Genomic DNA, 48800 nt, shown 5'->3' on the forward strand with positions numbered 1-48800 from the left:
CAGACGTTTCTCGTCCCTGCTGGCCGCTGTGGTGGAGCGCCTTCCCGCTCTCCCTAAGCCCCAGCCTCTGGATGCTCAGGCTCTGGCCGAGCTGGAGCCATCGGTAGCCGGGCGATTTGCGCAGGGCCTGTATCTTCCCCAAGAGGGCCAACTGGACAACCGCCAACTGTTGTCGGCTCTGCTGGCCAAGCTGCGGCAGCACGAGGTGGAGGTGGAGTGGGGTTGCCCCTGGGATCTGAAGCAGGCCCAAGCCTGGCAGCAACAAACCGGAGGCTGGGTTTTGGATTGCCGCGGCCTGGGGGCCCAAAAAGAATGGGGCGGGCCAAGACTGCTGCGCGGAGTTCGGGGTGAGGTGGTGCGCCTGTATGCCCCGGAAGTCTCTTTGCGGCGTCCAACCCGGCTGTTGCATCCTCGCTATCCGATCTACATCGCTCCCAAGCCGGGACACCTGTTCGTAGTGGGAGCCACCGAGATCGAATCTGAGGATCGCTCGCCGGTGAGCGTTCGCTCGGCTTTGGAGTTGCTCAGCGCCGCCTACGCCGTACATCCTGCCTTTGCAGAAGCGCGTATCCTGGAATTGGGCAGCCAATGTCGTCCCACCTTGGCGGATAACCTGCCAGCCGTGGTGGAGCGCTCACCTCGCCTGTTGCAGATCAACGGCCTCTATCGCCATGGCTTTCTGATCTCCCCGGCCATCCACGATGCTGTCTTGGAGTATCTTCACCAGGGTAGTTGTCGCTTGGCCCAGCAGCTTGGGATCCCCTTTCAGGTGCAGGCTGCCCCTCTTTCCGGTGAGTCCCTGTCGCCATGCGTGTCTTGATCAACCAAAAGCCTTACGATTTGCCGGAAGGCACCACTTTGTCCGAAGCAGTGGCTCAGGTGGGGGCCAGCGGCCCTTTTGCGGTAGCGGTTAATCTGAAGTTTGTGCCGCGTGCCCAGTACGAGCAAACTCGTCTGCAAGAAGGCGACCAGGTGGAGATCGTCGCTCCGGTTGCTGGCGGCTAGTGCCCCCCTTGCTTCCTGCTCTGTCCTGACTTTGCCCCGACAATGTCCACCCTTCTCCAGCTTTCCCCCTCCACTTGGGCCAATGAGGATCCCTTGGTGCTCTACGGCCAACCGTTGCCCAGCCGTCTGATGTTGGGTACGGCTCGCTACCCTTCGCCGGCCATCTTGGAGCAGGCGGTGGCGCGCGCGCAGCCCTGTTTGTTGACGGTTTCTCTGCGGCGGCAAGGGGCACTGGGGCCAGAAACTTCCCAGAGGTTCTGGGCTCTGTTGCAGAAGATGGGGATCCCAGTTCTGCCCAACACCGCCGGCTGCCACAGCGTGCAGGAGGTGATCACAACGGCGGAGATGGCGCGGGAGGTGTTCGGCACCGACTGGATCAAGCTGGAGTTGATCGGGGATGACTACACGCTGCAGCCGGATCCCGTGCAACTGCCCACTGCTGCTGCTGAGCTGGTCCGGCGCGGCTTTAAGGTGCTGCCCTATAGCACCGACGACCTGGTGCTCTGCCAGCGGCTTTTGGATGCTGGCTGTGAGGTGGTGATGCCCTGGGCGGCCCCCATCGGCACCGGCAAAGGCCCTCTCAACCCCTACAACTTGCGCCTGCTGCGGGAGCGGATCGAGGCGCCGCTGATCGTGGATGCCGGCTTGGGCCTGCCCTCCCATGCCTGCCAGGTGATGGAGTGGGGCTTCGACGGGGTGCTGCTAAACACGGCAGTGGCCTTGGCCCGGGATCCGGTGGCCATGGCCGAGGCCTTTGCAGAAGCAGTGCGCTCAGGCCGCCGAGCCTACCTGGCCGGGGCCATGATCCCTCAGGAAACAGCTCAGCCCAGTACGCCTGTCCTCGGCACTCCCTTTTGGCACCAGGGCTGACTGCCGCTCTCAGGGGTGCAGCTCAGGCGGCAGGCTTTCGCGCCTGGATAACCTGCAGAGCTCCCCCAGCGTGGAGGGTCTGCCGGATGGATTGCCAACCCTGCTGCTGCAAATGCTCGGGCAAATCCAGCTTGAGCAGCTCCCAAGCGGTCTCGGTTTCAAAAAGGGCCAGAAAGAGGGCCAGACCAGGCCAGATCAGGGGTTGCCGAGGCGCATGCAGATCCAGGATCAAGAGTCCTCCCCCCGGCTTGAGCACCCGCCACACTTCCCGCAGCACCTGCTCCAAGTCGGCGAAGGACAATTCGTGCAGAGCCAAGCTGGTATGCACCCAATCAAAGCTGGCATTGGGAAAGGGCATATCTTGGGCAAAGGCCTCCACAAACTCCACCTGGGGAAGGCGTTTGCGGGCTGCCGCTAGAGCTTTGGGGGAAGCATCCAGGCCCACCACCTGCTGGCTCAGCTCCGCCAACAGTGGGGTTACTTCAGCTGGGCCACAGCAGAGATCCAACACCCGCTCCTGGGGATGAATCTGGATCCCTTGTAGGGGCAATTTCCGCAGCCGCTCGTATCCCCCCACCGCCAGAGCAGCCCCGCGGCTGATGCTGCGGTAAAGCCAGGGAAAGCGGTAGCTCCAGTCGCGCAGGAAGGTGGCCACAGACAGGGATCCCTCAGGGGCTCTTTCAGCCTACCTGACCTACATCCATTGCAAACTGGTTTGAGACATATGTTTTTCTGGATTTTCTCGGGGTTGGCTTGGAACTCTCCTCTGCCGGCAGTCGTCTAAGAAGACGAGGCGTTTTAGGCTTTTTTCTGTCTACCCACTGCTGCTCTATGACTCAGTTTGAGCTGCCTCCCTCCCCTTCCGAGAAACCTGGCCGGCACAGCTTGGTTTGGTTGGTGGCTGCTGCAGGTCTGACGGTCTTGCTCTGGCAGCTCCCCTGGGGCAACTATATCCTCTACCCCTTTACGATTCTGGCCACCTGGTTTCATGAGATGGGCCACGGCTTGACGGCAGTGCTGTTGGGTGGGGAGTTTCATCGTCTGGAGATCTATCCCGACGGGTCGGGGTTGGCCTTTCACAGTGGGCACTTGTTTTTGGGGCCGGTGGGTCGAGCTTTGGTGGCCGCCGGCGGGCCAATGGGGCCCCCAATGGCCGGGGCGGTTTTTATCCTGGCTTCTCGTCGTCAAGGTACGGCCCAGTTGGGGTTGTTGGCTTTGGGATCCCTGCTGTTGCTATCGACGCTGCTCTGGGTTCGCTCTCCCTTTGGCCTCCTGTTCCTCTTGGGTATGGGTTTGGGGATCCTGGCGGTAGCTCGCTGGGCCTCCCCCTGGCTGCGGGGCTTCGCTGCACAATTTTTGGGGGTGCAGGCCTGTGTGAGCACCTACCACCAGCTCGACTACTTGTTTACGGCCTCTGCCGTGATCAATGGGCAGGTGATCCACTCCGATTCCAGCCAAATTGCCCAAAACTTGTTCTTGCCCTACTGGTTTTGGGGAGGGGTGATGGCGGTATCTTCTTTGGTGCTGCTGATAACCAGCTTGCAGCTGACGTTCCGGGACTAGCCGGCAGGGGGCAAAGCCGCAATTTTGGCAGTGATTTGTGTCACGCAAAAATCCGTCCTCCATCACTGCCCAGTTGAGAAAACCGCCGCTACAGTAATGGGCAAGAGGAGTGAGGAGTTGAGGAGTGGAGCATGTGGCGGGATGTTATTGGGCTGGCCCTGGCGGCGACCTTACTGTTGATCAGCAAAACCGCCGCAGATACGCTTGGCCAAGGCCAGGTGCAGACTTTCACCGAACCTGAGCCAACGCCCCATTCTTTTCCGGTGGAGTGAGGTACTCAAGTCTGCTGACGGAAGTCGTAGCGGCGTTGTCGTTTTGTGCAACACTCATTCTAGAGTCTTTGAGGACTCCGTCCGAGTGGCGCGGTCGCAGCAGCGTTGCGGAGCAATAACAGTAGGCTTGGGATCCCTGATGCGCATAGCCCTGTTTACGGAGACGTTTCTGCCCAAGGTGGATGGCATCGTTACCCGCCTCTGCCACACGGTGCGTCACCTAACCGCTCGAGGCAACTCGGTGCTCATCGTCGCGCCCCGGGGAGCCCCCCGGCGGTTTGCACGGGCACGGGTCTACGGGATCCCGGGGATGCCGCTGCCTCTGTATCCAGAGTTGAAGCTGGCTGCCCCCGGCCCGGCCATCGGCAAGTTGCTCAGCCGTTTCCGACCGGATGTGATCCACGTGGTGAACCCGGCAGTTTTGGGATTGGGGGGCCTCTACTACAGCCAGACGATGGGGATCCCGCTGGTGGCCTCCTACCATACCCATCTGCCGAAGTATCTGCAGCATTATGGGCTGGGCTTTCTGGAAGGGGTTTTGTGGAATCTCCTGAAGCTGGGGCACAATTTGGCGCGGGTCAATCTTTGCACCTCGACGGCCATGATGCAGGAGCTGAGCGCCCACGGCATTGAGCGGGTGCAGCTGTGGCAGCGAGGAGTGGACACGGAGTTGTTTCATCCCCAGGCTGCCAGTCCAGAGATGCGGGCTCGGCTCACCGCAGGGCAACCGGAACGGCCTCTTTTGCTCTATGTGGGGCGGCTTTCGGCTGAGAAGGAAGTGGGGCGGATCCGGGTCTTGTTGGAGCAGATCCCCCAAGCCCGCTTGGCTATTGTGGGAGATGGGCCAGAGCGGGGATCCCTGGAGCAACATTTTGCCGGCCACGACGTGGTGTTTACGGGCTACCTACAGGGAGAGTCTCTGGCAGCGGCCTTTGCTTCGGCGGATTTGTTCGTGTTCCCCTCCCGCACCGAGACCTTGGGGCTGGTTCTGTTGGAAGCCATGGCTGCCGGTTGTCCGGTGATCGCCCCCCGCTGCGGTGGCATTACCGATGTGGTGGACAGTGGGCGCAATGGCTTTCTGTTCGATCCCAATTCGGATAGCGACTTTGTCCAGGTTACCCAGCAACTGCTCAGCAGTGCCGGGCAGCGGCAGCTCTTCCGACAGCAAGCCCGCCAAGAGGCAGAACGTTGGAGCTGGTCGGCAGCCACCCAACAGTTGGAAGGCTACTACCGGGCTGTTATTGCCGCCGATTAGCGGTGCGGAGCACAGAGTCCCCTACTGGGAAATACTCAGGGCAGAACTCCGTCCTGCTCTCGGGGTTCTCCATAGCACCAGTGCGAACGGCCAGCCTAGGCAGAGACCGGATGATCCCCTTCAATGGCCCGCACTTGCTCCACAAAGAATTCTTCTAGGGATTGCCGTTGCCAATGCAAGTCGGTGACCAGTGCCCCCGCTTGGTTCAAAAGGCTCAGCAACTCCGGTAGGGATCCACTCCATTCCCCCGACCAATGGGATCCCTGAATCGAGAAGTGCTCTAGGCGGTCGCGGAACTGTTCGACGGCGCCACCGTGCCCCTGTACCCGATAGCTTTTGCTCTCTCCCAGCAAGTCATCCAAAGTTCCCTGATGCACCAATTTGCCGCCGATGATCAGGCCGACTCGGTTGCAGATAACTTCCACATCCGCCAGGATATGGCTGTTGAAAAACACCGTTTTGCCCTGCTGCTTGAGGGACAGAATGATCTCGCGCATTTGATAGCGGCCCATGGGATCCAGTCCCGACATCGGCTCATCCAGAAACACCAGCTCTGGGTCGTTGATCAGCGCTTGGGCCATGCCAGTGCGCTGCAGCATGCCCTTGGAGTAGGTGCGCAGTTGTTTTTTGCGGGCCGTATCTATAGAAAGCCCCACCAGCTCCAGCAGTTGCGGGATCCGCTCCTTCAACAGGCTATTGGGCAGACCAAACACCTTGCCGGCAAACTGGAGAAACTCCCATGCCGTCAAGTAATCGTAAAAATAGGGGTTCTCCGGCAAATATCCCACCTGTTGCTTGATGGAGCGATCCCCCAGGGGTTTGCCCAGCAAAGTGCCGCTGCCGCGGGTGGGCTCCACAATGCCCAGTAGGCACTTGATGGTGGTGGTTTTCCCGGCCCCGTTGGGCCCCAGCAGCCCAAAGGTTTCTCCGCGGGCCACAGTCAGAGAAAAATCTTTGAGGGGGCTGACCACCTTGTTCAGCCAAAATCCTGTGCGATAGGTTTTGGTCAGGCCGGTGATGGCAATGACCGGCTCTGGTGCCGCGAACGCTTCTGCTGGGGAAGTGGGGGTCTCGCTCATGGACTCGCTCGTAGGTATGTTGGAGTTGAGGGAGAAAAAGGTGCCGCGAACACCGAGTTAAGGAGCACACAGTCCGCCAGGCGATAGGCTACCCAGCCTAACCTTTAGTTTACCCACAGGCTTTGTCCCAGCCTAGGCTTGCCGCAGCACTTCCGGTAGAGGAAAGGGGCCAGAGCAAACATACTCCGCGTAGGTATCCGCTTCATTCGCAACAGCGGTGCGGTTCCTTTGCCGTAGGCACAGCACTTTGCTCTGACCTCCCTTCAGTAGCATTCTCATCATCTGGGATGATTCTGGGATGATGATTTCCATCGCGTTGGCGGTGCGGAGCAAGAAAATTGAATCCAGAGGTTTTGTGGGATCCCAGCCGGTGGTGATCATCGGCAACAGCGTTGCAGAGCAATTAAGATAAGGAGTGTTTCTTGCTGGATAAGGTGCTTAGGCAGTGGAAGGAGCGGCTGTTGGCTCCAGTGCTGCAAACCCCTCTCCAACAGGTGCATCCCCTAGCCATTACCCTGTCGGGGTTTGCCATGGGCCTGGCCTCTGGGACAGCGGCAGCTTACGGGGCCTACGGGTGGGGGCTGGGCCTGTGGTTGCTGAACCGGTTTATGGACGGGCTGGACGGCACGTTGGCTCGTCTGCAGGGACGGCAAAGCGATCTGGGGGGCTACCTGGATATGCTGCTGGACGTGGTGGTCTACGCAGTCGTTCCCCTGGGGCTGGCCTTTCACCAGGGATCCCTGCTGGGCTATGCTTCTCTGGCTCTGATGCTGGCCAGCTTTTACATCAACCTTTGCTCCTGGATGTATTTGGCAGGGCTGTTGGAAAAACGGCGTTCGCGACAGCGTTGCGGAGCAACAAGGACGGATGGCACTGTCGGGGCGGGATCCCTGGATGAACTGACCAGCTTAAGTATGCCGTCGGGGCTTATCGAGGGCAGCGAAACCATCTTTTTCTACGGCTTGTTTTTCCTTTTCCCGGAGTACATGGTGGGCTTGTTTGGGCTGATGGCAATTCTGGTGCTCTTCAGTGCTGTGCAGCGGTTGGTTTGGGCGCTGGGATCGCTTTCTGCTCCAAGGTGATCCCGGAAAGGGTCTGTTACTATGGCTCCGTCCGGCTGGCGCGAGTTGGGTTACAAGGGTTCCCCATCAGATTTCACCGGGCGAGAGGATCCAAAATAAAAAAGCCATGGAGATCTGTTGCCATGACCTCCACCCTCAACCAACGCATTCGCCACTTCTACGATGCCTCCTCCGGCCTCTGGGAGCGGGTGTGGGGGGAGCACATGCACCATGGCTATTACGAGCCGGGCCAAACCGGCAAGGATCGCCGCCAAGCTCAGATTGACTTGATCGACAGGGTTATCCAGTGGGGCCAGATCGGGGATCCCTGCCCTCCCCAGCACATTCTCGATCTTGGCTGTGGCATTGGGGGAAGCAGCTTGGAGTTAGCCCGGCGCTTTGGGGCACAGGTTACGGGCATTACCCTCAGCCCCGTCCAAGCCAAGCGGGCTACGGAGCGCGCCCAAGAGGCCGGCCTGAGCAACAAGGTGCGATTTCAGGTGGCCGATGCCCTGGAGATGCCCTTTGCAGACAACACCTTTGATCTGGTGTGGTCTCTGGAAAGCGGCGAGCACATGCCGGATAAGCGGCAGTTTCTGGCCGAGGGCTGGCGGGTCTTGCAACCGGGCGGGCAGGTGATGGTGGTAACCTGGTGCCACCGCGAGGGATCCCTGAGTCGGCAGGATCAACAGCTTTTGCAGAAAATCTACGAGGTGTACTGCCTGCCCTATGTGATCAGCCTCTCCAGCTACGAGGCTCTGGCCCAACAGGTGGGCTTTGAGCAGGTGCGCAGCGCCGACTGGTCGGAGCGAGTGGCCCCTTTCTGGGATGAGGTGATCGCTTCTGCCCGCGACTGGCGCTGGATCTGGGCTTTGCTGCGCAGCGGCTGGGTTACCGTTCGCGGGGCGCTGGGGCTGGGCCTGATGCGTCAGGCTTATGCCACCGGCTTGCTTCGCTTTGGCCTCTTGACTGGGTTCAAACCCAAAAGCTAGCCCACCGCAGGGATCCCTTGCTCTCCTTTGGGAGGAGGGGCGCTTGGGGAAATGGGCTCAAAAGTTGGGCTGGGGCGGTGCTGTGCCGGTGAGTTCCAGATACTTTTGCTTCACCGCCTGAATATCCTGCCACATCAACCACTTGGGGCTGCCAGGGGTGCGGTCTGGGTTGCGCAGCAGATAGGCCGGGTGAAAAATGGGCATACACCAGCGTCCCTGCCACTGGATCCATTCCCCGCGGATCTTGGTGATCCCTCGCTTCTCGCCCAAAAGGGAGCGCACCGAGGTGGCCCCCGTGAGCAGAATAATCCAGGGATCCACCAGGCGAATCTGCTCCAACAGATAGGGACGGCAGGCGTCCATCTCCTCCTGGGTGGGCACGCGGTTGTTAGGGGGGCGGCACTTGACCACATTACAGATGTAGGTGTCCTGCTCGGGATCCAGCCCCACCGAAGCCAGGATTTTATCCAGCAATTGTCCCGACTTGCCCACAAAAGGCAGCCCCTGCAGGTCTTCGCTTTCCCCTGGCCCCTCTCCGATGATTAAAATCCTTGCCTTGGGGTTGCCCCGATGCACCACCACATGGGTACGGCTGGCTGCCAAGTCGCAGCGCTGGCATACCAAACAATGCTGCTTCAGTTGCTCCAAATCCCTGTAAGTGCCGGGGGGGATGGACACCTGGGCCGACAGGGGGATCTGATCCCACTGGGGGAGTGTCTCCTCCGCCGGGGCTGGCGGCTCGATGGGATCGTCAAACAGGCTGGGCTGAAGCTCCGGCGGTTTTTTCTTGGCAGCCATTGCAAGTCGAGGTTTCCTTGTGCAGCGATCTTCGATTGCTCCCCCGCCCTTGTCAAGCTCAAGGCCAACCTGCCGGCAGGGGAGCATGCCTCTAACCCCCAAAACCCTGAACTTTGCTGAATTTACTGAGCTTTAGGCGGTTTGGCAAAAGTCATTGAGAGGGATATAGTAGACCAAGTTTCCCCCTGATCCTTGAGTCCACCGCAACGGTTGCCGGGAAGTGAAGGGGGAAAGCGCTCGGGGGGTATTCCTCAGGGCTTTGCGGGATACCGCCTTCCTGTTTGGACTCCGTCCCGCTGACGCGAACAGAGATAGGCAGGATGCGATCGCTTCTTTCCTGAACCATGTTCAGGAGAGTTCAGCGTGAATGTATCAGAACCTTTACTCCTTGTTAAACTGAGAAAACGAAAACTTGCGCCGGCCTTAGCTCGTCTCTACTCCCTGAGCCTGCCATGCTGCTTTTGTCCAAAGAACTGCCCAACCTGAACTACCGTCATACTCTACAGCGCTTCGACGAGGATTGGCGGGATCCCCTCTCTGCCCTGTTGGGCTGGGGGCGCGCTGCCGGTGCCGATTTGGTGGAGATTTTTCTAGAACGGGGCAATTCCATCAGTTGCCTGGCCGAAGATGACGCCATCACCAGCATCACCCCACGGCTCTCCACCGGGGCCGGCGTGCGGGTGTTTCGCGGCTTGGCCGACTGCTACGTCAGCACCAACGATCTGTCCTTTGCCGGTCTCAAGGCTGCTCTGGAGAAGGGCCTTTCGCTGATGGGCTTCACCCCTCCTGGCCCCACAGCGCTGGTTTCTGCCATCAACCTGGAGATGCTGCAGGACTACGGCGAGCGTCGCCGCAAAGATGGCTGGTTGAAGGAATGTAGCCCCATTGCGGAGATGGGGGAGATCCTGCTCAAAGCCAACGAGCAACTGGGTCGCCAAGCCCGCCATGTGCAGTCCCGCCGCACCACCTATTTCCGCGATTGGCAAGAGATTCTGGTGGCCTGCAGCGATGGCACCTTTGTGCGGGATGTGCGCCTCACCCAATCCGTGAGCTCTACGCTGCTCTGTGCCGATGGATCCCATCGCGCCTCTGTCAGTCAACGCTCCGGCGGTACGGGGGATCCCAACTTTTTGCGCCGTTGGGATCTGGAGGCCCATAGCCGGGAACTGGCAGAAGCCGCCGGCCAGATGCTCTATGCCGACTACGTGGAATCCGGCACCTACCCGATTGTGATGTCCAACGCTTTTGGCGGCGTTATCTTCCACGAAGCCTGCGGCCACTTGTTGGAAACCACCCAGATTGAGCGCAAAACCACTCCCTTTGCCGACAAAAAAGGCCAGAAAATTGCCCACAAAAACCTCACCGCCTGGGACGAAGGTCTCTCTGAAGGGGCCTTTGGCAGCCTGGATGTGGACGACGAGGGCATGCCGGTCCAGCGCACTTTGCTAATTGAAAAGGGCATTTTGAAGAACTTCCTGGCCGACCGGGCCGGCTCACTGCGCACCGGCCACCCCCGCACCGGCAGCGGTCGCCGACAGAACTACACCTTTGCCCCTGCCAGCCGTATGCGCAACACTTACATCGCCCCTGGAGATGCAGAGTTGGACGATCTTTTTGCTTCTATCGACAAAGGCATTTACTGCAAGCGTATGGGGGGAGGGAGCGTCGGCCCCACTGGGCAATTTAACTTCGCCGTCGAAGAAGCCTATCTCATCGAAAACGGCAAGATTACCAAACCCCTCAAGGGAGCCACTCTGATCGGAGAAGCCAAAGACATCTTGACCAAAATCTCCATGTGTTCCAAAGACCTCAGCTTGGCAGCCGGGTTCTGTGGCTCCGTCAGCGGCAGCATTTATGTGACGGTGGGGCAGCCTCACATCAAGGTAGATTCCATTACCGTGGGCGGTCGCTAATTCCAGGGATCCACCTCGACATGGCCTATGACAACGTCTGCAAATATCTGGCCGAGCGTTTCCCAGAGCAGTTTGCCCGCTGGCTCATGGGAGAAGTGGCTCGGCTCCGACTCTAAAGGACTCCGTCCCGCTACCGCGAAAGGACTCCGTCCCGCTTACGCGATCGGAGGTATCCTCACCTATCGGTGCAGCAGGTGGTCAAGGTGCTCCGCACCGCTAACGCGATTGACTTGCGCAAAACGGGGTCGGAGCGAGTTTTCCAGACCTCTTTTCGTCTAGAGAGGCTGAGCCATGAGTTTGATGTTGTCCGCCTGTGGGAATGCGATTTGAGGGCCGGAGCGGATCGGCAAGCCCTGCTACCGTTTCGGGTTCTAAGCCAGGTGGAAGATCCAGCAGAAACCTTGCGAGAGGTGGTCAGTGAGCTAGAGAGCTTGGCAGACCCCAGCGAGAGGAGGGAATTGGCAGCCGCAACAGCCGTCTTGGCAGGACTAGCATTGGATCGGGGTTTGATTGGCAGATCATGAGGTCTTTGGATATGAGGGAATCGGTGATCTACCAAGAGTGGCGGGCAGAAGCTCTGCGAGAGGGGCTGGAAGAAGGGCGCAAAGAAGGACGCAGAGAAGGACTACAACTGGGCCTGCAACAAGGGCTACAACAGGGATTGCAACACGGGGAAGCAACGCTGGTTTTGCGGCTGCTCAGGCGGAAGTTGGGATCCCTTGACCCGGCCCTTGAGAATAAGATTTGGGCTTTGTCAACGTCACAACTGGAGGCGCTGGGGGAAGCTCTGTTGGACTTCAACAGCTTGGAGGATTTAACTGCCTGGCTGGCCCGTCAGCTAGAAACCGCAGGAGCCCCGCTCTCTGCCCACAGGGCAAGGGTCGGGAGGAATGTGAGTAAAATGCAATAAGGCTATGACCCAAGTCCTGACCGTTTCTTGCAAGCTCAAGGTGTCCCAGTCGCAAGCCGCCAAATTGGACGAGACATTGGATGCTTTGTCGCTACGCGACGCTAACGCGAACGGCCAAGCCTTGAACTGGGTCAACCAAAACACACCCGAGAAAGTCGTCAACCCACTGAAACTCCAATCCCTGTGCTACTACGAAATCCGTGCCCGTTTCGGCTTGTCCAGTAATTTGGCAAGGACTACGTCCCGCTTACGCGACCAACAGATATGCAGACGGGTAGCGTCTGCTCGCAAGGTGGCACAACAGAAAAACCGCCCGGTCAAAGCGTTGTCGCTACGCGACGCTAACGCGAACAAGGGTGGCTTCGCTACCTACGACGCTCGTATCTTTTCGTTTCGCGAGAAAGACTGGACGGTGTCGCTGTCGCTACGCGACGCTAACGCGAACACCACGGTGGAGGGTCGAGAACGCTTTGAGCTGGCGATTGGTCATTACCAGAGAGAACAGTTGGCAGGCTCCAATCCCAAAAAGACCTCCGGTCCGCTGACGCGAACGGCCACTCTGGTCAAGCGCAAAGACGGTTCCTACTCCATCCAGATTTGCGTGGAAGCAAAGTTACCGGAACAGCAGAACACCGCTCAGGTGGTAGGCGTGGACTTGGGAAGGACAGATATTGCCCATACGTCAGAGGGGGACAACTGGAATGGACAGCAGTTGAACAGAGTCCGAGACCACTACTCCCGGTTGAGGGCGGTACTCCAACGCAAAGCCAGTAAGGGCACACGCAGTTCGCGGCGCAGATGCAGAGAACTGTTGCAACGGCTGTCTGGTAAGGAGAGACGCTTTCAGTCGCGTCAGCGTTGCGTAGCAAAAACGTGGGTCAATCATCGCATCTCTAAAGCTATTGTTTCTAGGGCAAAGGCCACAAATAGCGCTCTTGCTCTGGAAGACTTGACAGGGATCCGGGAGCGTATCAACCAACAACCCCGCAGCAAAGCCGAGCGGCGCAGGGCCAACAGTTGGGCGTTCTACCAACTGAGGCAGTTTCTGGAATACAAGGCGAGAGTTGCAGGGGTTTCTCTGATCCTTGTTCCGCCTGCTTATACCTCGCAGACCTGTCACAAGTGTTTGCACATCCATCCCGACCCTGCGCAATCCTGTCGCGTCAGCGTTGCGTAGCAAAATCGCAGTGGGAAGCAGTTTAAGTGTGGGCACTGTGGATGGGAAGGGGATGCGGACTGGAATGGGGCCAACATGATTGCCAAACTTGGGGCTGCTGTAAACCAGCCTAGAGGTCCGTGGTTGGCTTGCCAACTACAGGGCTACCGAAAGCCTGCACTGATACATTTACGCTGAACACTGCTGAACATCACTGTTCAACTATGCAGCGATAGCATTCTGTTTGTTTCCATTCGCGTTAGCGGGACGGAGTCCAAACAGAATGGCGGTATCCCGCAAAGCTTTGAGTAGAATACCCAAAGCGCAGTTTCCGTGTCGTCTTACTACCAATTTTCTGCTTTGCTTTGGCTACCATGTTGGCAGACTCGAAAGTAAACAGAAAGATCAACTGGTAGTAATCCGTACTGAACATATTATACATTATTTTCAGTATAGTTGAGCTTATTATTGACTAGAGTCATGCTCTTTCGCTTTAGCGGTGCGGAGCGCTCTGCGTCAGCATGAGTGCGGGTAGTTTACTAGAGGCGCTGCATGGCAATAGGAACTTGGGGAGTGGCAATGGTGCAAGTCGAGGTGCTGGCAGAACAGACACAAAGCTGTGCCCGGCGGCTGGGGATCCCTCAGTTTGATCTCTACGGGGCTCAAGTGGACGAAACCAGCGTGCAGGTAGATCATGGAGAACCTCGCCAGGTCAAGGCTTCCCATCGCTGCAGCGTGACGGTGCGGGCCTGGAACGACCAAGGGCAGGTGGGAGTAACTTCCACCACCGATGTGGATGAGGCGGGGCTGGAACTGGCCCTGCAAACGGCCTTTGAAGCCAGCCATTTTGGCGTGCGGGAACATGCCCCTCAATTCAGCCCGGAAGCCACTCTGCCCATTGCCCAGCCTTGTAACGACAAAGGGCCGTTGGCTTTGGCCGGCGACTTGTTGGAACAGTTGGTGGCTGCCGAAAAGGCACTGCTGGGATCCCATCCCGCCATTCAGGGGGTGCCCTACAACGGCCTAGCGCAGCGGCAAATCAACCGCTTCTACCTCAACAGCCACCAAGCCCTGCGACAAGAGGAGCATACCCTCGCTTCGGTTTTTCTCTACAGCAAGGCAGAGCAAGAAGGTCGCAAACCCCGCAGCGCCGGAGCCATGCGAGTGGCTCGCAGCCTGGATGAGTTGGATATCCAGGGTTGTGTGCAGGAAGCTGCTGAGAAATTGATGAGCCATCTGGAGTACGAGCGGATCCCCTCTGGAAAATACACAGTGGTCTTTTCCGGAGAAGCCTTTTTGAGTTTGTTGGGCGCCTTCTCCAATGCGTTCAATGCCCAAAACATTTTGGACAACCAAAGCCTGTCCACCCCAGAATCCCTGGGCAAGACCATTGCCTCACCTCTTCTGTCGGTGTGTGACGATGCCCTACACCCGACCAATGTGGGAGCGATCAGCTTTGATGGAGAAGGCACCCCCACCCGCCGTGTCCCTCTCATCACCAATGGGGTCTTGACCCACTTTTTGCACAGCGCCGGTACGGCTAAGCGCCTAGGAGCCCAGCCCACTGGCCATGCCAACATCGGCGCCAAGGTCACAGTTGCCGCCCACTACTACCATGTATTTGCCGGGGCACCGCCGGAGAGCACCTATGACTTGGCTACGGCTGAAAATGTAGTTTGGATCGATGAGCTGCAAGCGCTTCATGCCGGCGTTAAGCCCCTACAGGGATCCTTCTCGCTGCCGTTTCAGGGGTGGTGGGTGCGCCAAGGAGAGCGCATCAGCATCGAAGCCGCCACAGTGGCCGGAGACTTTCTGGAGCTGTTGAAGTCGATTTTCTACGTCGAGCCCGAGCCGCAAGTCACACCCGGTGGGCTGTGTCCCCGCATTTGGGTTGCCGATCTCTCCATTACCGGGCAATAACCTCACTTCAAACTCATGCAACTGACCCGCATCGACCTCAACAGTTGGCTCATCCACACCCGGGAGCAAACCTTCCTATTGGATCCGTGGCTGGTGGATCCCCTGGTGTTTCTGGGGATCCCCTGGTTCATCCGCCTGGAGCACCGCCAGCCGCTCCCTTTTACGCCGGAGACCTTGCCCAAAATCGACGGGATCCTCCTCAGCCAAGCCCAGCCGGATCACTGCCACCCACCAACGTTGCAGCGCCTGGATAAGCGGATCCCCGTTTTGGCCTCGCCGGCTGCAGCCAGAGTCGTGAAGAGTCTAGGATTTGCAACGGTTCAGGCTCTGGATCCCTGGCAGTCCGCTCAGTGGGGGGATCTGCGGGTCACAGCCATTCCCGGTGCGCTCCTGGGGCCTGTCCGTGAGCTGGGCTATCTGCTGGAAGAGGTGCCCTCTCAGACACGGCTTTACTACGAGCCTCATCTTTCCCAACCGGATATCCGGCTGCGATTGCAGCAGGAATTGTGCCCCATTCATACTCTGCTGATCCCGGTGGTGGGGCAGATCTTTCCCCTCTTGGGAGAGGTGATCATGGGGCCAGAGCGGGCCCTGGAGGTGGTGGCAGCCCTACGCCCCCAGCAGGTGATCCCTACGGCGATGGGAGAGGTGGACTACCACGGGTGGTTTGCCGCCCAGATCCGCCCCTTGGGCAGCCTGCAGGAGTTTCGAGAAAAGCTGGCAGCCTTGAATGCCGCCACGTCCCAATCTATCCAGTTGTGTTGCCCCGCCCCTGGGGAAACGGTGTCTCTTTCTGTTGCGGCCAAGACATGAGCCTTCCTTCCCCAGCCCCGCCTGATCTGGTGACCATCTTGCGGGCAGATTATGCTCGCTTTCCCAAAAATCAAACTTATTCGATTTACGATCCCCAGGTTTACTTCCGGGATCCCCTCAACGAGTTTCGCGGCTTGGATCGCTATCGCCGCATGATCGAGGGGATAGGGCGTTGGCTACAGGATATCCGTCTCGAACTGCAGGATATTCGGCAAACCGGCAACCAGATCCGCACCGAGTGGATCCTGAGCGGTGCTTTGGCTTTGCCTTGGCGTCCCCGCCTGTGCATCCCCGGCTGGACAGAGATGCAGATCAATGAGACGGGGTTGATCGGATCCCATGTTGATTACTGGCGGTGCTCTCGCCGGCAAGTGTTGCTGCAAATGTTTCGGCCTGGGGAGCCCAAAGGATCCCGTTAATAGCTTCCATCCTTTGCTAGGATCACAAAGCTGACTTTTTAGCCCTCCTGGAAAGTCGCCCCTATTCTCAATCTGGAGAGATGGCCGAGTGGTCGAAGGCGCAGCACTGGAAATGCTGTGTGGGGCAACTCACCGTGGGTTCGAATCCCACTCTCTCCGCTGGAACTTGTTTGTGAGAGCATGACTCTAACCCCCAAAACCCTGAACTTTGCTGAATTTACTGAGCTTTAGGCGGTTTGGCAAAAGTCATTGAGAGGGATATAGTAGACCAAGTTTCCCCCTGATCCTTGAGTCCACCGCAACGGTTGCCGGGAAGTGAAGGGGGAAAGCGCTCGGGGGGTATTCCTCAGGGCTTTGCGGGATACCGCCTTCCTGCTCAGAGATAGGCAGGATGCGATCGCTTCTTTCCTGAACCATGTTCAGGAGAGTTCAGCGTGAATGTATCAGCAACTCACCGTGGGTAAGGCCATCCGGCCCGCTGGCGCGACCGAATCCCACTCTCTCCGTAATCCGATAACGTCCACTGAAGTCCAGAAAGCTCTTACCCAGCAAGGCTTCTGGGCTTTTTAGTGTCCACGATAGACCGGGGAAACCCACTGTAATCCAGGCTAAAGTGGGACACAATAGGGGATATAACAGACAGGGTGGGACATGGCCCTGTCAGAGATGGCCATTCGGAATGCCAAACTCAAGGACAAGCCGTACCAGTTGCCGAATAGAGAAGCAAGGCCATCCTGCCTGCCGAAGTTTTTGCCGAACCAGCTGACTATAGACTAACGGCCAACCGTAGGACGATGCCGACAAGAGCTACGGTGGCAGCTCCAATCAAGGCAAAAGCCAGGTTAACCACTTGGGCGCTAGCCTTTTGATAGGTGTCAATTCGTTCTAGGATCACCCGGTTTTCTATCCCCTGCTCGGCCCAACGTCTCTCCTGCTCAGCCCAACGTCTTTCCTGCTCGGCCCAGCGCTTTGCTTGATCGGCTGCCAGGGCTTCTAGCCGCTCGTTGGTTCTGGAGACATCCTGCCGGAGTCCTTCCACATCCTGTCGGATCTCTTCCACATCTTGCCGGATCTCTTCAATAACACTCAACACATCCCTGAGGGTGGGTTCACCGGCGGGCATCATAGAGCTGCAACCTCACTGAACAGCAAACGGTCTGAGCTCGCTAGATCAACTCGCTCACCGGGAAGCGATCCAGCATTTTTTGGGCTTGACGGGCATTTTCCCGTAACTCTGCCGGCAGATGGGGTACATAAGGGATCTGAGAAAGCAAATCCAGCGTGCGGCGGATCAGGCGCACCAAGTCTCCGGCATCTAGGTTGGTGCTGGCTTCTAGGGTTTCCCAAGGGATCCCTTGCGCCCAATGTTCGACGATCCCAGCCAAGCTGGGCTCAAACCCGATCGGCACATGAAACACCTGGTGTTGCCGTTGGCTGCGGAACAGCTGCCGCCGTAAACCCCGCAATCCGTGCAGCACATCCTCCACCAGCCCCGAGGTGCGCAGCCGGCTGTAGGTACCTGAACGGGGAGCCTCTGAGACCAAGGCAGCCACAACTCCGGCCAAATGATGGGGAGCACAGCCCTGACACTCACCCGAGAGCAGAGCCAGCGCCAGCCAGAGCTCGTTATCCCCCCGCAGCGCGGCCACCACCTCTCCGCTATCGGTAGGTTGATACTCTTGCAGACAGTCGAAATCCTGCAACACCCCCACCAAGGCCATAAATTGCTGCCAGCGCAACTCCTGCACGGAATCGCTTTGCCGCTCCAGGTGCTCGAGGCGCTTGAGCAAGCGCTGGCGTTTTTCTCGCAAACCCAGCAACTTTTTCCCCACTTGGTGAGCGGGGTTCTCTCGGATTTGAGCTTCTAGGGCGCGAATTTTTTCCTCTTGGGCTTGGATGTGGGGAAAAGCCAACAGACGCAAGGTGGGATCCGGCTCAGCTTCCCGTTGTTTGAGCAAGTAGCGCAAAATGCGTCGTTCTTCCCGCCGTTGCGCCTGCATCTTCTCATAGCGGGCGATATCTTCGTCGGCAATGCCTCCCAAGAGACGGTCGATCTCCTCCAGCTCGGCGCGCGTGTGCAGGATCTCCTGTTGTTCGGGCAACTTTTGCAACGAGAGCAAATACTGGCCGAAGCTTCGGTTGATCAGATCCCGTGCTGCTTCCAAAGAGTGCTTTTGCAGCAGGTTCAGCACCATGCCATAGGTGGGGGTAAACTGGCTCACCAAGGGATCCGCTCCAGAGGTGGCCAGCCGCGCAGCTTCTTGGGCCCCCTCAAACGGGGATTGCACCGTCACCACATGGCCGATGATGTCCTTGCCCCGCCGTCCGGCTCGGCCCGACATTTGCATAAACTCAGAAGCGGTCAAGAGGCGGTGGCCGTTGTCGGTGCGCTTGGAAAGGGAAGAGATCACCGTGGTTCGCGCAGGCATGTTGATCCCGGCGGCCAAAGTCTCGGTGGCGAAGACCAGCTTCACCAATCCCTGCTGAAACAGATGCTCCACCAGCCCCTTCCAGGCAGGCAACATACCGGCATGGTGAGCGGCAATGCCCCGGTAAAGGGCATCCAACTGATCTCGGCGGACAGCTTCGGGCGTTTCTCGACAAAAGCGGTCGATCTGCTCAGCCAACTGCTGCCGCTCTTCCTCGCTGGCTACCAAGTCCAGATCCCTTACGCTGGCCACGGCCATGTCGCAGCCTTTGCGACTGAAGATGAAATAGATGGCCGGCAGCATGTCCCGCTGGCGCAAGTTTTCCAACACCTGCGCTATGTCCGGCACTCCTGCCCAGGAAGGCTCGTGGGAGTTGGGCCGTTTGCTTTTCAAGCGGCGGTTGCGAACCCACTGCCCCGACTCGGTTTGCTCCAGCAGGGGGAACAGCCCTTTGCGATTGGCAAAGTGAAACTGCAGCGGCACCGGGCGGTGGTTGGAGTCGATCAGATGGGTGGGGCCATGCACCTGGTTCATCCAATCGGTGAGCTGGTCGCTGTTGGCCAAGGTGGCAGAAAGGGCAATGAGCTGGATCGTGGGGGGGCAGTAGATGATCGCTTCTTCCCAGACGGTGCCCCGCTGCTGGTCGTTCATGTAATGGCATTCGTCCAAGATCACCGCCTGCACATCCCGCAAGGGATCCACCTCGCCCTCTGAGAATTCTGTGCCGTCATCGCGTTCGCCGTAGGCATACCTTTGCACTGCCAAGGATATCGGTGTGCCGTAGAGCATGTTGCGGAAGATCTCGGTGGTCATCACCAAGACCGGTGCATCCCGGTTGATGGAAATGTCGCCGGTGAGCAGGCCAACCCGTTCCGGGCCAAATTGCTGGCCAAAATCCCGGAACTTTTGGTTGGAGAGGGCCTTCAGGGGCGTTGTATAGAAAACCCGCTTGCCCTGGGATAAGGCTCGATAGATCGCATATTCTCCAATCAGGGTCTTGCCGGATCCCGTGGGAGCACAAACCACCACCGATTCCCCAGCAGCCAGAACCTGAATGGCTCGGATCTGAAAGTCGTCCAGCTCAAAGGGGAAAAGCTGCCGCAACTCGTCCAGCAAATCGGTTGCCGGGGGGAGAAGCGCACTCATGGGATCCAAATCAACATTGGGAAACCCGGAAACCCGCCCAATTCACTGCTTCCTGTGGGTTGTACCTTCTAGGATACAAGCTTTCTTGGGGCGTCGACTGCTCCCCTGCAAAAAGCGCCAGTTACTCTGCTTCTTTGGATCAAGAACAGCAGCTCAAGCAAGTGCTAAAATGGGGTGCCGTTGCCGGATGCTATCGTGCTGGTCGTCATCGACAACTACGACAGCTTTACCTACAACTTGGTGCAGTACCTGGGGGAGTTGGGAGCTCAGCTTCAGGTTTTTCGCAATGACCAGCTCTCCGTTGACGACCTGCGCCGAATGCAGCCGCAAGCTGTAGTTATCTCTCCTGGGCCAGGGCGGCCAGAAGATGCTGGGATCTCGCTGGAGTTGATTCGGGAGCTGGGGCCAGAGCTGCCGATTTTGGGGGTTTGTCTGGGGCACCAGTGCATTGGCCAGGTCTATGGTGGTCAGATCGTGCGCGCACCTGAGCTGATGCATGGCAAAACCTCGCTCATTTACCATCGAGGGGTGGGGGTGTTTGAGGGGTTGAGCCAGCCTTTCACGGCCACCCGCTACCACAGCTTGGTGATCGAGCCTTCTACGTGTCCTGACGAGCTGGAGGTGACGGCTCAAACAGGCGATGGGATCATCATGGGGGTACGCCACCGCCGCTATCCCCACGTTCAGGGTGTGCAGTTCCACCCGGAGAGCATCTTGACTGCAGAGGGCAAGCGCTTGTTGAGCAACTTCCTGCGCAGCGCCAAAGCCTCAACTGCTGCTCAGCCCAATGCTTCGCAAGTATCCCAGGAATCTGTTGCCGTTGTTACATCAGGGATCCCCACTCCATGAAGCGTCGCCAGCTTCTGCAAGCCAGCGCTGGGCTGCTGGGATCGATGGCCGTGAACCTGGCCAGAGGGCGCAAAGCGGGCGCTCAGACAGCTCCGGCACAAGGTTCGGAAACGCCAACAACCCCAGGGTCTATAGAGTTCACTCCCGGCTCCAGCTCGCAGGGGCTGCAACTGACTTGGCTGCACCACAGTTGTGTTTTGTTCGAGGGGGAGGGCCGACGGTTTCTGGTCAACCCGTTTCGGCCGGCGGGCTGTACGGCTGGCTATCCTGCCCCACGAGTTGCTGCCGATCTGGTGTTGCTCAGCAGCCGCTTGTTGGATGAAGGGGCTTTGGATGTGGTGCCCGGCAACCCCAAGGTGCTGTTTCAGCCGGGAGACTATCTGATTGACGGGATCCGGGTGCAAGGAGTACGCATGCCCCGTGGCCCTCGCTTTGGCGTAAACGTGGGTTGGCGCTGGCGCATGGCTGGGATCGACATTGTCCATTTGGGAGGGGCGCTACAGCCAATTACGCGGGAGCAGTCCATCCTGCTTGCTCGTCCCGACCTGTTGCTGGTGCCAGTGGGGGGTGGGCCGAAAAATTACGATCCTGCCGGGGCCAAGGCGGCCATTGAGGCGCTGCAGCCCAAGCTGGTCATCCCCACCATGTATCGCACGGCCGCCGCCGAGGAATCCCAATGCGAGCTGCTGCCGCTGCAGGAGTTTTTGCGTCTCTTCCCCGCTGCTGCCCCGCAACCTGCCCTCAGCAACCCGTTGCTGCTCTCGGCCCAGGCTCTGCCCAGGCAGGGGCTCGCCATCCTTTTCTTTGAGGAATAGGGCTATGCGAGGTCAGGTCCTAAAAATCGCTGTCGGACTGGGATCCCTGCTAGTGGGGGGTCTGGGATTCTATGGATACTCCCTACCAGAAGATCCACAAGCCTTGGCCCAAGCCAACCCGCTGCGGCTGCAACTGGCTCTCTGGCTGGGGAAAGACGCCAACGCCGTCGATGAGCGGGGCAAGACAGCCCTGTTTTTCGTGGAGAGCGGCCTCAACGCCCGTCTTTTGCTGGCAGCGGGGGCGGATCCCAATCAACTAGACCATGGGGGAGCTAGCCCACTGCACCAAGCGGCTCGCCTGGGCAACCCTGAGGTTACGAAAGCCCTGCTCCAGGGAGGGGCCGAGGTGAACGCTCGTTTTGGCGCCGGTGGCCTTCCCCTGCATTTTGCCGCTTGGTCCGGCAACCCCGAGGTCGTTCGGCTGCTGCTGGAACATGGCTCCGAGATCGACGAGCCGGACGGCTACGGCCTCACGCCCCTGCGCATCGCCCAGGATCTGCGCCGCTGGGAAGCTGCAACCCTGTTGTCCCGCTGGCCCCGCTCCGCCTCAACCGACGGGCATACAGATTGATTCCCCTTCTCTACCACCCCAGCACCCAGGCGAAGATCAAAGGCGCCACGATGGTGGCATCCGACTCGATGACAAATTTGGGGGTGTCGATCCCCAATTTGCCCCAGGTGATCTTCTCATTGGGCACTGCCCCCGAGTAGGAACCGTAGCTGGTGGTGGAGTCGCTGATCTGGCAGAAATAGCCCCACAGGGGTACGCCCTGGCGACCCAGATCTTGATGGAGCATGGGCACCACACAAATGGGGAAATCCCCGGCTATGCCGCCGCCAATTTGAAAGAAGCCAATGGAGCACTCCGCCGAGGTGTGCGTGTACCAGTCCGCCAGGTGGATCATGTACTCGATCCCTGTGCGGACGGTATGCACATTGCGGATCTCACCCGTGATGCAGTGGGCGGCATACATGTTGCCGGTGGTGGAGTCTTCCCATCCCGGCACATAGATGGGCAAGTTGGCCTCCATAGCGGCGTAAACCCAAGAATCCCGGGGATTAATTTGGTAGTAGGGCTCCAGCCGGCCGCTGCGCAGGATGCGGTAGATAAACTCGTGCGGGAAGTAGTGTTCCCCGGCCTGGTCGGCAGCCATCCACTCTTCCAAGAGGGCTTTTTCTAGGCGCCGCATCGCCTCCTCTTCGGGAATGCAGGTATCGGTTACCCGGTTCAGGTGCCGCTCCAGCAGCTCCTGCTCCTGCTGCGGGCTAAGATCGCGGTAGTGGGGCACCCGCTCGTAGAACTCATGGGCGATGAGGTTGAAGATGTCCTCTTCCAGGTTGGCGCCGGTGCAGGAGATGGCGTGCACCTTGTTCTGCCGGATCATTTCCGCTAGGGAAAGGCCCAGCTCTGCTGTGCTCATGGCACCGGCCAAGGTCACCATCATCTTGCCGCCCTTTTCCAGGTGAGCACAATAACCTTTGGCTGCATCCAGCAGCGCGGCTGCGTTGAAGTGGCGAAAATGATGTTGGATAAATTGGCTGACGGGGCTGTTGGTCACGATTTTTCCGGTCACTCTGACCTGGTGAAGCACGATTTTCTAGTCTATCAACTTTAGGGGCGCTGACAAGCTTTGCTTGGGGATACCTTTATCGGTATTGGCAACCATTCCCCTGCAGGTCGGCTGGAGCAGGTTGCGTTGCGAAGCCGGGATCCCATACCGGTTCTCACCCGGCCTTGGCTGAGACAAAGGGATCGCCTGCCCATGTCAGAATGGTGGCGAATCACCGCCCTATATCCGTTCACGCTATCTGTTCACGTTGGGTTCATGCCTCCTGTCAGCACTGTCGAGCCAGCCGAGCCCATTGCCGAAGTCCAATCTCCTGAGCTGGCTTCTTCTCCTGCCGAGCCATTGCCTGGCGCTGTGGACATGTCAGTGCCAACAACGACCGGGATCTCTATGGGATCCCTGCAGCGCTGGTGGGCGCGATGGAAGCAAAAACTGCGGTTGGAAACTCAGTTGCTCTTTGTGGCAACGCTGGTGGTCTCATTGGTGGTGAGCAGTTTTACCTTCTGGGCCGTCAGCACTGTGCAGCAGGATGCCCGCTTCAACGAGGCCCGCTTTGGCCGAGATCTGGGGCTGCTCTTGGCCGCCAATGTCGCCCCCCTGATTGCGGAAGATCGCATTGGCGAAGTTGCCCAACTGTCCCGCCAGTACTTTGAGAGCACCAGCAGCATCCGCTATTTGCTCTACGCCGATCCCGAAGGAAACATCTACTACGGGATCCCGTTTTCCAACCAAGAGGTGAAAACCTCCCTCAGCCTCACCCGTCGCATGCAACTGCCGGACAATCGCCCCCCTGCTGAGGGCCAACCGCTGGTGCGCACCCACCTCACTCCTGCCGGGCGGGTGACGGATATTTTTGTCGGCATCTACCATCAGGGCCGCTTTTTGGGCACCCTCGGCCTGGGGATCAATCCCAATCCTGCCCTGGTGCGCTCCACCCAGCTGGCGCGGGAGGTCTCGATTGGGGTGTTTTTGGCGGTGTGGGTCTTGGCCATCCTGGGAGCGGTGGTCAATGCCCTCACCATCACCTATCCCATCAAAGAGCTGGTCAAAGGTGTCCAGGAGATCACCAAAGGTAACTTCAAGCAGCGCATCGACCTGCCCTTCGGGGGAGAGCTGGCCCAGCTCATCGACAGCTTTAACGAGATGGCGGAGCGGCTGCAAAGCTACGAAGAGCAAAACATCGAGGAACTGGCTGCCGCCAAAGCCAAGTTGGAGACCTTGGTCTTCTCCATCGTCGATGCTGCCATTTTGCTGGATGCCGAGTTGCGGGTGCTGCTGCTCAACCCTGCCGCCTCCCGCATGTTTGGCTGGGGAGGGGATCCCGTTTTGGGCAAACCCCTGCCGGAGCTGTTGCCGGAGGATCTGCAGCAGCAACTGGCCCGCCCCCTGATGCAAATTGCCCGCGGGGATCAAGAGGCAGAGGAAGTTCGCGTCAACCTCACCGGCCCCACCAAGCGTGTTATCCGCATCCTGCTTTCGCCGGTGTCGGATCCGCGGCGGCAAAATCTCAAGGGGATCGTGATGACGGTGCAGGACATCACCCGCGAGGTGGAGCTCAACGAAGCCAAGGCTCAATTCATCAGCAACATCAGCCACGAGCTGCGCACCCCCCTCTTCAGCATCAAGTCTTTTATCGAGACCCTCTACGAGTACGGCGAGCAGATGTCCTCGGCGGAGCGGCAGGATTATCTGGAAATTGCCAACCGCGAAACCGACCGCCTCACCCGCCTGGTCAACGATGTTTTGGATTTGTCTCGTCTGGAATCGGGCAAGCAGTACCACTTTGAAGGTGTCGACATCGCGGCAGTGATCGAGCAGACTTTGCGCACCCACCAACTGCAGGCCCGCGACAAAGGGATCCAGCTGCGCAAGTTCGTCGATCCGGATCTGCCGCTGGTCTGGGGCAACTACGATCTGCTGCTGCAGGTGATGACCAATCTCCTGGGCAATGCCCTCAAGTTCACCCCCTCAGGGGGCCTGGTGACGGTACATGCCCACCTGGTGGTTCAGGCGGATGGATCCCCGCAGGCAGTGCGGGTGGCGGTGGCCGATACGGGCATTGGCATTGCCCCAGAAGATCAGGAGCGGATTTTCGACCGCTTTTTCCGTGTCGAGAACCGGGTCCACACCCTAGAGGGCACCGGCCTGGGGTTGGCCATCGTGCGCAACATCCTGGAGAAACATCGAACCCGCATCTGCCTGGAGAGCAAGCTAGAACAGGGATCCACCTTCTGGTTCGACCTGCACCTGTACACTGAAGAGGGACCGCTGGAGTTCGAGGTTCAGCCAGCCGAGACGGATCCCCCCAGTTGCGCTTGGCGGGAGCATGCCTCTAACCCCCAAAACCCTGAACTTTGCTGAATTTACTGAGCTTTAGGCGGTTTGGCAAAAGTCATTGAGAGGGATATAGTAGACCAAGTTTCCCCCTGATCCTTGAGTCCACCGCAACGGTTGCCGGGAAGTGAAGGGGGAAAGCGCTCGGGGGGTATTCCTCAGGGCTTTGCGGGATACCGCCTTCCTGTTTGGACTCCGTCCCGCTGACGCGAACAGAGATAGGCAGGATGCGATCGCTTCTTTCCTGAACCATGTTCAGGAGAGTTCAGCGTGAATGTATCAGCACTCCCATCAACGCTGAGGATATGAAGGGCATACCGGCCATTTTTTGGGGGTTGGGCCTCAGTTTCGCATTTTTGTGCCACACTGGTGACCTCTACCACCACACAGGGGGGCTGGGCAACCCGCTGTTGGCCACCGGCGAAAACGTCACTTCTCTGCTGCTGGCGGTGGTGGCGGTGCTGGCCCCTTGGCTGGCAGTGCTGCTGATGGGTTTGCTGGTGTACTGGCTGGGCAAACGGGCGTTGAAACTGGGGTTCCGCAGCAGAAATGCCGCTCCCAAGTCTCAGGGATCCCCGCCGACGGCTGTTCTACACTGGAGAAGGTTTTAACTGGATGGTTTTGCCATGCCGCCTCGCTGGCCCCGGAAGCCCTCCCGTCGGGATCCCGAATTTCGCAAGCTGGATGATCGCTATACCTATGCCGCCCACCTGTCTGTTTTCCTCTGTAGCGGGTCTGGGCTGGTGTTTTTTCAGCAACTGTACCGCGCGGATTGGCCGTGGCTGGTGCCCCTGTTGGGCTGGTGGGCTTTGGGGCTAGGGATCCACAGCTTCTGGATCTTTTTTGTGGCCCGCTACCCTGTCGATGCTGGCTTGATAGAGTTCACTCCCAACGGCGATGCGCACGAGAATCCAACAGCCGCCGAGACGGATCCCTCCAGAGCCAGCTAGGACTTAGAGAGGGGATGATCCCCTTGCTCCTGTTCTCAGCCAGGGGAGGTAGAAGCTCCACCTGGTCGCCGCTGCCGCTGCAGCAGCAGGGGGGAGAGGTCGCTCTCGTCGTAAATATCGCCCACCAGCTCCTCCAAAATGTCCTCCAGCGTGATGAGGCCGGTGGTGCCGCCAAACTCATCCACCACAATCCCCAGGTGTTGGCGAGAGCGCAGCATTTCCTTGAGCAACAAGCTGACCCGCTTGGTGTCCGGCACAAAAAAAGGCGGTGCCATCGCCTGGGTCACTTCGGCATTGCCTTTTTGATCGAGATAGCGCAAGGCTTGCTTGAGGTGGATAATGCCGACGATCTCGTCCTTGGATTCTCCCTGCACGGGGATGCGCGAGTAGCCCGTTTCCAAACAGAGCTTCACCACATCCTGCAGTGTTTTGTCGTGGGAGATGGTCTCCATTTTAACTCTGGGCTTGGCCACGTCCCGCGCCTGCAGCAAGTCCAAAGCCAAGGCCCCACGGAACAGCCGCCGTTTTTGCCAATCCAGCAGCCCCCGCTGCCCCAACACATCGATCAGCAGCTCCAAATCCTTGAGAGAAGCGGTGGCCGTCAGGGGGGAGAATTCCAATAGATTGAAGAGCCTGCTGACAACCCACTCAAAAGCGTCGCTAAAAGGGCGCAGCAGCACCGATAGGACATGAACAGGCCGCACCACCCAGCGGAACACCCCTAGCGGATGGCTCACCGCCAAGGACTTTGGGGCTACTTCTCCAAAGAGGAGCACCACAATTGTGGTGGGCACGGTGGCGGCCAAAGCTCCAATCTGGGTTCCCAACAGTTCAATAGAGAGGGTTGTGGCCAGAGCAGCAATGCCGATGTTGACAAAGTTGTTCACCAGCAACAGGGTGGTGATCAGCCGCGAGCGCTGTTGTTGGGCCAGTCGATACAAGCCCTGTGGATCCCCTTGTTCTTCGATCAGAGATTCCAGGCGCAGGTTGTCCATGGCCGTGATGGCGGTTTCGGCCCCAGAGCAAGCTCCTGAGAGGAGCAGCAAAAAGGCCAAGAGGAAGACATTAACCATAGCGCTCCGTTACGGGATATGGGTGGCGTCGAAGGACTAAACCCAAGCTGCTCAAGCCAGTCAGCTCCTCGAAGATCTTATTCATCCCGTTGATTTGTTCTTGATTGAGTTAAGGCTACTGATCGAAATGGGCGGAGCCGGATCGCTCCAAAAGTTGCCGGTACAACATGACAATCTTGTCTTGCACCTCGGATTGGCTCAGGTGATCTGTGTCGATCAAGATGGCATCGGGGGCAGGCCGCAAAGGAGAAATCAGCCGTTCGCTGTCGCGGCGATCCCGCTGCTCGATTTGCGCTTTCAATTCTTCGAGAGGCACCATTTGCCCTTGGGCTTGGAGTTGGTGTTGCCGACGCTGCGCCCGCTCCCCGACAGAAGCAGTCAAAAAGACCTTCAACTCTGCATCAGGAAAGACGTGGGTGCCGATATCCCGCCCCTCCAAGACAGCACCGCCATCCCGGCCAATGCTGCGTTGCCGCTTCACCAGCTCCTGGCGTACTCCCGGCACTGCCGCCACGTGAGAGACCCAGCGGGTCACTTCCGGAGAGCGAATGGCCTGGGTAATTTCTTCGCCATCGGCCCAGATGCGGGTCGGCTCTGTCGAAGAGGTGCCACTTTGCAGGGTGAGCTGGGTTTGGGCGGCCAGTTGGGTGAGTTGCTCGGCATCGTCCAAAGGGATCCCCCGTTGCAGTGCCAGCCAGGTGATGGCTCGATACATGGCCCCCGTGTCCAAGTACAAAAGCTGCAGCTGGGCGGCTACTGCCCGCGCCACGGTGGATTTTCCGGCTCCAGCCGGGCCGTCGATGGCAATCAGCGGGCGACGTGGGGGAGAGGTCGTGCCGGAAGAGGGCGGTGCCGCATGCTGGGCTCTCTCCGGCGAGGGATCCCCTTGCTCCGGGGAAAGGAGCAGGTTGTCGATCAGGCGAGTCTGCCCCACATAGGCAGCAATGGCCAGCAGGCCCTTGTCTTCCACCCGCGGCAGCGGCTGTAGCGTTTGGGGATCCACCAATTCCAGGTACTGCAGTTGCAGCTCTGGGGTATGCTCCAGCTCAGCACGGGCGGCGGCAAGGATCCCTTCTGCTGAGGGATCCCCGGCCCGCCAATGGTCATATCCTCGACGCAAGGCCCGGTATAGCCCGGCGGCCACCTGTCGTTCAGCAGCAGAAAGGTAGCGGTTGCGGGAGCTACAGGCGAGGCCATCGGCTTCTCGCACCGTGGGGCAGGGAACAATCGTGGTGGGTATTTGCAGATCCCGAACCAAACGCTGAATGATCGCCAGTTGCTGGGCGTCTTTTTGGCCGAAGTAGGCCCGCTGCGGCTGCACCAGGTTCAGCAGTTGCAGCACAATGGTGGCTACACCGCGAAAGTGGCCAGGTCGGTGGGGGGCGCAGAGGGTCTGCAGAAGGGATTCGGGGGGCATGACCCAGGTGCGGTCGCTTCCGGTTGCGGGGTCAGCTCCCATCTCTTGCGGGTCAGGGGCAAAGACCACATCCACACCTGCTGCCTCGCACAAGGCCCGATCCCCCTCCTCGTCGCGGGGATAGCGATCCCAGTCTTCGTTGGGGCCAAATTGCAGCGGATTGACGAAAATGCTGACCACCGTGTGGTCACACTCTTGCCGGCAGCGGCGGATTAGGCTGAGATGGCCCTCATGCAGGGATCCCATCGTGGGCACCAAGCCAACTGTGGATCCCCGCCAATTGGCTATCTGCTCCCGCAAAGCAGCGACTGTGCGCAGCCAGTGCATTGCCATGCCACCTCAATCTCTCTCTCCCCTATGGGTTTTCTCCAACCCCCCCAAAGGCTGCTCCTACAGGCCGATCTTGTTGCTGCGTTGATACTGCCTGTAGGCTGCCACGAATAAGCCCGCCAAGGTGACCACCACCATGCCCAAGACGATCCCCAACAAAATCGGCTCGATCACAACACAGACCTCCCAGTTCAAACCTAGATCATGATAAGCCAAGCCCAAACCTATCCTCACCGTTCCTTGCCAAGGAAATCGAGGGGGGATCCCCTAATAAAATGCAGGGGATCCGCGAAGCCGTTGAGATGGCATACCCATAGCCCATGAAGTCAATTGTCTTGTCCGGGGATGGCGGAGACTTGAAGGAGTGCCTGTCCAAACTGGAAGAGCAACTGCGCCCTTTGGCAGACAAGGCCGTTCCCCTGCTGGTGGCAGACTCCGATCCGGTGCAGGTGTGGGCGGCAGTTTTGACCTGCCAACGCTTGGGGATCCCGCTGTTCCTGGGTAATCCCCACTGGGGAGAACGGGAATGGGGACAGGCTTTGGCGGATATGGGATCCGGCTGGTGCTGGCGCCAGGGCCGACTGGAAGGGGATCCCGCCCCCTTGAATCCGCGCCTGCGGGATTTGCGGGAAGCTGTGCCCAGCTCCCATTGGCCGCTGATCGGCATCCCCACGGGTGGCTCTGGCGGCCAAGTGAAATGGGCCCTGCACTCTTGGCTGACCCTCAGTGCCTCGGCCAAAGCCCACCAACAGCACTTTGCCGTTGGGCCTGTACACAGCTATTGCCTTCTGCCCTTGTACCACGTCAGCGGCTTGATGCAGGCAGTCCGCTCCTGGCTGAGCGGTGGGCAGTGGGTTGTCTGGGATTGGAAACGGCAACAGCAGGCCGAGTCTTGGGATCCCCCTTTGCCGGGGAGCTTTCTATCGCTGGTGCCCACTCAGTTGCAACGGCTGTTGCTCAGCGCCCATCCGGGAGTTTTGGAGAGCCTGCGCCAATTTCGGGCCATTTTGGTCGGCGGTGGCCCCACCTGGCCCAGCTTGCGGCAACAGGCCCGGCAACTTCACCTTCCCCTTGCCCTCACCTACGGTATGACCGAGACCGCCTCCCAGGTGTGTACGTTACTGCCAGAAGCCTTTTGGCAAGGGAGCGACAGTCTGGGTCGGCCTCTGCCCCACGCCACGCTCCAGATCCGCAGCGAAAAAGGGGATCCCCTGCCCAGCCATGCTGTGGGCTACATTCACATTCAGGCAGAGTCGCTGGCACTGGGCTACTACCCGCACCTAAGTGCTACGCACCGCTTACGCGAAGGGCAACAGCAAGGCTTTACCCCCGGCGATTTGGGCTATCTAGACCGACAGGGATCCCTCTATTGGTTAGGTCGAGCCGATGACCTAATCCTAACCGGCGGGGAAAAGGTGATGGCTGCAGAAGTGGAAGGGGAGATCCGAGCCAGCGGCTGGGTGGAAGATGTGTGCGTGTTGGGCCTACCGGATGCCGAATGGGGGCAGCAGGTGGTGGCGGTGGTCGTCCCCAAAACAGGGATCCCGGCAATCCCCAAAGAGCTGGAAATGCACCTGAAGCAACACCTAAGCCGCCAACTGAGTCCCTTCAAGCACCCCAAGCACTGGCTGTGGTGTACGGGGATCCCGCGCAACCCTCAGGGCAAAGTCAACCGCCAACAACTCCGGCAGTGGGCAGCTCAGACGTTGGGGATCCCAACGCAGGCAAGTTAGCGGGATCCCTCCCGAATGCCCAGACGGGCTAAATCTCGCTTGATTTCAAAGGCCAATTCTCGGTTGTGCGGCTCCGTGGCCAAAGCTTTTCTCAAGTAGGCTTCCGCCTGCTGATAGCGCCCCTCGTAGATCAAATGGTTGCCGAAGCGCTGGTAGGCCAACGCCAAGATGTGGATGGCCTCGCTGGAGTTGGGAAACCGTTTCAGCAGCGCCTCTGCCTGGGCCACCGCCGTGGGCAACTTCCGCTCCCGCCAGGCTGCCTTGACGCGGGCAATCCCCTCCTTGAGCCCTTCCGGATTGGGCTGCTCTGCCGATGAGGGGCCTATGCTGCGAATGACCACCCGCCTTTCGCCGGCAGCAGGAGAGCTGGGTGGAGATTGACGTTGTGCAGATTGACGTTGTGCAGATTGACGTTGTGCATCGTAGCGCCGCCGCTGCTCAGGGTCGCTCAGCACTTGGTAGGCTTGGTGGATTTGTTGGAAACGCTCTCGGGATCCCTCCCCTGCCACATCAGGGTGAAACTGCCGCGCCAACCGTCGAAACGCCTGTTTAATCTCTTCAATGTCCGCTGCAGGAGATAGGTTCAGGATCGCGTAGTAATCCATAAACAGTGGCGAAGTCAAGGGATCGGGAAAAGACCTGGCCAAAAACCAGCTCTAGTCTATCGCTGCGGCCCCGGCTTGACCAAGGGATCCCACCAAGCGCTTGGTTCTCCCGCTTCCCTCAGCAGCAGGGATCCAGTGTTAGACTTTGCCCAAGTTGTTTGGAGCCTCCATTCCGGCCTATCGAGGATCCCTTCCTGTTGCCCAACTTCATTGCAACTTGGCTTTTCTATTTCTATCTGTTATGAGTGAAGCACTTCATCAAGCTCTTGCCAATCGAGATCTAAAACAATTATTGGCCCATTTGCAGCGGGGGGAAGATGTAAATGCTGTCGATGCTCAGGGAATGACCTTGCTTCATAAAGCGACACTCCTTGGCCATCTGGGACTGCTGGACTTGCTCTTAGTATATGGCGCCTCCCCCAATGCCTTAGATCCCACAGGTGCTACCCCTCTCCATTTGGCTGCTGACGTCGGCCAGGTCAAGCTGGTGGAGCGTCTTTTGAGGGCAGGCAGCGATATCGATCTCCCAGATAACCGTGGCTATACCCCTCTCCAGCGGGCTGCTTTAACCGATCAGGCGGAGGTAATCGGTCTGCTCATCCAGAAGGGAGCCAACACTGGTCGTGTTCTCCACTGGGCCACAGCCACCGGTCGAAAAAGCATTCTGGCCCGCCTACTATCCAAGGGAGCGCCGGTGGATGCCACTGACGAAACAGGCCGAACCCCTCTGCATGAAGCCGCCACCCGAGGGGATTTGGGCATCGCTCGCTTTCTGCTCTTGTACGGGGCCAATGCCAATGCGCGCAACCGATTCGGGGCGACACCGATGCACTGGGCTGCTTGGGAAGGACACATCGAAATCCTGGAGCTTTTGCTGGAAAATGGAGCCGAACTAAACCCTCGCAATGAAGATGGGCATACCCCCTTAGCCTATGCACAAAAACGCCAACACAGGCTGGCTGCTCAATGGTTACAAGATCGAGGAGCAACTCTTTAGCTTAGTATCAAGTTTGGCATAGAGAGTAAAACAAAAGTTAATGAAAATGCTGCTATTTCAAGTCATAGGGTATTTGGTCTTCCTCCCTTCTCATGAGATGGGGTTTGAGAGTGAGGGTAACCCCTACAGAAAAAAGGAGAGAGGCTGTTAGGCTTTCCTCCCTCCAGTCTCTTCGTCGCGGTTAGCGTTAACGCCAGCTAGATTCTAACTGATTCTTCCACCTGATTCAACTTTTTTCTAGAGTTTCTCTTGAGCCCAACATAAATTTTTGAACGACAAAACAAGACATAGGACAGACAGTTTGTCCCAAAAGGTTGGTCTTTTTCCTTAGCTTCTGACAAGTTTGCAAAGGAAACTAGAGCAGCAATCTTTGTATTCGGTCTTGTCTTCCGGTTCCCGAAGCCAGATTGCCCCCTTCCAAAGCCATAACCCTCAGCCGCTGTTGCTCCTTTACACTGCCACCTCCACAGATTGACATGAGCAAGCAAAAAATCTCTCTATCAACTGATTCTGACTCTCATTAGCACAGAACCTTGCTTAGCCTTGGAGAGGAGAAAAAGGGATCCCTGCTGACGCAGATGGCCAGCTCTGCCAGCACAGGATCCCTGCCGCATCCAAGACAAGAGAGGAAGACTGATGGATATGACTCCACCACTCAACTGAGTAACAGCATAGCTTTATTGAGATTAAATTGCAATACCTAGCCAACGTAAGAGGAAATGTTCTTGACAAAACTGCTTCAAGTAGTCGTTTCAAGTTAGGGTGAGACGCTTGGGCTACTGAGGAGAGCCTTCTGATTCCCTGTATTCAAGGCTTTAGGTATGGGTGCAGTGTCCCAGTTTGAATCGAAATGGCCACAAGCAGAGTACCTGGGCTAAAGGGTAATTGGCCAAGATTTGCAGTTTCAGCCCTCTTGAGAGGATAGGTCGCGGAGTTGTGGGCACAGCACAGGTTCAAGGGGGGGTGAGGGGCTGATAGCAGTCGTGGTTCTTATTACCCTCTATTTCAACTGCTCGCGTAGCGGGCCGGAGGCCTTAGCAGGAAGCAACCGGTCGTTTGTTTCACCTTGACGGTGAGATAAATGACTACGCGTTGCGGAACAGTAGGTAACCTCACTGCCATTCAAATGCCGTGGCGGGCGAAAAATCAAACCTTGGCCCAATGGATCCCTAGCCACGATAGCTGAGTCGCCTGGCAGGAGATCGAACCTGACGGCGTTTTCTGCGCCAGCGTTTCCAGCGGGAGACCATCCAGTCGCTTAGGCTGTGGTTCACCGATCCCAGTTCCAACCCCATCCCAATCCAAAAGAGCATCTCGGCGTGAACTTGCAGCAATTGCCAGAGATCGCTGCCCCACACCCAGGGTTGCCACATCCACCAGCCCAACCGGGATCCCAGCCAAGCCCCCAGCAGGCCAGCTCCTCCTGCCCATAGGCTCAAGTACAGTACCCGCACGGCGGTGCCCACGATGGGCCCATGAGACCAAAAGGAGCGATGCCGCATCCACTTGCGGTAGGGCAGCCAAATCCAGCGCAAGAACAGCCAGCGTTGATACTGTCGGGAACAGGTGTCCAGATCTCCAGAAAACATCAGGCCGCTGAACAGATAGGCGGATCCCACAGCCAGGGCAACTGTGGTGCTGTTCCCCAACACACCGGCGGCTAGGGTGATGCCGGGGGCCGTCCAGAGGGTAATGCGATCGTGGGTGGATCCCAGCGGCATAAAGCCAGAGCAACAGTACACGACTGCGGCTCAGTCTACCCGCAAGCAAAGGAGAAAGCCTGCTCCAGCCCTGGGATCGCTCCGCCGGATCTTGAAAAACTTAAGCCTGCTGCTCCCCAGGGATCCCTCGATTCAGGCGATCCAACACCTGCAACTGTCGGTAGAGCATTTCAACCCGTGGCAGATGGATCCCAGCTTGTCGAGCGTACTGCAGGGGGTTGCCGAAGATCACCTGCAGTTCCAGAGGACGTTTGCGCTCATAGTCGATTTTCATGCTGGTGCGGTAGGGGGCCATTTTCTCGGTATTGGTGAGCATTTCTTGGATCAGGGAGTCGGGAAGCAGGCGATCACAAGCTGCAGCTCCCTGTATCACCTCCTGCATCAGCGTTTCCGCCAAAGCACGGGCCTCAGGGTCTCGAATCATTTGCTGAGTATCGGCATTGAACACCACCGAGAGGCCGTTGAAGGGAATATTCCAGACCAACTTCTGCCAGCGGGCCAACATCAAATCTGGTGAGAGCGAAGTCGGGATCCCTGCCCGTTGAAAATCGGCTTGAACTTGTTGAAGGCGGGGCGTGATCCCTTGGGGGGCATAGCCAGGGCCGTACTCTGCCAGCAGCACCGAACCGTAATCCAGATGGTGAATGTGGCCGGGGCCAACCTTATTGGAGCTGATGAAGCAGAGGCCCCCCATGACCCGCTCTGGGCCAACGCAATCGGCAATCTCGGGCTCCACCCCCAGCCCATTTTGCAACAAGATCACCACGCCATTCTCGGCCAACACAGGCGGGATCAAGTGCGGCAGAAGCGCATTTTGGGTGGCTTTCAAAGCCACGATCACCCCTTCGCAAGCGGGCATGTCCTCCACGGCTGCGTAGGCATTCACCTGGGGCAAATGAAAATCCCCCCAGCAGGACTGCACCCAGAGGCCGCTTTGGCGAACATGGTCATAGTCGCTGTGCAGCAGAAAATGCACCGAAAAGCCCGCCTGTTGCAATTTCGCCCCATAAAATCCTCCCAAAGCGCCCGTGCCCAAAACAGCGTAGCGGCGGGTTTCCGGCAACCAAGACATGGCAGTGAGTTTCGGCAGGTCATCCCTAAAATACCGCACCCCAAATACCGCACCCCAGCGCTGGCTCAGGGTTTAATCTTTGCTGTTTTGTCTATCAACAGCACCCGCTCTTCTGCATCGGTTTCCCGCAGATGGACTCTCACCATTTGCTCCGGTTCTGTGGAAAGCTGACAACCGCAGTAATCGGGCTGGATGGGGAACTGCCGGTGACCCCGGTCGATCAACACCGCCAATCGCACCCGTTCCGGTCGCCCAAAGTGGTTTAGAGCCTCCAAAGCCGCCCGGACGGTGCGACCGCGAAAGATCACATCATCTACCAGCACCACCTCTTGGCCGGTTAGGTCACGCGGCATTTCGCTGCGATCGGGGGTGCGCAACCCGCCAGCGCTCAAATCGTCGCGGAAAAAAGTGATGTCCAGCTCCCCCACTTGGGGCGGGATCCCCAGCAGAGTGGCAATCCGATCCCGCAGGCGGTAGGCCAGGGGAACTCCCCGGGTGCGAATGCCGATCAACGTCAACTTTTGGAGGTGGGGATGATCCCTGCCGATCGCCTCTGCCAGACCCTCGATCAGCCCGGCCAACTGCTCCGCATCGAAGACCTCGATCTCGGACATGGATCCCTGTCGCCCCCTCGCCAATCGCGGATCTGGTCTGTAGAAGACTTTAACAAAACGCGCGGAATTCCCCACCCTCTGTAGGGTGGGGATGGATAGCGCCACTGGATTTGTGGAGCACTCAGAACTAGGGCAGGTGGGGGTAGGATAACGCATATGGCAACCAGAAGGCAGACCTTTCGACTGTATCCCAGCAAAGCTCAGGAAAAGGCTTTGCTCGAGGCTCGTCGTCTGCACTGCTACCTCTACAACGCCTGTGTCAGCCACCGGGAAACCGAGTACAAGCTCCACCGCCGAACGGTGACCTACCTGGAACAGCAGAACCTACTCCCCGAATTCAAGCAGGTGTGGGTGGAGTTTGCCCAACTGAACTCCCAAGCCCTGCAAGCTACCGTCAAGCGGGTGGATTATGCTTACCAACGGTTCTTTCGAGGACTGAGTAGGAAGCCGAGGTTCAAGTCCATTCGCCGGTATTCGGGCTGGACGTATCCTGCTCGGTCGGGGTGGAAGGTCAACAGCACGGGGAAGCATGGCACGGTCACACTCAATGACTTGGGCATTACGCTGAAAATGCGCGGTCAAGCCAAGCATTGGGGCGTGCCAACAACGCTGACCCTTGTCTACAAGCCGTCCCGGCGGCAGTGGTTCGCTTCGTTTACGGTTGAGGTTGCCATACCAGAGCCTAAGTTTGGGTCGCAGTCGGATTTGCGATATGAGTCCATCGTTGCCTATGACTTGGGTACAGAGACCGCCCTGACCCTGTTTGACGGGGCGGAGTTTCAGGAGATTGCCAATCCCCGCTTTACCCAGCGGAGTGAGGCGAAGATACGCGAGCTTGCCAAGTTGAAGCGGAGAAAGCGCGCTCCGAAGAAGGGTGTCAAGGCTTCCAGAAGGTGGAAGAAAATCCACCGGCGGGAAGCGCAACTCAAAGCCAAAGTTGCCCGTCAGCGCAAAGACTGGCAACACAAAGTTACGTCAGAGATAGCTTGTCGTTATGGCGAAGCGCTCCGCGCCGCCGTAGGCGAACGGCGTAACGGAGAAGCTGCATGTCAAAGGGATGACCCGCAAGGGTGGGAAGCGCAAGGCAGGGCTAAACAAGTCTATTCTGTCGGTGGGGTTCGGTACATTGAACCAGATGATTACCTACAAAATCGAGCAGAAAGGTGGTTTAGTTCTCGTGCTTCCTACGCAAGCCATCAAGCCCTCGCAGCGCTGTCCCCAATGTGGGGCAGTCCACAAGGAGTGGGCGGACTTGAGCAACCGCTATCATGTCTGCTCGGCTTGTGGGTTTGAAATCCCGAGGGATCGGGGCTCGGTGATGGTGATGTACAACGTTGCCACTAATCGGCAACCGGGGTTGGGAACCGGCCTCGTGAGTCTTGGATGCTTCAGCTCTACTTCAAAGTCCTGCGGGGCTATGAAGCACCTGGGGCAGAGGAAGAGACTAAAATCCTGCCGTCAAGGGGATGGGGCATCAGAAACCCCATCCGCCTATGCGGTGGGGTAGTTCATGATAGCCCAACCTGCCGGCGGGATCCCTATCCGGTAAGATAAAACCAGAAGCAATTCTAAAACCAGAAGCAATTCCCAAGCCATGGAGGTTTCCTTGAGGGAGGGATCCACGATGTCTGTTGCTTGGCTGGCTTCGGTTCTGGCGAGGCTGTCTCGGCTGAGCCGTTTCCTGCGGGGGATGGTGCTTTGCGGGCTGATACTCTGCCTGGGGGTTACCCTGCTGGGATCCCCGGCCCAGGCAGAGGACTACACCAAACGAGATCTGCAGGGAGTGAGCTTTGCAGGGCAAGACCTGAGCGGCTGGAAGTTTCTCAAGGCCAACCTGCGCCAAAGCGATCTCAGCCACGTGAAGGCGGCAGGGGCGAACCTATTCGGGGCCAATCTCAGCAAAGCCAACTTGCGCGGGGCCGACCTGCGGGGGGCCACTTTGGACATGGCCAACTTACAGGGTGCGGATCTGCGAGAAGCGCAACTGCAGGACAGCATGATGTGGCTGGCCCGAGTCGAAGGGATCCAAATTGATGGGGCCGATTTCACCAATGCCTTAATACGCCAAGACGCCCTCTCCATCCTCTGTGAACGGGCCACCGGCGTCAACCCTGTAACTGGTCGGGCCACCCGCGACACTCTTGAATGTGACTGATCCTCACCCCCGGCTCTTCTCCCAGAGGGAGAGGGGAGATAGGCAGCAGAACCCATCGCCTCACTGCCCTCTGGAATCCGGATTTTAGGAGCTGGGAGCGGCTGCCTCAGAACGGGTGGGCTTGCGTTGAAACTGGCTGAGCAGCGAATTCCAGGCCAAGCGGGCCATCGACAACAGCCAATTCCCCTCCAACTCCCTAAACAAGTCCATGTTCAGCTTGAAGGCATAATTGGCCTCTGCCACAATGCGGTCGATGGTGGCTTGATCCAGCCCCAATGCATCCATCTGGGCACGGTAGCGCTGCTTGAACTTGCCCTCGTGGGGGATCTGCTCGAAATCGTAAAAAGCTGTTCCTTCCCCTGGCGGCAAGCCCATGGCCCGGCGGGCGATGTTTTTGAGGATTTGGCCACCCGACAAGTCACCGATGTAGCGGGTGTAGGCGTGAGCGATCAGCAGAAGCGGATCTTTTTCCACCACTTCCCGAATGCGGTTGACATAGACCTGGCAGGCAGGGGAGGGCTTGACCAAAGAGCGCCAGTTGGGGCCAACAAAATAATTTAAATCCTTCTCCAGGCTGGTCTTGCGCCACAGCTCCGGGTAGTAGAACCGGCCCACCAGCGGGTGCTCTCGCAGTTGGGCAAAGCCCTCTTCCAGAGCACTGTAGACAAAGTAGAAATTGCCCACGTAGCGGCTGTAGGCCCGCTTATCCACCACTCCCTTCAGGAAACACTTGATAAACACCATGTTCTCGGCCATGGTGTGGGACTGCTTGGTGCCCTCTCGCAACTGGGCCGACAAGCTGTGGTCCCGGTTATACAGATCACTTTTTTTATTCTGATTGTTCTGACTTTGACTCACAAAACCCTCCTCGCCAACAAACTGTGCTTCATTAGATCACCCGCAGATCACCCGCAAGCCATCCCGAGGTTCCCCCAGCCTGAGAAGCTTTGTAAACCCATTCCCGATCCTTTCTCATGATTGATGGCTCCGCGTCTTGCCCCCTAGCCTGCATCAACAGCGTGCATCTCAAAAGCGACAAAGACCGGCGCCGCGTCCACCCTGGCGACCGGCTGAGCCTGTCAGAACCACCCCTCCGATCCCCAAGGTTGACCGGAAATGGAAATCCGAGCTGGAGCAGCGGATGATCCGCAAAAACGGTTAAAGATTAGAATAATCTGCTTGAGTGTGAATGGATGTGAACAATCCTTAAGGCATGGCGGAAACCGCCCCTGCCCCGGCAGCCAAAAGGGGATCCCCAGCGGTTTTGCCGAGATTTTCCAAGTGAGCCCTCAAGGGATCCGGACAGCCCCTCGACCTTTGTAACGTTCGTTGACGATCGTTGGCGGGGTTTCTATAATGGAAGGCCTGACTGCAGCGCGACCCCTCCCGAGCAACGCATGACACAATTAGCAGTGCCATCCCCTGTCGCTCCTACCTTTCCTGACCTGGTGGAGATTCAGCGGGAGAGTTTCTTGTGGTTTTTGCGAGAAGGGTTTGAAGAGGAGCTTCTCAGCTTTTCCCCCATCATCGATTACACCGGCAAGCTGGAACTGCATTTCCTGCCTGAATATCGCCCTGGGGATCCCTCCAAAGGGTACAAGATCAACCGCCCCCGCTACGACCCCGAGGAGGCCAAGCGGCGGGATGCCACCTATCAAGCGCAGATCCGGGTGCCCACTCGCCTGATCAACAAAGAGACCGGCGAGATCAAAGACATGGACGTCTTCATCGGCGAACTGCCCTTGATGACGGATCGGGGCACCTTCATCATCAACGGCGCCGAGCGGGTGATCGTCAACCAAATTGTGCGCAGCCCCGGCGTCTATTACAAATCGGAGCTGGACAAAAACGGGCGTCGCACCTACAGCGCCAGCCTCATCCCCAACCGCGGTGCCTGGCTGAAGTTCGAGACCGACAAAAACGGCCTGGTGTGGGTGCGCATCGACAAAACCCGCAAGCTCTCGGCGGCAGTTCTGCTGAAAGCCTTGGGCCTGAGCGACTCCGAGATTTACGACAACCTGCGCCACCCCGAATTCTTCCAGAAAACCATGGAGAAAGAGGGGCCCTACACCGAAGAAGAAGCCCTAATGGAGCTGTACCGCAAGTTGCGGCCCGGGGAACCCCCCACCGTATCGGGTGGCCAGCAGTTGCTGGAATCCCGCTTCTTCGACCCCAAACGCTACGATTTGGGCCGAGTAGGGCGCTACAAGCTGAACAAAAAGTTAAATTTGAACGTAGCCGAAAGTGTGCGGGTGCTTACCGTCACCGACATTTTGGCCGTCATCGACTACCTGATCAATTTGGAGTACGACATCGGCCATGTGGACGACATCGACCACCTGGGCAACCGCCGCGTGCGCTCCGTGGGCGAGCTGCTGCAAAACCAGGTGCGGGTGGGCCTGAATCGCCTGGAGCGGATCATCCGAGAACGGATGACAGTCTCCGAGTCGGAAAACCTCACCCCGGCCTCTTTGGTCAACCCCAAACCCTTGGTGGCGGCCATTAAGGAGTTCTTCGGCTCCAGCCAGCTCTCCCAGTTCATGGATCAGACCAATCCCCTGGCGGAGCTGACCCACAAGCGGCGGCTATCTGCCCTGGGCCCCGGCGGCCTAAGTCGGGAACGGGCCGGCTTTGCGGTGCGGGATATCCACCCCAGCCACTACGGCCGCATCTGCCCCATCGAAACTCCAGAAGGCCCCAACGCCGGGTTGATTGGATCCCTGGCCACCCACGCCCGCGTCAACCAGTACGGCTTTATCGAAAGCCCCTATTACCGGGTCGAGAACGGCGTGGTGCGCAAAGATCTGGGCATGGTCTACCTCACCGCTGACGAAGAGGACGAGTACCGCGTAGCCCCTGGGGATGTGCCGGTGGATGCCGAAGGCCGCATCACTGCCGACTTGGTGCCGGTGCGCTACCGCCAGGAGTTCACCACCGCCCACCCCACAGAAGTGCACTACGTCCAAGTGGCGCCGGTGCAGGTCATCTCGGTGGCCACCTCCTTGATCCCCTTCCTGGAGCACGATGACGCCAACCGTGCCTTGATGGGAGCAAACATGCAGCGGCAGGCGGTGCCCCTGCTCAAGCCGGATCGGCCCTATGTGGGCACTGGCCTGGAAGCCCAGGCGGCACGCGACTCCGGCATGGTGGTGGTGTCGCGCACCAATGGCGTGGTGACCTATGTCTCTGCCGACGAAATCGTGGTGCGGCCAGACGACGGCGGGGATCCAATTGTCTATCGCCTGCAGAAATACCAGCGCTCCAACCAAGACACCTGCCTCAACCAGCGTCCCCTTGTCTATACGGGGGATCGGGTGGTGGCTGGCCAGGTGCTGGCGGATGGCCCGGCGACCGAAGGGGGCGAGCTGGCTTTGGGCCAAAACGTGTTGGTGGCCTACATGCCCTGGGAGGGCTACAACTACGAAGATGCCATCTTGATCAGCGAGCGGCTGGTCTACGACGATGTCTTTACCTCGGTACACATCGAGAAGCACGAGATCGAGGCCCGGCAAACCAAGCTAGGCCCGGAAGAGATCACCCGCGAAATCCCCAACGTGGGGGAAGATGCCCTGCGGGACCTGGATGAGAACGGCATTGTGCGCATTGGGGCTTGGGTGGAGGCCGGCGACATTTTGGTGGGCAAGGTCACTCCCAAAGGGGAGTCTGATCAACCGCCAGAGGAGCGGCTGTTGCGGGCCATTTTCGGGGAAAAAGCTCGGGATGTGCGGGACAACTCGCTGCGGGTGCCCAACGGCGAGCGCGGTCGGGTGGTGGATGTACGCATCTTTACCCGCGAACAGGGGGATGAGCTGCCTCCCGGCGCCAACATGGTGGTGCGGGTCTACATTGCCCTCAAGCGCAAAATCCAGGTGGGGGACAAGATCGCGGGCCGTCACGGCAACAAAGGCATCATCTCCCGCATCTTGCCGATTGAGGACATGCCCTACCTAGCGGACGGCACACCGGTGGATGTGGTGCTCAACCCCTTGGGAGTGCCTTCCCGGATGAACGTGGGCCAAGTGTACGAGTGCCTGCTGGGCTGGGCAGCAGAACATCTGGGAGTGCGCTTCAAGCTGATGCCCTTTGATGAGATGCACGGTTTAGAAGCCTCCCGTCTGACGGTGGAGGCCAAGCTGAGGGAAGCCCGAGAGAAGACCGGCAAGGACTGGATCTTCAACCCGGAAGGCAGGTACTGCGGCAAAATCCAGGTGTTTGATGGTCGCACCGGGGAGCCCTTCGACCAGCCCGTTACGGTGGGCCGCGCCTACATGCTGAAGCTGGTGCACTTGGTGGATGACAAGATCCATGCCCGCTCCACCGGCCCCTATTCTTTGGTGACCCAGCAACCGCTGGGGGGCAAGGCGCAGCAGGGCGGCCAGCGCTTTGGGGAGATGGAGGTGTGGGCTTTGGAGGCGTTTGGGGCAGCCTACATCCTGCAGGAGTTGCTCACCGTCAAGTCCGACGACATGGTGGGGCGCAACGAGGCTCTCAACGCCATCGTCAAGGGCAAGCCCATCCCTCGACCCGGCACGCCGGAGTCCTTCAAGGTGCTGGTGCGGGAGCTGCAGTCCCTCTGCCTGGATGTGTCGGTACACAAGGTGGAGGTGGACAGCGAAGGGCAAACCCACGATGTGGAAGTGGATCTGATGGCCGATACCTCCAACCGTCATACTCCCTCTCGACCCACTTATGAATCGGTTACGTCTGAGGATCTCTCGCCATCACCCGCCTTTACCAGAGTGCTCCGCACCGCTGACGCGAATGCCAGCCGCAGCCTTGAGGAAGATGAGGACGAGGAGGAGGAAGAGGACTTTTGAGGGTTGAGAGCGCTCCCCACCCCTGACGCGAACGTGACGGGGATCCCCTTCAACCCACGAAGGAGGGTGGGGCTTCCCTCTCCTTTGGGTTCAGCAAGCCAGGAGGAAAACGGCGATGGCCAAAACAGAGCAACGCTTTGACTATGTCAAAATCGGCTTGGCTTCTCCAGAACGGATCATGGAGTGGGGCCAGCGCACCCTGCCGAATGGTCAAGTGGTGGGGGAAGTCACCAAGCCCGAGACCATCAATTACCGCACCCTCAAGCCGGAGATGGATGGTCTTTTCTGTGAGCGCATCTTTGGGCCGGCCAAAGACTGGGAATGCCACTGCGGCAAGTACAAGCGGGTACGGCATCGGGGGATCGTCTGCGAGCGCTGTGGGGTGGAGGTGACCGAGTCGCGGGTGCGCCGCCACCGCATGGGCTACATCAAGTTGGCTGCCCCCGTCACCCACGTTTGGTATTTGAAAGGGATCCCCAGCCACATCGCCACCCTGTTGGATATGCCGCTGCGGGATGTGGAGCAGGTGGTATACTTCAACGCCTACGTAGTGGTGGATCCGGGCAATGCCCAGAATCTCTCCTACAAACAACTGCTGACGGAGGATCAATTCCTCGAGATCGAAGATCAGATGTACGAGGAGGGATCCGAACTGCAACTGCCGGAGAACTGGGCGATGATCGGGGCGGAGGCCATCGAGCGCCTGCTCAAGGATATCGACCTGGAAAAAGAGGCGGAGCAACTGCGGGAGGAGATCACCACTGCTCGCGGCCAAAAGCGGGCACGCCTGATCAAGCGGCTGCGGGTGATCGACAACTTCATCGCCACCGGATCCCGTCCGGAGTGGATGGTGTTGCGGGTGCTGCCGGTGATCCCGCCGGATTTGCGTCCCATGGTGCAGTTGGATGGGGGCCGCTTTGCCACCAGCGACCTCAACGATCTCTACCGTCGTGTGATCAACCGCAACAACCGCCTGGCCCGGCTGCAGGAGATCATGGCGCCGGAGATCATTGTGCGCAACGAAAAGCGCATGCTCCAGGAGGCGGTGGACGCGCTGATCGACAACGGTCGGCGGGGGCGCGTGGTGGCGGGGGCCAACAACCGTCCCCTCAAGTCCCTCTCCGACATCATCGAGGGCAAACAGGGGCGCTTCCGGCAAAACCTGTTGGGCAAACGGGTGGACTACTCCGGGCGTTCGGTGATCGTGGTGGGGCCCAACCTGCGCATGCACCAGTGTGGCCTGCCCAAAGAGATGGCCATCGAGCTGTTCCAGCCCTTTGTCATCCACAAATTGATCAAGCGGGGCATTGTCAACAACATCAAGGCTGCCAAAAAGCTGATCCAGAGCAATGACCCACAGATTTGGGATGTGCTGGAAGAGGTGATCGACGGCCACCCCGTCTTGCTCAACCGTGCCCCCACCCTGCACCGCCTGGGGATCCAAGCCTTTGAACCGATCCTGGTGGAGGGAAGGGCGATTCAACTTCACCCTCTGGTTTGCCCCGCTTTCAACGCCGACTTCGACGGCGACCAGATGGCGGTGCATGTGCCCCTGTCGTTGGAAGCCCAGGCGGAAGCGCGCCTGCTGATGCTGGCCACCAACAACATCCTCTCCCCGGCCACCGGCGCTCCCATCATCACCCCCAGCCAAGATATGGTGTTGGGGTGCTACTACCTGACGGCGGACAACCCCCACGCGCCAGATATTGGCGATCGCTTCTTCGCCAGCTTGGAAGATGCTCTCATCGCCTACGACCGCGGCGCCATCGGCCTGCACAGCAAGGTCTGGGTGCGCTACCACGGCCCGATGGAGTTGGGCAAGGGCGAAAAAGAGTCCGAGCCGCAAATCATCGAAGAACCGGGCGGCATTCGCCTCAAGATCACCAACTACCGCCGTATCCGCGAAGATCAAAACGGCAACGTGATCAGCCAGTACATTCGCACCACGCCGGGCCGGATCATTTTTAACAAGACCGTGCAGGATATTTTGTCTGCGTAGTTACCCTCTGCCGTAGGACGGCTCTTCTCTCCCCTTCTCTCTAGCGAGGCATCATGAGCGAAAAAGGACGATTTTCCGCTGGCCTGGCGCGGCAGGCTGCCGACGGCAACAAAGCCGACGCCCCTTTGCCCCCTGTGCCCTTTCGCAACTATCAAATTGGCAAAAAAGAGCTGCGCAACCTAATTGCTTGGTCTTTTGCCCGCTACGGCACAGCCCGCACCGCTCAGATGGCGGATGCTCTGAAGACCCTGGGCTTCAAATACGCCACCCAGGCAGCCGTCTCCATCAGCGTTGAAGACCTGCGCGTTCCCCCCAGCAAGCGGCAGTTGTTGGCACAAGCGGAAGCCGAGATCGAGGCGGCCACCGAGCGCTACACCCGCGGGGAAATCACAGAGGTGGAGCGCTACCAAAAGGTGATCGACACCTGGAACCAGATCAACGACCAGATCAAAGAGGAGATGCTCAACAACTTCCGGCAGAACGATCCCCTTAACTCCGTCTACATGATGGCCAACTCGGGGGCGAGGGGGAATGTCTCCCAGGTACGGCAGTTGGTGGGCATGCGCGGCCTGATGGCCAACCCCCAGGGGGAGATCATCGATTTGCCCATCAAAACCAATTTCCGCGAGGGCCTGACCGTTACCGAATACATCATCTCTTCCTATGGGGCCCGCAAGGGTTTAGTGGATACGGCCCTGCGCACCGCCGACTCCGGCTACCTCACCCGCCGCTTGGTGGACGTGTCTCAGGATGTGATCGTGCGGGAATCCGACTGCGGCACTGAGCAGGGCATCCTTCTGGAATACCTGATGGACGGGGACAAGGTGGTGGTGTCTCTGGAGGAGCGCTTGGTGGGCCGAGTGTTGGCGCGCGACGTGGTGCATCCACAAACCCAGGAGATCCTCGCCCGCCGCAACCAAGAAGTGGATCACGACTTGGCTAGAACCATTGCAGAGGCTGGCATCCGCCAGGTGATGGTGCGTTCTCCCCTCACCTGTGAAGCCAACCGCTCCGTGTGCCGGATGTGTTATGGCTGGAGCTTGGCCCATTCCCGCCTGGTGGATCTGGGGGAAGCGGTCGGGATCATCGCCGCCCAATCGATTGGGGAGCCGGGCACCCAGTTGACCATGCGCACCTTCCACACGGGAGGCGTGTTTACAGGGGAGGTGGCCCGCCAAATTCGCGCCCCCTTTGCGGGTGTGGTGCGGTTCCCGAAAAATCTGCGCACCCGCCCCTTCCGTACCCGCCACGGCGACGATGCTCTACAAGTGGAGGTAAACAACCAAATCATCTTGGAAGGCCCAGACGGTCAACGGGAGTCCTTCGACATGACTCAGGGATCCACCCTGCTGGTGCGGGACGGAGCCCAGGTGCAGCGGGATCAGTTGATTGCAGAGGTGTCCCTGGCCAAGGCCAGCCGTAAGAGCACCGAGAAAGCCCAGAAAGAGGTGGTGGCCGACCTGGCTGGAGAAATTCGCTTTGCCGATCTGCCCATCGAGGAGAAGACTGACCGCCAGGGTAACACCACCTACACTGCCCAGCGGCAGGGATTGATCTGGGTGATGTCTGGACAGGTGTACAACCTGCCTCCGGGGGCCGAGCCGGTGGTGAAAAACGGGGATCGGGTGCAGGCGGGGGATGTGATCGCCGAAACCTCGCTGGTGACGGAGCATGGCGGCATTGTGCGGCTACCGGAGCGCAGCGACACCAGAAGTGGGCGCGAGGTGGAGATCATCAACGCTTCGGTGGTGTTGCGGGAAGCACGGGTACGGGTGGAATCCCACCAGGGGCGGGAACAATTTTTGCTGGACACTTCCAGTGGGCAGACCTTTGTTCTCAAGGCTACTCCGGGCACCAAAGTGGGCAACGATGAGGTGGTGGCGGAGCTGATCGACAACCACTTCCGCAGTCAGACGGGAGGCTTGGTGAAGTTCGCCGGCATTGAGGTGGCACGGCGCGGCAAGGCCAAGCAAGGTTACGAAGTCATCCAGGGCGGCACCCTGCTGTGGATCCCGGAAGAGACCCACGAGGTGAACAAGGACATCTCCCTGCTGAACGTGGACGACGGCCAGTATGTGGAAGCGGGCACCGAGGTAGTGAAAGACATCTTTTGCCAGAATGCCGGTGTTGTCGAAGTCATCCAGAAGAACGACATTCTGCGGGAGATTGTCATCAAGCCGGGATCCCTGCATCTGGTGGACAACCCCGCCGACTTGGAAGTGAAAAGTGGCACCCTAATCCAGCCAGGGCAACCGGTGCTCAGCAGCATCGTTCCCGACCGACTGGTCTACCTGGAACACGTGGAAACTCCCGAAGGCCCAGGCTTGCTGCTGCGTCCGGTGCAGGAGTACGAGATCCCCGACCGGCCCTTGGTGCCCACTCAAGAGTCCACCAGCGAGTCCGGTCGCTCCATTCGTCTGCGGGCGGTGCAGCGGGTTCCCTTCAAAGATGGGGAGCGGGTGAAGTCGGTAGGCCCTGTAGAGCTCCTGCGCACCCAACTGGTGCTGGAAATCGATACCGACGCCCCACAACTGAAGGCCGATATCGAGCTGATCCAAGATGAGAAGGATCCAGATATTCGCCGCCTGCAACTGGTGATTCTGGAAACCCTGTTGCTGCGCCGCGATGTGGAAGCGGATCTGACGCAGGGGAGTACCCACACGCGGCTGTTGGTGAAGGAAGGAGACTCCATCGCCAGCGGAGATGTTATCGCCCGCACCGAAATCCAAGCCAAAAAGGCCGGGATCGTCCAAGGGATCCGCCAGGGAGCGGAAGTGGTGCGGCGGGTGCTGGTGATTACCGACGACGATCTGGTGCAGGTGCCCCTGACAGGTTCAGCCAGCGTGGCGGTAGGGGCGCTGGTGCGGGCTGGGGACGAGCTTGCTCCCGGGATCCCTTCTCCACAGTCGGGACAGGTGATGCAGATAACGGACGGCCAAGTCCTGTTGCGGATGGCGCGGCCCTACTTGGTTTCTGCGGGTGCCATCCTGCAGGTACGAGATGGCGATCTGGTGCAGCGGGGGGATTCCCTGGCCCTCCTGGTGTTTGAGCGGGCCAAGACGGGGGACATCATCCAGGGTCTGCCGCGGATTGAGGAGCTGCTGGAGGCCCGCAAGCCCAAGGAAATGTGTGTGCTGGCCAAGCGGCCCGGCACCGTTCAACTGAGCTGGCGGGGAGAAGAGCCAGATCTCAAGGTCATCGAAGCCGATGGCACCGTTAGAGACTATCCTGGGCTGCCGGGGCAGAGCTTAATCGTGGTAGATGGACAGCCGGTGGGGGTGGGGGATCCCCTTACCGATGGCCCTGCCAACCCCCACGACCTCTTGGAGATCTACTACGAGTACCATCGCCAAACCTTGGGAGATGACCAAGCCGCACGGTTGGCTCTGCGGGAGGTGCAGCGCTTCTTTGTCAACGAAGTGCAGAACGTCTACCGCTCCCAGGGGGTGGAGATCTCCGACAAACACATCGAGATCGTGGTGCGCCAGATGACCTCCAAGGTGCGGGTGGATGATGGCGGCGACACCATCCTGCTGCCGGGCGAGCTGGTGGAGTTGCGGGAAATCCAGCAGACCAACGCCACCATGGCCATTACTGGAGGAGCGCCGGCCAAATACACGCCCGTCCTGCTGGGGATCACCAAGGCCAGCTTGAATACCGACAGCTTCATCTCAGCGGCCAGCTTCCAGGAAACCACCCGCGTGCTTACAGAGGCGGCCATCGAGGGCAAATCCGACTGGCTGCGCGGGTTGAAAGAAAACGTGATCATCGGGCGCCTGATCCCGGCAGGCACGGGCTTCACCACCTACGAGGAGATTGCCGCCGAGCCGGAGCCTGACGAAGAGGAGGAAGAGCCTGCGGTGTTGCCGGAGCTGCCGCCTCGTTTGATCTTGGAAGATGATCAATTGATCGACGATTCCACCCCTGCCTTCGACGAGCTAGAGGAGGATGACGACGAGGAGGAGGAGTAGGGCGCTGGGGATCCAGGATTGGGCCACTTTGCAAGCTGAAATCGTCAGTTGCTGCCGCTGCCCCCGCTTGGTGGCCTGGCGAGAGTCAGCTAGAAATCGCAGGAGCCCCGCACTGTACCCGTAGGGTCAGTGTCGGGAGGAATGCGGAAGTTATGATAGAACCATGACCCAAGTCCTGA

The 48800-nt window shown here is 58.9% G+C and carries 42 protein-coding genes, 1 tRNA gene and 1 pseudogene (1 of these 44 running past the window's edge); 30 read left to right on the top strand and 14 right to left on the bottom strand.

All coding sequences use genetic code 11. The features are described 5' to 3' along the window. The 3 genes in view from ACVWXE_RS03255 to ACVWXE_RS03265 are tightly spaced (at most 42 nt apart) and all read left to right on the top strand, a layout consistent with a single transcriptional unit that may run on beyond the window. Positions 1-820 carry the 3' portion of an FAD-dependent oxidoreductase gene (locus ACVWXE_RS03255; RefSeq protein ID WP_457489571.1) on the top strand. It extends 455 nt beyond the left edge of the window, so only the last 820 of its 1275 coding nucleotides appear in the window; the start codon falls outside the window, past its left edge; its stop codon occupies positions 818-820. After that, positions 808-1005 (top strand): sulfur carrier protein ThiS, encoded by a 198-nt coding sequence (gene thiS, locus ACVWXE_RS03260; protein ID WP_414357500.1) that lies wholly within the window; start codon positions 808-810, stop codon positions 1003-1005. The genes ACVWXE_RS03255 and thiS overlap by 13 nt, the downstream gene beginning before the upstream one ends. Before the next feature lie 42 nt (positions 1006-1047). After that, positions 1048-1875 (top strand): thiazole synthase, encoded by an 828-nt coding sequence (locus ACVWXE_RS03265; RefSeq protein WP_414328934.1) that lies wholly within the window; start codon positions 1048-1050, stop codon positions 1873-1875. Between the two features lie 22 nt (positions 1876-1897). Here ACVWXE_RS03265 and ACVWXE_RS03270 read toward each other — a convergent pair whose 3' ends face one another. After that, a complete protein-coding gene (locus ACVWXE_RS03270; RefSeq protein WP_414328936.1) occupies positions 1898-2530 on the bottom strand; it encodes a class I SAM-dependent methyltransferase in 633 nt (210 codons plus the stop codon). 176 nt (positions 2531-2706) lie between these two features. Here ACVWXE_RS03270 and ACVWXE_RS03275 point away from each other — a divergent pair, with 176 nt between their 5' ends. The 3 genes from ACVWXE_RS03275 (at position 2707) to ACVWXE_RS03285 (ending at position 4965) form a co-directional block, all read left to right on the top strand. Beyond that, positions 2707-3438 carry a M50 family metallopeptidase gene (locus ACVWXE_RS03275; RefSeq protein ID WP_457467290.1) on the top strand — a complete coding sequence of 244 codons (732 nt, stop codon included), beginning with the start codon at positions 2707-2709 and terminating at the stop codon, positions 3436-3438. A gap of 131 nt (positions 3439-3569) precedes the next feature. After that, positions 3570-3710: a hypothetical protein gene (locus ACVWXE_RS03280; RefSeq protein WP_414383973.1), complete on the top strand. Its 141-nt coding sequence runs from the start codon at positions 3570-3572 to the stop codon at positions 3708-3710. Positions 3711-3849: 139 nt separating this feature from the next. Continuing rightward, positions 3850-4965 carry a glycosyltransferase family 4 protein gene (locus ACVWXE_RS03285; RefSeq protein ID WP_457489572.1) on the top strand — a complete coding sequence of 372 codons (1116 nt, stop codon included), beginning with the start codon at positions 3850-3852 and terminating at the stop codon, positions 4963-4965. Positions 4966-5060: 95 nt separating this feature from the next. Here ACVWXE_RS03285 and ACVWXE_RS03290 read toward each other — a convergent pair whose 3' ends face one another. Beyond that, positions 5061-6044, bottom strand: coding sequence for an ABC transporter ATP-binding protein (locus ACVWXE_RS03290; protein WP_414344385.1), 984 nt, complete (start codon positions 6042-6044; stop codon positions 5061-5063). A 434-nt stretch (positions 6045-6478) separates the two neighbouring features. Here ACVWXE_RS03290 and ACVWXE_RS03295 point away from each other — a divergent pair, with 434 nt between their 5' ends. Both ACVWXE_RS03295 and ACVWXE_RS03300 read left to right on the top strand, forming a co-directional pair. Then, positions 6479-7126, top strand: coding sequence for a CDP-alcohol phosphatidyltransferase family protein (locus ACVWXE_RS03295; protein ID WP_457489573.1), 648 nt, complete (start codon positions 6479-6481; stop codon positions 7124-7126). Between the two features lie 122 nt (positions 7127-7248). Next, the gene (locus ACVWXE_RS03300) at positions 7249-8097 is read left to right on the top strand and encodes a methyltransferase domain-containing protein (RefSeq protein WP_457489574.1); all 849 of its coding nucleotides are present in this window, start codon (positions 7249-7251) and stop codon (positions 8095-8097) included. 57 nt (positions 8098-8154) lie between these two features. Here ACVWXE_RS03300 and ACVWXE_RS03305 read toward each other — a convergent pair whose 3' ends face one another. Then, positions 8155-8895 carry a uracil-DNA glycosylase gene (locus ACVWXE_RS03305; RefSeq protein ID WP_457384204.1) on the bottom strand — a complete coding sequence of 247 codons (741 nt, stop codon included), beginning with the start codon at positions 8893-8895 and terminating at the stop codon, positions 8155-8157. A 452-nt stretch (positions 8896-9347) separates the two neighbouring features. On the opposite strand from ACVWXE_RS03305, the gene ACVWXE_RS03310 reads away from it, so the two are divergent. From ACVWXE_RS03310 to ACVWXE_RS03345, 8 genes and pseudogenes are all read left to right on the top strand, one after another. Next, positions 9348-10808 carry a TldD/PmbA family protein gene (locus tag ACVWXE_RS03310; protein ID WP_414351651.1) on the top strand — a complete coding sequence of 487 codons (1461 nt, stop codon included), beginning with the start codon at positions 9348-9350 and terminating at the stop codon, positions 10806-10808. 194 nt (positions 10809-11002) lie between these two features. Further along, positions 11003-11332 carry a hypothetical protein gene (locus ACVWXE_RS03315; RefSeq protein WP_457489575.1) on the top strand — a complete coding sequence of 110 codons (330 nt, stop codon included), beginning with the start codon at positions 11003-11005 and terminating at the stop codon, positions 11330-11332. After that, on the top strand, positions 11329-11718 hold the full coding sequence (locus ACVWXE_RS03320) for a DUF4351 domain-containing protein (RefSeq protein WP_457489576.1): 390 nt from the start codon (positions 11329-11331) through the stop codon (positions 11716-11718). Before ACVWXE_RS03315 ends, ACVWXE_RS03320 begins: the two co-directional genes overlap by 4 nt. Before the next feature lie 4 nt (positions 11719-11722). Further along, a pseudogene (locus ACVWXE_RS03325) lies at positions 11723-13072 on the top strand (RNA-guided endonuclease InsQ/TnpB family protein). 381 nt (positions 13073-13453) lie between these two features. Beyond that, complete coding sequence (locus ACVWXE_RS03330) at positions 13454-14794, top strand: TldD/PmbA family protein (protein WP_457489577.1); 1341 nt, start codon at positions 13454-13456, stop codon at positions 14792-14794. A 15-nt stretch (positions 14795-14809) separates the two neighbouring features. Further along, positions 14810-15607, top strand: coding sequence for an MBL fold metallo-hydrolase (locus ACVWXE_RS03335; protein WP_457489578.1), 798 nt, complete (start codon positions 14810-14812; stop codon positions 15605-15607). Then, the gene (locus tag ACVWXE_RS03340; RefSeq protein ID WP_457489579.1) at positions 15604-16026 is read left to right on the top strand and encodes a DUF2358 domain-containing protein; all 423 of its coding nucleotides are present in this window, start codon (positions 15604-15606) and stop codon (positions 16024-16026) included. The genes ACVWXE_RS03335 and ACVWXE_RS03340 overlap by 4 nt, the downstream gene beginning before the upstream one ends. Before the next feature lie 74 nt (positions 16027-16100). Continuing rightward, positions 16101-16185 (top strand) — tRNA-Ser (locus tag ACVWXE_RS03345). 607 nt (positions 16186-16792) lie between these two features. Here the strand turns inward: ACVWXE_RS03345 and ACVWXE_RS03350 are convergent. Next, complete coding sequence (locus ACVWXE_RS03350; RefSeq protein WP_457384199.1) at positions 16793-17149, bottom strand: hypothetical protein; 357 nt, start codon at positions 17147-17149, stop codon at positions 16793-16795. A gap of 43 nt (positions 17150-17192) precedes the next feature. Next, positions 17193-19601: a DEAD/DEAH box helicase gene (locus ACVWXE_RS03355; protein WP_457489580.1), complete on the bottom strand. Its 2409-nt coding sequence runs from the start codon at positions 19599-19601 to the stop codon at positions 17193-17195. Between the two features lie 195 nt (positions 19602-19796). Here ACVWXE_RS03355 and ACVWXE_RS03360 point away from each other — a divergent pair, with 195 nt between their 5' ends. Genes ACVWXE_RS03360 through ACVWXE_RS03370 form a run of 3 tightly spaced genes read left to right on the top strand, consistent with a single transcriptional unit; the run spans position 19797 to position 21836 of the window. Then, complete coding sequence (locus ACVWXE_RS03360) at positions 19797-20450, top strand: anthranilate synthase component II (protein WP_457473937.1); 654 nt, start codon at positions 19797-19799, stop codon at positions 20448-20450. Continuing rightward, entirely contained in the window at positions 20447-21265 is an 819-nt protein-coding gene (locus ACVWXE_RS03365) for an MBL fold metallo-hydrolase (RefSeq protein WP_414331279.1), read from the top strand. Before ACVWXE_RS03360 ends, ACVWXE_RS03365 begins: the two co-directional genes overlap by 4 nt. A 4-nt stretch (positions 21266-21269) precedes the next feature. After that, positions 21270-21836 carry an ankyrin repeat domain-containing protein gene (locus ACVWXE_RS03370; RefSeq protein ID WP_011433982.1) on the top strand — a complete coding sequence of 189 codons (567 nt, stop codon included), beginning with the start codon at positions 21270-21272 and terminating at the stop codon, positions 21834-21836. Between the two features lie 10 nt (positions 21837-21846). On the opposite strand, the gene ACVWXE_RS03375 is transcribed toward ACVWXE_RS03370, so the two are convergent. Further along, a complete protein-coding gene (locus ACVWXE_RS03375; RefSeq protein WP_457403060.1) occupies positions 21847-22824 on the bottom strand; it encodes a deoxyhypusine synthase family protein in 978 nt (325 codons plus the stop codon). Positions 22825-23193: 369 nt separating this feature from the next. On the opposite strand from ACVWXE_RS03375, the gene ACVWXE_RS03380 reads away from it, so the two are divergent. From ACVWXE_RS03380 to ACVWXE_RS03390, 3 genes are all read left to right on the top strand, one after another. Continuing rightward, positions 23194-25194: a HAMP domain-containing sensor histidine kinase gene (locus ACVWXE_RS03380; RefSeq protein WP_457489591.1), complete on the top strand. Its 2001-nt coding sequence runs from the start codon at positions 23194-23196 to the stop codon at positions 25192-25194. A 224-nt stretch (positions 25195-25418) separates the two neighbouring features. Beyond that, complete coding sequence (locus tag ACVWXE_RS03385) at positions 25419-25778, top strand: DUF4126 family protein (RefSeq protein WP_457443076.1); 360 nt, start codon at positions 25419-25421, stop codon at positions 25776-25778. A gap of 15 nt (positions 25779-25793) precedes the next feature. Then, positions 25794-26117 carry a hypothetical protein gene (locus ACVWXE_RS03390; protein ID WP_414424685.1) on the top strand — a complete coding sequence of 108 codons (324 nt, stop codon included), beginning with the start codon at positions 25794-25796 and terminating at the stop codon, positions 26115-26117. Positions 26118-26152: 35 nt separating this feature from the next. Here ACVWXE_RS03390 and ACVWXE_RS03395 read toward each other — a convergent pair whose 3' ends face one another. The 3 genes from ACVWXE_RS03395 to petG all read right to left on the bottom strand — a co-directional run bounded on the left by ACVWXE_RS03395 (position 26153) and on the right by petG (position 29111). After that, the gene (locus ACVWXE_RS03395) at positions 26153-27190 is read right to left on the bottom strand and encodes a hemolysin family protein (protein WP_414424684.1); all 1038 of its coding nucleotides are present in this window, start codon (positions 27188-27190) and stop codon (positions 26153-26155) included. A 115-nt stretch (positions 27191-27305) separates the two neighbouring features. Beyond that, complete coding sequence (locus tag ACVWXE_RS03400; RefSeq protein WP_457489592.1) at positions 27306-28934, bottom strand: bifunctional pantoate--beta-alanine ligase/(d)CMP kinase; 1629 nt, start codon at positions 28932-28934, stop codon at positions 27306-27308. A gap of 63 nt (positions 28935-28997) precedes the next feature. Next, positions 28998-29111, bottom strand: coding sequence for a cytochrome b6-f complex subunit V (gene petG, locus ACVWXE_RS03405; RefSeq protein ID WP_011433989.1), 114 nt, complete (start codon positions 29109-29111; stop codon positions 28998-29000). Positions 29112-29257: 146 nt separating this feature from the next. Between petG and ACVWXE_RS03410 the strand changes: the two genes are divergently transcribed. After that, positions 29258-30670, top strand: coding sequence for a 2-succinylbenzoate--CoA ligase (locus tag ACVWXE_RS03410; protein WP_457489581.1), 1413 nt, complete (start codon positions 29258-29260; stop codon positions 30668-30670). On the opposite strand, the gene ACVWXE_RS03415 is transcribed toward ACVWXE_RS03410, so the two are convergent. Beyond that, positions 30667-31317 (bottom strand): DnaJ domain-containing protein, encoded by a 651-nt coding sequence (locus ACVWXE_RS03415; protein WP_457489582.1) that lies wholly within the window; start codon positions 31315-31317, stop codon positions 30667-30669. The genes ACVWXE_RS03410 and ACVWXE_RS03415 overlap by 4 nt on opposite strands. 199 nt (positions 31318-31516) lie before the next feature. On the opposite strand from ACVWXE_RS03415, the gene ACVWXE_RS03420 reads away from it, so the two are divergent. Further along, the gene (locus tag ACVWXE_RS03420; RefSeq protein ID WP_457489583.1) at positions 31517-32272 is read left to right on the top strand and encodes an ankyrin repeat domain-containing protein; all 756 of its coding nucleotides are present in this window, start codon (positions 31517-31519) and stop codon (positions 32270-32272) included. A gap of 1169 nt (positions 32273-33441) precedes the next feature. Here ACVWXE_RS03420 and ACVWXE_RS03425 read toward each other — a convergent pair. From ACVWXE_RS03425 to pyrR, 3 genes are all read right to left on the bottom strand, one after another. After that, complete coding sequence (locus ACVWXE_RS03425) at positions 33442-34014, bottom strand: metal-binding protein (protein ID WP_414341609.1); 573 nt, start codon at positions 34012-34014, stop codon at positions 33442-33444. A 79-nt stretch (positions 34015-34093) separates the two neighbouring features. Then, positions 34094-35065, bottom strand: coding sequence for a putative 2-dehydropantoate 2-reductase (locus tag ACVWXE_RS03430; protein WP_414341611.1), 972 nt, complete (start codon positions 35063-35065; stop codon positions 34094-34096). A 65-nt stretch (positions 35066-35130) separates the two neighbouring features. Then, complete coding sequence (gene pyrR / locus ACVWXE_RS03435; RefSeq protein ID WP_414341613.1) at positions 35131-35679, bottom strand: bifunctional pyr operon transcriptional regulator/uracil phosphoribosyltransferase PyrR; 549 nt, start codon at positions 35677-35679, stop codon at positions 35131-35133. Positions 35680-35835: 156 nt separating this feature from the next. Between pyrR and ACVWXE_RS03440 the strand changes: the two genes are divergently transcribed. The 3 genes from ACVWXE_RS03440 (at position 35836) to ACVWXE_RS03450 (ending at position 37834) form a co-directional block, all read left to right on the top strand. After that, positions 35836-36972, top strand: coding sequence for an RNA-guided endonuclease InsQ/TnpB family protein (locus tag ACVWXE_RS03440; RefSeq protein WP_457489584.1), 1137 nt, complete (start codon positions 35836-35838; stop codon positions 36970-36972). Beyond that, positions 36857-37186 (top strand): zinc ribbon domain-containing protein, encoded by a 330-nt coding sequence (locus ACVWXE_RS03445; protein WP_457489585.1) that lies wholly within the window; start codon positions 36857-36859, stop codon positions 37184-37186. Before ACVWXE_RS03440 ends, ACVWXE_RS03445 begins: the two co-directional genes overlap by 116 nt. Positions 37187-37303: 117 nt before the next feature. Continuing rightward, a complete protein-coding gene (locus ACVWXE_RS03450) occupies positions 37304-37834 on the top strand; it encodes a pentapeptide repeat-containing protein (protein WP_414351381.1) in 531 nt (176 codons plus the stop codon). Between the two features lie 84 nt (positions 37835-37918). Here the strand turns inward: ACVWXE_RS03450 and ACVWXE_RS03455 are convergent, their stop codons facing one another. Beyond that, positions 37919-38632, bottom strand: a complete 714-nt coding sequence (locus ACVWXE_RS03455; protein WP_457489586.1) for a biliverdin-producing heme oxygenase — start codon at positions 38630-38632, stop codon at positions 37919-37921. A 599-nt stretch (positions 38633-39231) separates the two neighbouring features. Between ACVWXE_RS03455 and rpoB the strand changes: the two genes are divergently transcribed. The 3 genes from rpoB to ACVWXE_RS03470 all read left to right on the top strand — a co-directional run bounded on the left by rpoB (position 39232) and on the right by ACVWXE_RS03470 (position 48621). After that, positions 39232-42651, top strand: a complete 3420-nt coding sequence (gene rpoB, locus ACVWXE_RS03460) for a DNA-directed RNA polymerase subunit beta (RefSeq protein ID WP_457489587.1) — start codon at positions 39232-39234, stop codon at positions 42649-42651. A gap of 115 nt (positions 42652-42766) precedes the next feature. After that, positions 42767-44650, top strand: coding sequence for a DNA-directed RNA polymerase subunit gamma (locus tag ACVWXE_RS03465; RefSeq protein WP_457489588.1), 1884 nt, complete (start codon positions 42767-42769; stop codon positions 44648-44650). 53 nt (positions 44651-44703) lie between these two features. After that, entirely contained in the window at positions 44704-48621 is a 3918-nt protein-coding gene (locus ACVWXE_RS03470; protein WP_457489589.1) for a DNA-directed RNA polymerase subunit beta', read from the top strand. Positions 48622-48800 lie beyond the last annotated feature (179 nt).

It is taken from the genome of Thermostichus sp. MS-CIW-41 (genome assembly GCF_054058915.1).

Excerpts from the sequence above, each read along its gene's own strand:
- thiS (WP_414357500.1), top strand. The coding sequence starts at position 808 with ATGCGTGTCTTGATCAACCAAAAGCCTTACGATTTGCCGGAAGGCACC.
- ACVWXE_RS03265 (WP_414328934.1), top strand. The coding sequence starts at position 1,048 with ATGTCCACCCTTCTCCAGCTTTCCCCCTCCACTTGGGCCAATGAGGAT.
- ACVWXE_RS03275 (WP_457467290.1), top strand. The coding sequence starts at position 2,707 with ATGACTCAGTTTGAGCTGCCTCCCTCCCCTTCCGAGAAACCTGGCCGG.
- ACVWXE_RS03280 (WP_414383973.1), top strand. The coding sequence starts at position 3,570 with ATGTGGCGGGATGTTATTGGGCTGGCCCTGGCGGCGACCTTACTGTTG.
- ACVWXE_RS03285 (WP_457489572.1), top strand. The coding sequence starts at position 3,850 with ATGCGCATAGCCCTGTTTACGGAGACGTTTCTGCCCAAGGTGGATGGC.
- ACVWXE_RS03290 (WP_414344385.1), bottom strand. The coding sequence starts at position 6,044 with ATGAGCGAGACCCCCACTTCCCCAGCAGAAGCGTTCGCGGCACCAGAG.
- ACVWXE_RS03300 (WP_457489574.1), top strand. The coding sequence starts at position 7,249 with ATGACCTCCACCCTCAACCAACGCATTCGCCACTTCTACGATGCCTCC.
- ACVWXE_RS03305 (WP_457384204.1), bottom strand. The coding sequence starts at position 8,895 with ATGGCTGCCAAGAAAAAACCGCCGGAGCTTCAGCCCAGCCTGTTTGAC.
- ACVWXE_RS03310 (WP_414351651.1), top strand. The coding sequence starts at position 9,348 with ATGCTGCTTTTGTCCAAAGAACTGCCCAACCTGAACTACCGTCATACT.
- ACVWXE_RS03320 (WP_457489576.1), top strand. The coding sequence starts at position 11,329 with ATGAGGTCTTTGGATATGAGGGAATCGGTGATCTACCAAGAGTGGCGG.
- ACVWXE_RS03330 (WP_457489577.1), top strand. The coding sequence starts at position 13,454 with ATGGTGCAAGTCGAGGTGCTGGCAGAACAGACACAAAGCTGTGCCCGG.
- ACVWXE_RS03335 (WP_457489578.1), top strand. The coding sequence starts at position 14,810 with ATGCAACTGACCCGCATCGACCTCAACAGTTGGCTCATCCACACCCGG.
- ACVWXE_RS03340 (WP_457489579.1), top strand. The coding sequence starts at position 15,604 with ATGAGCCTTCCTTCCCCAGCCCCGCCTGATCTGGTGACCATCTTGCGG.
- ACVWXE_RS03350 (WP_457384199.1), bottom strand. The coding sequence starts at position 17,149 with ATGCCCGCCGGTGAACCCACCCTCAGGGATGTGTTGAGTGTTATTGAA.
- ACVWXE_RS03355 (WP_457489580.1), bottom strand. The coding sequence starts at position 19,601 with ATGAGTGCGCTTCTCCCCCCGGCAACCGATTTGCTGGACGAGTTGCGG.
- ACVWXE_RS03365 (WP_414331279.1), top strand. The coding sequence starts at position 20,447 with ATGAAGCGTCGCCAGCTTCTGCAAGCCAGCGCTGGGCTGCTGGGATCG.
- ACVWXE_RS03370 (WP_011433982.1), top strand. The coding sequence starts at position 21,270 with ATGCGAGGTCAGGTCCTAAAAATCGCTGTCGGACTGGGATCCCTGCTA.
- ACVWXE_RS03380 (WP_457489591.1), top strand. The coding sequence starts at position 23,194 with ATGTCAGTGCCAACAACGACCGGGATCTCTATGGGATCCCTGCAGCGC.
- ACVWXE_RS03385 (WP_457443076.1), top strand. The coding sequence starts at position 25,419 with ATGTTCAGGAGAGTTCAGCGTGAATGTATCAGCACTCCCATCAACGCT.
- ACVWXE_RS03390 (WP_414424685.1), top strand. The coding sequence starts at position 25,794 with ATGCCGCCTCGCTGGCCCCGGAAGCCCTCCCGTCGGGATCCCGAATTT.
- ACVWXE_RS03395 (WP_414424684.1), bottom strand. The coding sequence starts at position 27,190 with ATGGTTAATGTCTTCCTCTTGGCCTTTTTGCTGCTCCTCTCAGGAGCT.
- ACVWXE_RS03400 (WP_457489592.1), bottom strand. The coding sequence starts at position 28,934 with ATGCACTGGCTGCGCACAGTCGCTGCTTTGCGGGAGCAGATAGCCAAT.
- ACVWXE_RS03410 (WP_457489581.1), top strand. The coding sequence starts at position 29,258 with ATGAAGTCAATTGTCTTGTCCGGGGATGGCGGAGACTTGAAGGAGTGC.
- ACVWXE_RS03420 (WP_457489583.1), top strand. The coding sequence starts at position 31,517 with ATGAGTGAAGCACTTCATCAAGCTCTTGCCAATCGAGATCTAAAACAA.
- ACVWXE_RS03430 (WP_414341611.1), bottom strand. The coding sequence starts at position 35,065 with ATGTCTTGGTTGCCGGAAACCCGCCGCTACGCTGTTTTGGGCACGGGC.
- pyrR (WP_414341613.1), bottom strand. The coding sequence starts at position 35,679 with ATGTCCGAGATCGAGGTCTTCGATGCGGAGCAGTTGGCCGGGCTGATC.
- ACVWXE_RS03440 (WP_457489584.1), top strand. The coding sequence starts at position 35,836 with ATGGCAACCAGAAGGCAGACCTTTCGACTGTATCCCAGCAAAGCTCAG.
- ACVWXE_RS03450 (WP_414351381.1), top strand. The coding sequence starts at position 37,304 with ATGTCTGTTGCTTGGCTGGCTTCGGTTCTGGCGAGGCTGTCTCGGCTG.
- rpoB (WP_457489587.1), top strand. The coding sequence starts at position 39,232 with ATGACACAATTAGCAGTGCCATCCCCTGTCGCTCCTACCTTTCCTGAC.
- ACVWXE_RS03465 (WP_457489588.1), top strand. The coding sequence starts at position 42,767 with ATGGCCAAAACAGAGCAACGCTTTGACTATGTCAAAATCGGCTTGGCT.
- ACVWXE_RS03470 (WP_457489589.1), top strand. The coding sequence starts at position 44,704 with ATGAGCGAAAAAGGACGATTTTCCGCTGGCCTGGCGCGGCAGGCTGCC.